The 57,671-nt window shown below is 71.1% G+C and carries 32 protein-coding genes and 3 pseudogenes (1 of these 35 cut by a window edge); 24 read left to right on the top strand and 11 right to left on the bottom strand.

From position 1 onward, the window contains the following. Positions 1-246 precede the first annotated feature (246 nt). Complete coding sequence (locus ACZ5SK_RS13820; RefSeq protein WP_334578159.1) at positions 247-4,662, bottom strand: ricin-type beta-trefoil lectin domain protein; 4,416 nt, start codon at positions 4,660-4,662, stop codon at positions 247-249. 306 nt (positions 4,663-4,968) lie between these two features. Here ACZ5SK_RS13820 and ACZ5SK_RS13815 point away from each other — a divergent pair, with 306 nt between their 5' ends. From ACZ5SK_RS13815 to ACZ5SK_RS13800, 4 genes are all read left to right on the top strand, one after another. Further along, positions 4,969-12,813, top strand: coding sequence for a ricin-type beta-trefoil lectin domain protein (locus tag ACZ5SK_RS13815; RefSeq protein WP_457495158.1), 7,845 nt, complete (start codon positions 4,969-4,971; stop codon positions 12,811-12,813). Between the two features lie 20 nt (positions 12,814-12,833). Continuing rightward, positions 12,834-13,322, top strand: a complete 489-nt coding sequence (locus tag ACZ5SK_RS13810; protein ID WP_334578157.1) for a hypothetical protein — start codon at positions 12,834-12,836, stop codon at positions 13,320-13,322. A 127-nt stretch (positions 13,323-13,449) separates the two neighbouring features. Continuing rightward, entirely contained in the window at positions 13,450-13,632 is a 183-nt protein-coding gene (locus tag ACZ5SK_RS13805) for a hypothetical protein (protein WP_190149407.1), read from the top strand. A 385-nt stretch (positions 13,633-14,017) separates the two neighbouring features. Beyond that, positions 14,018-14,413 carry a hypothetical protein gene (locus tag ACZ5SK_RS13800; protein ID WP_334578156.1) on the top strand — a complete coding sequence of 132 codons (396 nt, stop codon included), beginning with the start codon at positions 14,018-14,020 and terminating at the stop codon, positions 14,411-14,413. A 706-nt stretch (positions 14,414-15,119) separates the two neighbouring features. Here ACZ5SK_RS13800 and ACZ5SK_RS13795 read toward each other — a convergent pair. After that, a pseudogene (locus ACZ5SK_RS13795) lies at positions 15,120-15,915 on the bottom strand (tyrosine-type recombinase/integrase); the annotation flags it as partial. Between ACZ5SK_RS13795 and ACZ5SK_RS13790 the strand changes: the two are divergent. Further along, a pseudogene (locus ACZ5SK_RS13790) lies at positions 15,906-16,202 on the top strand (GntR family transcriptional regulator); the annotation flags it as partial. The pseudogenes ACZ5SK_RS13795 and ACZ5SK_RS13790 overlap by 10 nt on opposite strands. On the opposite strand, the gene ACZ5SK_RS13785 reads toward ACZ5SK_RS13790, so the two are convergent. From ACZ5SK_RS13785 to ACZ5SK_RS13775, 3 genes are all read right to left on the bottom strand, one after another. Beyond that, positions 16,199-16,948, bottom strand: a complete 750-nt coding sequence (locus tag ACZ5SK_RS13785; protein ID WP_457495159.1) for a transposase — start codon at positions 16,946-16,948, stop codon at positions 16,199-16,201. The pseudogene ACZ5SK_RS13790 and the gene ACZ5SK_RS13785 sit on opposite strands and share 4 nt — an antisense overlap. Before the next feature lie 222 nt (positions 16,949-17,170). Next, a complete protein-coding gene (locus ACZ5SK_RS13780) occupies positions 17,171-19,066 on the bottom strand; it encodes a ThiF family adenylyltransferase (protein ID WP_334578154.1) in 1,896 nt (631 codons plus the stop codon). Between the two features lie 105 nt (positions 19,067-19,171). Continuing rightward, a complete protein-coding gene (locus ACZ5SK_RS13775; RefSeq protein ID WP_334578153.1) occupies positions 19,172-20,044 on the bottom strand; it encodes a LuxR C-terminal-related transcriptional regulator in 873 nt (290 codons plus the stop codon). 991 nt (positions 20,045-21,035) lie between these two features. Here ACZ5SK_RS13775 and ACZ5SK_RS13770 point away from each other — a divergent pair. The 10 genes from ACZ5SK_RS13770 (at position 21,036) to ACZ5SK_RS13725 (ending at position 44,471) form a co-directional block, all read left to right on the top strand. Further along, positions 21,036-21,308 (top strand): acyl carrier protein, encoded by a 273-nt coding sequence (locus tag ACZ5SK_RS13770; RefSeq protein ID WP_334578152.1) that lies wholly within the window; start codon positions 21,036-21,038, stop codon positions 21,306-21,308. Beyond that, positions 21,305-21,799 carry a 3-hydroxyacyl-ACP dehydratase FabZ family protein gene (locus ACZ5SK_RS13765; RefSeq protein WP_334578151.1) on the top strand — a complete coding sequence of 165 codons (495 nt, stop codon included), beginning with the start codon at positions 21,305-21,307 and terminating at the stop codon, positions 21,797-21,799. Before ACZ5SK_RS13770 ends, ACZ5SK_RS13765 begins: the two co-directional genes overlap by 4 nt. Beyond that, positions 21,793-22,938 (top strand): beta-ketoacyl synthase N-terminal-like domain-containing protein, encoded by a 1,146-nt coding sequence (locus tag ACZ5SK_RS13760; protein WP_468576019.1) that lies wholly within the window; start codon positions 21,793-21,795, stop codon positions 22,936-22,938. Before ACZ5SK_RS13765 ends, ACZ5SK_RS13760 begins: the two co-directional genes overlap by 7 nt. Next, positions 22,935-23,483, top strand: coding sequence for a coronafacic acid synthetase (locus ACZ5SK_RS13755; protein ID WP_334578150.1), 549 nt, complete (start codon positions 22,935-22,937; stop codon positions 23,481-23,483). The genes ACZ5SK_RS13760 and ACZ5SK_RS13755 overlap by 4 nt, the downstream gene beginning before the upstream one ends. After that, on the top strand, positions 23,480-24,937 hold the full coding sequence (locus tag ACZ5SK_RS13750; RefSeq protein ID WP_334578149.1) for a class I adenylate-forming enzyme family protein: 1,458 nt from the start codon (positions 23,480-23,482) through the stop codon (positions 24,935-24,937). The genes ACZ5SK_RS13755 and ACZ5SK_RS13750 overlap by 4 nt, the downstream gene beginning before the upstream one ends. A gap of 12 nt (positions 24,938-24,949) precedes the next feature. Then, entirely contained in the window at positions 24,950-33,094 is an 8,145-nt protein-coding gene (locus tag ACZ5SK_RS13745; RefSeq protein WP_468576018.1) for an SDR family NAD(P)-dependent oxidoreductase, read from the top strand. Beyond that, entirely contained in the window at positions 33,091-40,650 is a 7,560-nt protein-coding gene (locus ACZ5SK_RS13740) for an SDR family NAD(P)-dependent oxidoreductase (RefSeq protein WP_468158777.1), read from the top strand. The genes ACZ5SK_RS13745 and ACZ5SK_RS13740 overlap by 4 nt, the downstream gene beginning before the upstream one ends. 91 nt (positions 40,651-40,741) lie before the next feature. Then, complete coding sequence (locus tag ACZ5SK_RS13735; protein WP_334578146.1) at positions 40,742-42,280, top strand: class I adenylate-forming enzyme family protein; 1,539 nt, start codon at positions 40,742-40,744, stop codon at positions 42,278-42,280. 16 nt (positions 42,281-42,296) lie between these two features. Then, positions 42,297-43,127 (top strand): LLM class F420-dependent oxidoreductase, encoded by an 831-nt coding sequence (locus ACZ5SK_RS13730; protein ID WP_334578145.1) that lies wholly within the window; start codon positions 42,297-42,299, stop codon positions 43,125-43,127. Positions 43,128-43,244: 117 nt separating this feature from the next. Further along, complete coding sequence (locus tag ACZ5SK_RS13725; RefSeq protein WP_457495163.1) at positions 43,245-44,471, top strand: cytochrome P450 family protein; 1,227 nt, start codon at positions 43,245-43,247, stop codon at positions 44,469-44,471. A 32-nt stretch (positions 44,472-44,503) separates the two neighbouring features. On the opposite strand, the gene ACZ5SK_RS13720 is transcribed toward ACZ5SK_RS13725, so the two are convergent. Further along, entirely contained in the window at positions 44,504-45,718 is a 1,215-nt protein-coding gene (locus ACZ5SK_RS13720) for an RNA-guided endonuclease InsQ/TnpB family protein (RefSeq protein ID WP_334578143.1), read from the bottom strand. A 51-nt stretch (positions 45,719-45,769) separates the two neighbouring features. Here ACZ5SK_RS13720 and tnpA point away from each other — a divergent pair, with 51 nt between their 5' ends. Further along, positions 45,770-46,198, top strand: coding sequence for an IS200/IS605 family transposase (gene tnpA / locus ACZ5SK_RS13715; protein WP_361710371.1), 429 nt, complete (start codon positions 45,770-45,772; stop codon positions 46,196-46,198). Between the two features lie 261 nt (positions 46,199-46,459). Here tnpA and ACZ5SK_RS13710 read toward each other — a convergent pair whose 3' ends face one another. Next, positions 46,460-47,068, bottom strand: coding sequence for an ATP-binding cassette domain-containing protein (locus ACZ5SK_RS13710; RefSeq protein ID WP_334578141.1), 609 nt, complete (start codon positions 47,066-47,068; stop codon positions 46,460-46,462). Between the two features lie 284 nt (positions 47,069-47,352). Here ACZ5SK_RS13710 and ACZ5SK_RS13705 point away from each other — a divergent pair, with 284 nt between their 5' ends. Then, positions 47,353-47,805 carry a hypothetical protein gene (locus tag ACZ5SK_RS13705; RefSeq protein WP_334578140.1) on the top strand — a complete coding sequence of 151 codons (453 nt, stop codon included), beginning with the start codon at positions 47,353-47,355 and terminating at the stop codon, positions 47,803-47,805. Continuing rightward, positions 47,802-48,152: a transcriptional regulator gene (locus tag ACZ5SK_RS13700; RefSeq protein WP_334578139.1), complete on the top strand. Its 351-nt coding sequence runs from the start codon at positions 47,802-47,804 to the stop codon at positions 48,150-48,152. The genes ACZ5SK_RS13705 and ACZ5SK_RS13700 overlap by 4 nt, the downstream gene beginning before the upstream one ends. 102 nt (positions 48,153-48,254) lie before the next feature. Here ACZ5SK_RS13700 and ACZ5SK_RS13695 read toward each other — a convergent pair whose 3' ends face one another. From ACZ5SK_RS13695 to ACZ5SK_RS13680, 4 genes are all read right to left on the bottom strand, one after another. Next, complete coding sequence (locus ACZ5SK_RS13695) at positions 48,255-48,959, bottom strand: GntR family transcriptional regulator (RefSeq protein ID WP_334578138.1); 705 nt, start codon at positions 48,957-48,959, stop codon at positions 48,255-48,257. An 80-nt stretch (positions 48,960-49,039) separates the two neighbouring features. After that, positions 49,040-50,527: an aldehyde dehydrogenase gene (locus ACZ5SK_RS13690; protein WP_334578137.1), complete on the bottom strand. Its 1,488-nt coding sequence runs from the start codon at positions 50,525-50,527 to the stop codon at positions 49,040-49,042. A 97-nt stretch (positions 50,528-50,624) separates the two neighbouring features. Then, entirely contained in the window at positions 50,625-51,413 is a 789-nt protein-coding gene (locus ACZ5SK_RS13685; protein ID WP_468576015.1) for an alpha/beta fold hydrolase, read from the bottom strand. Beyond that, complete coding sequence (locus tag ACZ5SK_RS13680) at positions 51,410-51,754, bottom strand: amino acid synthesis family protein (protein ID WP_468576014.1); 345 nt, start codon at positions 51,752-51,754, stop codon at positions 51,410-51,412. Before ACZ5SK_RS13680 ends, ACZ5SK_RS13685 begins: the two co-directional genes overlap by 4 nt. Before the next feature lie 180 nt (positions 51,755-51,934). On the opposite strand from ACZ5SK_RS13680, the gene ACZ5SK_RS13675 reads away from it, so the two are divergent. From ACZ5SK_RS13675 to ACZ5SK_RS13650, 6 genes and pseudogenes are all read left to right on the top strand, one after another. Continuing rightward, on the top strand, positions 51,935-52,870 hold the full coding sequence (locus tag ACZ5SK_RS13675) for a flavin reductase (protein WP_468576013.1): 936 nt from the start codon (positions 51,935-51,937) through the stop codon (positions 52,868-52,870). Between the two features lie 28 nt (positions 52,871-52,898). Next, entirely contained in the window at positions 52,899-54,326 is a 1,428-nt protein-coding gene (locus tag ACZ5SK_RS13670) for a purine-cytosine permease family protein (RefSeq protein WP_468576011.1), read from the top strand. Positions 54,327-54,603: 277 nt separating this feature from the next. Beyond that, a pseudogene (locus ACZ5SK_RS13665) lies at positions 54,604-54,860 on the top strand (ammonium transporter); the annotation flags it as partial. Between the two features lie 410 nt (positions 54,861-55,270). After that, on the top strand, positions 55,271-56,092 hold the full coding sequence (locus ACZ5SK_RS13660) for a vWA domain-containing protein (protein WP_334578131.1): 822 nt from the start codon (positions 55,271-55,273) through the stop codon (positions 56,090-56,092). A gap of 33 nt (positions 56,093-56,125) precedes the next feature. After that, the gene (locus ACZ5SK_RS13655; RefSeq protein WP_334578130.1) at positions 56,126-57,529 is read left to right on the top strand and encodes a hypothetical protein; all 1,404 of its coding nucleotides are present in this window, start codon (positions 56,126-56,128) and stop codon (positions 57,527-57,529) included. 122 nt (positions 57,530-57,651) lie between these two features. Next, a protein-coding gene (locus ACZ5SK_RS13650; protein ID WP_468576010.1) for a DEAD/DEAH box helicase crosses the window boundary here: on the top strand, positions 57,652-57,671 show its 5' portion. The gene runs 3,370 nt beyond the window's last position; only the first 20 of its 3,390 coding nucleotides appear in the window; its start codon is at positions 57,652-57,654; its stop codon lies off the right edge, out of view.

The following is a 57,671-nucleotide window of genomic DNA, read 5'->3' as shown; positions in this document are numbered from 1 at the left end:
TGCTCCAAGAGCCCGGCGACGTGGTTGTCGTAGAGGGCGTAGACGATGGAGCGGCCCCGGCCGACCGGGTCATCGTCCGCCTCGGCGAGTGCTTGCAGCCAGCCCCGCACCCTCGGAGCAGCACCACCGCTCACTTCGTTACAGCGGCTCCATTCCGCCCCTGGCTACGTTCGGGAGGGCGGGCCGGATTCCGGCCCGCCTCCGGCGTTCGCGTGCGTTTCCGCAGCCTCGGGGCCCTCCTTGGAGTCAGCCGAGCTGTGTCAGCTTTGAGTTGCCTCCTGGTGCCGCCGCGTCTGCGGGGGGCAGAGCCGTGGGGTAGAGGCGGACGTCGCTGAGCGCGGCGTTGGCGTACTCGCCGTAGGCGTCCGAGGAGAGGCGGCGGCCCAGTTGGACGGGGCCGGTGGCGTTCCAGGCGGAGTCGAACGGCTTGGTGGCGGTGAGGGCGCCGTTGACGTACAGGAGCAGGCGGTCGGTGTCCGGGTCGTAGACGCCGACCAGGCGGGTCCATTTGCCCGCGACGGCCTTCGTACCGTAGGCGGCGGTCCAGGTGCCGGTGGCCGTGTCTGCGGTACGCCGGCCGAAGGCCCAGACACCGCCGCCGGAGGAGTAGTAGAGCTGGAAGCCGTTGGCCGTGTTCACGGACGGGTCGTCGGACTGGGAGACGAGGGTGGAGTTGCCTCCGTCGAGGGAGTTGAGCTTCACCCATGCCGAGACGGTGAAGCCGTGGGAGGTGTCCACGCCCGGGCCCGTCGTGTCGGCGTAGCCCGTGGTGCCGGTGAGGTTCAGGGCCGGGCCGCGCGTCACGTCGGTTTTCCAGGAGGCCGCGCCGTGGAGTGTCGCCGGGAGGCCGCCGACGGAGTCGGAGGCGGTCGTGCCGCTGCTGTCCGTGAGGGGCCAGCGGTGGGTTGCCGTGTCGGTGACCGTGCCCAGGGAGACGGGGGACGAGAAGGTGGCCGTGGTGCCGGTGGGTGCGGCGCCCGGGTACTCCGTCAGCTGGCCGGCCGTGTCGGTGGCGTACAGGTCGGGTTTGCCGTCCGGGCCGCCGGAGGCGCTGTTGACATCGCCGGGGGAGGCGACGGTGGGGTACTGCTTGAGGGGCAGGACGACGCCCAGGCCCGTGGCCGGGTGGGTGTTCCAGCCCGGCGTCGTGCCGCCGGTCCAGTTCTGCGCGGCCGTGCCGTTACAGGTGTGCAGTTGGACCTGGGTGCCGTTGGCGGTGCTCTGCTGGGGGTCGTCCAGGCACTTCCCGGACTGTGGGTTGACCAGGCTGCCCGAGGCGCCGGTGGTCCACTTCTGGGAGCCGGTGCCGGTGCACTTGTAGAGCTGGAGCAGGGTGCCGTCGGCAGTGCCGCCGTCGGTGACGTCGAGGCACTTGCCGAGGACGCGCAGAGAGCCGTCGTTGTGCAGGACCCACTGCTGGGACGGCGAGTTGTTGCAGGTGTAGACCTGAATCCTGGTGTGGTCGGCGGTGTGGGCGCTCGCGTCGTCCAGGCAGATCGTGCCGCCGGAGGACGTCTTCACGCCCGCGACGAGCGCCGTGCGGACGGGGGCGTGCAGCAGTTGGGGCAGCAGGGCGGAGCCGGCGACGTCGATCGGGAAGGTGTAGACGGTGCCCGAGGAGTCGTCGCGAGCCCACAGGGTGGGCGTGCCGCCGGTGAGCTTGCCGTTGCCGTCCTCGTCGACGGAGAAGGCGCCACCGACCCGGCCGGGCGCGATCAGGGTCAGGCCCGACCAGTCGCCGTCGCCGAGCAGGAGCGGGTGGCCGAGGTGGTTGATGCCGTAGGACTGGTAGAGCCACAGCTTCTTGTTCTCGACCGTGATCACTGCGGGGTGGTCGGCGTTGCCGTACACGTCTCCGTCGACGACCAGTTGGGAGAGGCTCCAGGGCTTGGCCGGGTCGTAGCCCGCCTCGGCGCAGCGGTCGGCGGGGACGGTGTCGGTGGCCTCGCAGGCGTCCTTGGTCACCACGTCGTAGCGGCGGCCGACGAAACCCGGGAAGGTGGAGTACGGCGTGCGAGGGAAGGAGCCGTCGTCCTTGGGGTCGAGGTCGTTCTTCACGACGTACAGCGCTTGCGTCTTCTTGTTGTACGCGAGCAGGTCGTCGTGGGTGTCGCCGTGCAGGTTGCCGCGATGGGCGATCAGGTAGTCGTTCCAGGTGCCCGTGGGCGCGCCTGCGGCGGTCGAGACGATCACCGGGCTGGTGACCGCGGGCGGGGTGCCGGTGACCGGGCCGTCCTGCGCCGGGACGGGTGACTGGGCGGGGTCGCTGTCGCCGGGGATGAGTTCGAGGTCGCCGGTGCTGGTGGTGGCGAGCAGGTCGGGGCTGCCGTCGCCCGTGACGTCCCCGGGCGCGATCTTGGTTTTCGGGTCCCAGGGTGCGGTGAAGGTGTAGCCGACCGGGTTCTGGGAGAGGTTCCCGGCCCGGTCGACCGCCGCGACGTACAGCGTGTGCACGCCCCAGTTGATGACAGGGGCGCTGACGGTGCCGGAGGCGATGCTGCCGCTCGTCGAGGTCACCTTGGCGGTGTGGCCGGTGGCGGCGGTGGGCTGGCCGTCGAGCTGCCACAGGAAGTGGTCGACGCCGCTGGCCTTGCACCCGGCCGGGTCGCAGGTGTCGGCCGGGGCATTGTCGGCGGCGGAGACCGCGAAGGCGGCCTTGACATCGGCACCCGCGTAGGTGTCGCCGGCGCCGCTGCCCACCGGCGGGAAGTGCGGGTTGTCGGCGATCGTCGGCGTCTGCGGCGGGGTGAAGTCGGTGTCGAACCAGCAGTGGTCGCTGACCTCGGACTTCAGCTTGATGGAAGAGTTGTCCTGGGCGTAGACGTCCCAGCCGTACTCGTGGCCGTCCTTGAGGGTGAAGCCGATCGGTGCGTCGGCGTCCTGGCCGGAGGCCACCATGCCGCTGTCCGGAGTGCCCTTGTCCACGGCGTTGCCGTCGGCGTCGAGGTCGGTGCGGTCCCAGACGTGGTAGTGCGCCTCGGCGTGCTCGCCGGAGATGTGCGTGGTGACGGTGGAGTGCAGCTGGATGTTGCTGCCCGCGTCGCTGTACGTCGTGGCACCGATCCAGCCGGTCGCGGCGGCGCCGGTGACGCAGTCGCCGTCCGCGCCCAGCGGCTTGGGCGTGGTGCGCGGCTTGGTGGGGATGTCCGGCGGGATGTCGAAGACGGTGGTGAGGGTGAGGACCTGCGACATGCGCAGGTAGTCGTCGTTGGAGCCGGTCTTCGACTCGTTGCCGAAGAGGCCGATCGTCCAGGTGCCCTTGTTGCCGTCGGCGATCTTCTGGATCTGCTTGTCCACGCGGAAGGACGCCGTGCTGTTGGAGCAGCTGCTGTTGCCGTTGGCCCCGCTGGGGACGGTGGTCTTCACCGCTGGGTATCCGTTGTCGTCGAGGGTGTCGGGCTGGTGCTCCCAGTCGGTGTTCGCGTTGATGCCGCCCGTGGTGTGCAGGGTGATCGGCTGGTCGTGCGAGCAGTCGAAGCTGGCCGCGAAGGTGGTGCTGACCTTCACCTCGGCCTTGATCACCACCATCGACGGGTCGAGGCCACTGGTGTTGACCGCGTAGTACGACCGCTCGAGCCCGACCCCGCAGGGGCCGCCCCAGCGCTGGTAGCCGACGCCCTCACCGTTGGTCTGGGGCTTGTTGTACTGCGGGGCGTCGGAGCAGGAGGAGCTGGAGTACACCTCGTCGAAGGCGCCGGACTTGCTGGTGACCGGGTTCTCGAACGGGTCGATGTACACGGGGTAGTGCGTGGCAGGGTCGTCGAGCAGCGACGTGTCGGGGGCCAGGGTGATGGCGTCGGCGGCGGTGGTCATGGGGACCTGGCCGATCTGGGCGCCGGTGCCGGGGCCGGCGGCGGAGGAGGCGTCCGAGGGGGCCGCGGGGGTGTCGGCGGCGGCCCGCACGAAGGACGCGGGACTTACGGCCGCCGTCGCATCCGACGCGGTCGACGTGCCGGAGTCCCACATCAGAGGGCGTGGACTGGTGTACGACATCGTGCCGTCCATGGCTGTGGCGGTCATGCCGCCCGCAGGGGTTGCCGCCAGGTCGAGGCCGTCCGTGTCCGTCGCCACCGTGAGCGTGCGCACGCGCGGATCGGCGGCGGCCTGTGCGTCGTGAACGATCAGTACGTCGCTGAAGCCGCCCTGGTCCGTCACCGAGACCGACAGGTCGACGCCGGGCAGCACGGAGGCGTACAGCGCCGTGTCGCTGCTGACCCGGGGGGTGGGCAGGGCGAAGGGCATGGTCAGACTCATGCTGTGCCCGGCCGGATCGGTGAGCGTGGCCAGCGGCCCACCGCCTCCACCGGAGAGGCGTACGCCGCTGGGCGTGGCCTTGGGGGAGTAGGTGCCATCGGCACCGGCGACGAGAGTGGCGTCCACCGGCACCCAGTCGCCATCCCTCTGTACCCGCACCGGCAGGATGGTCGACGTCGTGATGAAGGTGCCGTCCGGCTGGGCGGTCACGGTGTCGGTCTCGCTGGTGAGCGCGTCGACCGGTACGGCTGTGCCGTCGGCGACCGCCTTCGCCTGGGCGACGAGCAGCGGATCGGTGGGGCCTGACGGGTCGTCGGCGGTGACCGCGCCGGCCGGGACGGTGAGCGCGCCGAGCAGCACACCGGCCACGGGAAGCAGCGCCAGTCTGCGGACGGATGACGACAGCACGGAATAACCCCTTCGCACAGCGGACAGAGCAGATGCGAGATCTGCGACCATCCGCGCCCGAAGCGGCCCGCGGCCGGACGATGGTCAGGACGTCGGCGGCGGGGCGTGCGGCGGTGATGTTCGCTCCCCCGGCACAGAACGTACACAGCAAAAGCCAAAATCGAACACGCATTTGTCATGATCTTGGCAAAAAGTCTTGAGGTTGGGTCAATTCGGTTCCTAGCCTCCCTTCCTGGATCACGCCGACCACGTGACTGTTCAGACAGCGGACGTCCATGTCCGTTTCATACGGGGGGACTTCACACGGTGGGTGTGCGAAGAACGCTGACGCTCGTCTCTGCCCTTTTCACCGCGATGGTGCTGCTGGTGACCGGGGCGGTGGCGCAGGACGGCATCGGGCCGTACGTCTTCCACGGCGACTTCTGGAAGCCGAAACCGCTGCCGGAGACCCCCGCCGTCGGCGACCACGAGTTGACCCGTCCGAAGACCGTCCGTCCCAAGGGCTACCGTCCGCTGACCGGATACACAGCCGTCGGCAAGTCCGGCTGGCCGAAGGCAGGTTCGCACACGGTCGCCCTCAAGGACGAGCCCAGCAAGGCGGGTTCGCTGCCGGTGTGGGTGGCGTCGGCGGGCAGGCAGCGGAGCGCTCCCCAGGTCGGCGTCCGACTTGCCTCCCGCGCCCAGGCCCTGCGCGCCGGCGCCGACTCCGGTCTCCTCGTCGGACTGGGTGCCACCAAGTCCCGTACCGACAAGGTGAGTGTCGTCATCGACTACTCCGCCGTCGCCAAGGCCTACGGCGGCGGCTACGGCTCCCGGCTCACCCTCACCCGGCTCCCGGCCTGTGCCCTGACGACCCCTCAGCGTGCGGAGTGCCGTACCGCCACACCCCTGAAGGCCGTCAACCGGGCCACCGCCAAGCAGCTCACCGCGACCACCACCGCCGACTCGGCGATTGCCGTCACCTCGGGCAGCCGGGGCTCGCAGGGCGACTACTCGGCGACCTCGCTGACCCCCGAAGGAACGTGGCAGACCAGCGGCACCGGTGCCTACACCTACTCGTATCCCGTCCAGGTACCGGCGGGGCTCGGAGACACCGGCCCGTCGGTGGCGCTGTCGTACGACTCGCAGTCGGTGGACGGGGAGACCTCGGCCCGCAACTCGCAGGCGTCCTGGATCGGCGACGGCTGGGGCTACCAGCCGGGCTTCGTGCAGCGGACGTACCGTTCGTGCGGCTCGCTGCTCGACTCCGACGGGAAGAAGATCCTCAAGGGTTCGGGTGACCAGTGCTGGGGCGGCGGCAACGCCACCGTATCCTTCGGCTCCCACTCCGGCGTCCTCGTGCCCACCGCCACTTCCGGAGTACCGGGCGAAACAAGGGAGTTCCGGCTCCAGGGCGACGACGGCACCGTCGTGCAGGAACTGTCGGGTGCCGCCAACGGCCTGTACGACGGCACCTACTTCCGGGTCCTGACCACCGACGGCACCGCCGCCTACTTCGGGGCCGACCACTCACCGACCGGCCCCGGTACCAAGGGCCTGGCCTCCTCGAACTCCGGCGACGACTCCACGCACGCGGCCTGGGGCGTCCCCGTCCTGCACCCACGATCCTCCGACCCCTGCCACAGCGACTCCGACGGCAAGAAGTCGCGCTGCGACAAGCCCGAGGGCTGGCGCTGGAACCTGGACTTCGTCGTCTCGCCGAACGGCTTCGTGCAGCGCTACGACTACTCCACCGAGACCGGCTACTACGACCTCGGCGGCGGCCAGGCGGCAGCGACCGACGACCGTGACGACACCGGCACCCTCACCTCGTTCACCCGCGGCGGAACGCTCACCTCCATCTCGTACGGCTACACGCTGGACGACGAGCAGGCGGGCCGTACCCCGTCCTCGCAGGTGGTGTTCGCCTCCAAGCAGCGCTGCCAGACCACGTCCTCCTTCACCGACTGCTCGGCCGGGAACCTGGACGACAACACGGCGCCGCACTGGCCGGATGTGCCGTGGGACCTGCACTGCGACGCGACCGACAAGACCAAGCTGCCGGACGACGCCACCAAGGTCCCCACCGACGTGTGCATCGTCTCGTCGCCGACGTTCTGGTCCACGACCCGGCTGGACACCATCACCACCAAGGTGCGCGTCAAGGACGGCGACACCGACAAACTGGTCCCGGTCGACTCCTACGCCCTCGGGCAGGTGTACTCCGACGCGGGCGGTACGGTCGACCCGGTCACCGGAACCACCGTCGACCCCAAGGACGCGGGCTCGCTCCAGGCCGTGATGTGGCTACAGTCCATCAAGCACACCGGCAAGGGCACCTACGGCAACGGCAACAGCGACATCACACTGAACCAGGTGTCGTTCACCGGCACAGAGATCGACAACCGGGTGGACGACGACTCGCCGTCCGCCCCTCCGCTGTACCGGCCGCGGATCTCCAACATCCAGACGGAGACCGGCGAGTCGATCACCGTCGAGTACAACCAGACCCCGTGCGCGGGCAAGACGCTCGACATCGAGCACGCCGATTCCAACACCAACTCCTGCTACCCCGTGTACTGGACGGTCCCAGGCGCCTCCAAACCGATCGCCGACTGGTTCAACAAGGTCACCGTCCACAGCGTCACCGCCGCCGACCTGACGATCGCCGCGCAGTACAACCCGGACGCCTCCAAGATCCCGGCGGGCTCCGAGGCGCACGTCTACACCTACGCCTACTCGGGTGCCGCCTGGCACCGCGACGACTCCGACCTCACGGACGACCAGTACCGCACCTGGGACCAGTTCCGCGGCTTCCGCACCGTCACCGTGCGCACCGGAAAGGCGCCCGAGCCGGTCACCCAGCTGACCACCACCTACCTCCAGGGCATGGACGGCGACTACAAGGCCGACGGCAGCCGCCGCTCCGTCAGCGTGGACGCCACGGTCGGCGGCAAGACCGTCGAGACGGTCACCGACGCCGACCAGTTCGCCGGAACCGCCCTGCAGTCGGACACCTACACCGCCTCCGGCGGCGCGGTGAACGCCTCCACTGTCAACGGCCCGTTCGCCTTCACCACCACGGCGCACGCCGACCGCACCTCGTGGACCGCCTGGACCCAGGAGGACCACCCGGGCGAGACCGCACCGGACAAGGCCACCCTGCCCGACCTCACCGCCCGACGGGTCAAGTCCGCCCAGACGCACGGCTACGCTCTCCTCGCCGACGGAACCTGGCGGCACACCCGCACCGACACGGCCTACGACGACCGGGGCCGTGTCCAGACGGTCGACGCGCACGGCGACGTCTCCGTGGCCACGCAGGAGAAGTGCAGCACCACGCAGTACGCCGACCCGGCCTCCTCGGCCGGCAACACCATGCTGCTCGCCTACCCGGACCGCATCACCGCGGTCTCCGGGCCGTGCGGCACCAAGGCCGGCGCCGACACGCTGCTCTCCGACAAGAAGGTCTACTACGACGGCGACGGTTCCGTCACCGCCCTCGGCGCCTACGGCACGGTCGCCCAGCCGCACGTCACGGGCACCCAGGTCGCCACCGGCTTCGCCACCGACGGCACCGAGAACTGGCGCACCACCAGCGGTATCGCCTACGACGGGGCGGGCCGCGTCACCGACGCCCTCGACGCAACCGGCAAGGGCACCCACACCGACTACCTGCCCAAGTGGAGCAGCGCGGGCGGGAACACCAACCCCACCAGCATCGTCTCCACCAACCAGAAACAGTGGAAGGTCACTTCCACCCTCGACCCGCTGCGCGGCCAGCCTCTGCGCAACGTCGACGCCAACGACCGCGTCACGGACATCACCTACGACGCCCTCGGACGCCGTACCGCAGTCTGGCTGCCCGGCCGCGACAAGGCGACGCAGAGCGCGGACATGACGTTCGCATACTCCATCAACCCCGGCGCGGTGCCCGCCCCCGGCGGCACCATCACCAAGCCCGGCGACCCGACCTCCGTCACCACGCGCACCCTGCGCGAGGACGGCACCTACGCCACGTCGATCAGCATCTACGACGGGATGCTCCAGCCCCGCCAGGCCCAGACGACCGCCGACGGCGACTCCGACTCCGGCCGGATCATCTCCGACACCTTCTACGACTCCCACGGCTGGCCCAGCGCCTCGTACGCCCCCTACTCGGAGCCGGACCACACCCCGTCCGCCACCCTGTACGCGGCCAACGAGAACGAGATCCCCGCCGAGACCACCACGACGTACGACGGCCAGGGCCGCGCCACCACCGGCACCCTGTGGCACCAGGCCGTCAAACAGTGGAGCACCTCCACCGCCTACCCCGGCGCCGACGAGACCGACTCCACCCCGCCGGCCGGCGGCCGGGCGACCGCCGTGTACACCGACGCCCTCGGCCAGACGGCAAAGTCGGTGGTGCGCAACACCGGCGCGACGGTCACGCTCAAGGGCGGCAGCATCATCCCGTCCGGCACCTCGCTGACCTCGGGCAGCGTCCGTCTGACCATGCAGGCCGACGGCAACCTGGTCCTCTCCGCGCTGGCGACCGGCAAGACCGTCTGGTCCTCCGGCACCAGCGGAAACCAGGGCGCCTACGCCCAGTTCGGCGCCGACGGCAACCTCGCCGTCTACACCACCGCCGGCACCTCCAAGTGGACGACCGGCCTGACTGCGACCACCGGCGCCACCCTCCAGGTCCGGGCCGACTCCACCCTCGCGGTCGTCGCGAGCGACGGCACCGCCGTGCTCTGGAAGCAGGGCACCGCAGGCGCGGTTCCCGCCGCCGACGCCACCACCCGCTACACCTACACCCCTGCCGGACAGATCGACACGATCAAGGACAGCGCGGGCAACACCTGGTCGTACAGCTACGACCCGCTCGGCCAGAGGACCTCCCAGACCGACCCCAACACCGGGACCACGAGCTTCGACAAGTACGACGTGCTCGGCAACCTGCTCCAGTCCACCGACGCGCGCGGCCAGGTGCTGTCGTACGCCTACGACTGGGACAACCGGCTCACCGCGACATACGCGGCCCCCTGGTCGGCCACGCCCGACCCCGCCAAGCAGCAGACCTCCCGGGTCTACGACACCCTCCTCAAGGGCTACCCGACGTCCTCGACCCGCTACCTGGGCGGCGCGAACGGCAGCGCCTACACCGAGGCCGTCACCGGCTACAACACCGCCTACCAGCCGCTGGGTTCGACCCTCACGATCCCGTCCGCGGACGGCTTCCCGGGCACCGCGGGCAAGGACAGCGGCACGGTCACGTACAGCCTGGCCTCGACCTACACACCCACCACGGGCCTGCTCGCGACCACCCAGTACCAGGCGGACGGCGGCCTGCCCGCCGAGCGCATCGGTTACGGCTACACCCAGCAGGGCGCGCTGGACGGCTTCGGCGGCTACATCAACGCCGCCAACACCCCGTCCTACCTGGACGGCACGGTCCACGACCCCTTCGGCCGCGTCCTGCAGACCAACTACGGCCCCACGGGCAAGGAACTCGCGACCTTCGCCCAGTACGACGCGACGACCGGCCGGGTCACCCAGACGTCCAGCATGCTGCAGACGTCCACCACGGCCCTGGACGTCGTCAACTACCGCTACGACCAGACCGGCCAGCTCACGGCGACGGACGACCTTCAGAACAACACCACCCACGACACACAGTGCTTCAGCTACGACTCGTTCCAGCGGCTGACCGCCGCCTGGACGGACACCGTCGGCATCACCGGCTCGGGCACCGCCCCGGTCGGCGCGGTCGGCGGCTGCGCCACGGCCTCCGTGCAGACGAGCGCGGCCCCGGTGAAGACGAAGACGGTCGGCGGCCCGGCGCCGTACTGGCAGACGTACACCTACGACCTGCTGGGCGACCGCACCGGCACGGTCGACCACGCCACCACCGGCAACGCGCTGGCGGACACCACCCAGGCGACCTCCTACCCCGGCGTCGACGGTACGACCGCCGCCACCCGCCCCGACCAGGCGGGCGCGACCACGATCGCCAACCCGGGCACGGGCACGGTCACACAGACCCCGTCGTACACGGACGCGGCAACCGGCAAGAACGCTGGCAACACGGTCACCCGCGCGACAAGGACGACGGGCCCCGTCACGACCGGCTTCACGCTCACCGGCGGCGGCAAGCTGTGCGTGGAGGAGACCGGCTCGGGCGCGAAGGTCGAGGTCAACACCTGCAGCGCCTCGTCGGCGGCCCAGAAGTGGACCATCGGCGCGGACGGCACGGTTCGCGCGGCGAGCCTCTGCCTGGACACGGCGAGCAACTCGACCACGTCCGGCGCCGGGGTCGTCGTCGACACCTGCTCGACCGACGCCACCCAGAAGTGGCGGGTGACGTCGACCGGCACCCTCGTCAACGCGGCCAAGAGCACCCTGTGCCTGACCGACCCGAGCGCCAGCGCGACGAAGGGTACCCAGCTCACCGCCGCCACCTGCGGCGGCAAGGGCCAGATCTGGTCGACCGTCACGACGGGCGCGCTCCCGGCGGGCCAGACGCAGACGTTCACCTACGACGCGGAGGGCCGTACCGCGACGGTGTCGACGCCGTCGGGCACGACGACCCGCACAAGCTCCTATGTGTACGACGCCGACGGTGACCTGCTGGAGCAGACCGCGTCGGTCGGCGGCACCGACAAGACGCGGGTCCTGTACCTCTTCGGCGGCGCGGAACAGCTGACGCTGGACGTGACGGCGAAGACGTGCACGGCGCTGCGGTACTACACGGGGCCGGACGGGACGAGCGTCACCCGCTCCAGCTCCGGGGCGGTCACGTACCAGGTGGCCACATCCCAGGGCACGGCCACGACGGCCGTCGACGCCTCCACCCTGGCGGTCACCCGCCGCTTCTACGACCCTTACGGCAACCCGAGGGGCACGAAACCGTCGACGTGGGTGGCGGCGGACGAGAACCACGGCTTCCTGGGCCAACCGGCAGACTCGGTCACAGGCCTGGACCTGCTGGGAGCGCGCAACTACGACCCGACCCTGGGCCGCTTCCTCACGCCCGACCCGATCTTCCAGGCGGGCGATCCCAACCAGATGGGCGGGTACACGTACGCCGCCGACAACCCGGCGAGCAGCTCCGACCCGACGGGATACGACGACTGGTACAACGACCCGTCGATGAACAAGTGCGTCATCGACTGCGGTCCGACGCCTTCCCCGTCACCCGCGCCTGCGCCCACCAGCACCTCCAGCGGCGGCACCGGCAGCTCCACTGCGCAGCCGTCTCCCGGGGTCACCCCTCCGGCGACGCCGCCCGACCCGAACGCCGCCCCCGACCTCCTCTACAGCAGCTTCGAGGACATCGGTCTGGCGATCCGCTCCCTGTCCGTCTGCGAGTTCTGGCTCACGGGAAGCGGACCGGACCACGACCAGGCCTGCCAGGTGGCCGGCGGCGTCGTCTCCGGCGGAGGCATGGAAGGCAGCGGCATCGGAGCTCTCGAGCGCGGTGCCGCGGGCGAGGGGGAGAGCGCGCTCGTCAACACGGCCAGGGGCGGAGCCGACGCCGACGCGGCGGCCGCGGCCGGGGCAGCCGCGAAGGGCGTCAACGAAGCGGCCGCCGACACCGCGGACCTCGCCGCCATCAAGCGCGCGAACGCCCAGGCGCGGGCGGAGCAGGCGGAGGCCGCCTCGGCCGCGCCGAGCAGCCCTGCCACGGGAGCACCCGCTACCCGGCCTGCCCGGGTTACGCCGCGCGGGGCCGGAAGCGCCAAGCGACCGCCCGCCGTCAAGCACATTCCCGCAGCGGACGGCTGGACACCTGAGGGGCAGCTTGAGGCGGCCGGAAACATGGTGCCCGACTTCGCCGTCAAGCATGCGAAAGGCAACCAGCCGATGAACCGGGCGTACGTTGGCGGCTACCACACGGAGACCGGGGATATCGCGCTGGCCTCGTCCGGAGGCGGCGGTGCCCCCGGCGGTATCGGCCCGACGTGTGGCTTCTGCGCCGAAGGTAATGTGGTGCGGGCTCTCGGTGGCGATCCGGGACTGGTGCGGTTCACACACGCGTACGAGGTGGTGGTTAACGATGGCGCCTTCTCAGCCAGAGTGAAGCCCGTGTGCAAGAGGTGCCAGAGCGATTTCCCCACCCGCGATTACTTCGTGTCGGGTATCACACATGAACCCGGCGGCGACTGGGACGAGTTGCACGGATGACGATCGAAGTGGAAGCGCGCATGCGATTGATCGATGTGGAGATCGACCGGTACGACTGGTCGACGTTCGAGTGTGGATGCGGGAAAACGGCCGCGCACCTCGCCGATGACCTGAGACTGCTCGCTGAGGCACAGTCCCGGGAGGGGGCACGTGCTCTCCGCATCGAGGACCACGCGCTGATCCAGTCGTTCCCGCAGGAGCCGGCGGTGCCCGTCGCCGCCGTCCTGATGGCAGCACTGTCAGGTGACCTGGCTGTCGGCGCGCGGGTCGTGTGTCTGGATCTGCTCCTCCGGCTCGTCGATACCGACGACGAGGACTCGGCGGAGACGTGCCAGTCCATCGCACGGCAGGGGCTCTGGGGGCTGTATCGGGACCTGTGGTCCAACACCCACCCCGACCTGGTGATCTACGCCTACCTCGTCCTCAGAGTGATCGAGACTGACGAGGAACGGCTGCGCACCTACCGGGATTCGGGCCGGATCCAACTGCCCGACCATCTGGCCGACTGAAACTTTGAACACGTCGATGGGTCTCGCTCGAACGGATGTGGCCAGGCACAACCGGGACGCGACCCCGTGCGGCCGCGGTCACTCCGCTCAGCATCTGGTCGGCACTGATGACGACGAATCATCTGAGATGTGCCAGCAGATCGCGCGGCAGGGGCTCTGGGTGCTGTACCGAGACCTGTGGTTCGGCGCCTCGCGCGGTATTGTCGGCTACGCCTACAAGATCCTGCAGGTGATCGAGACCGATGAGGATCGACTCCGCGCCTACCGGAACTCGGGGCAGCTCAACCTGCCCGACGACCTCGTCGGCTGATCGGACGGTGCACCGCCGGTCGATGCCGGTGACTCTCGTGCGTGCTGAGTTGAAGCGGCATGACTGGGACGCGATCCCGTGCGGCTGCGGTCACCCCGCGCGGCAACCGGTCGGCACCTTGGAGATCATCCTCGCCGGCGGCGCCTCCGGCGCCGTGCGAAGCCCGGCTCGTCCATAGGGTGTACCTCGGTGCCCGCAGCACTGCAGCCAAGGCGTGCGCCGATGACGTGCTGGACATCGTGGAGTGGGAACCGGCGAGGCTCGAGCATTACCGGTCCCGGTGAAAGGGTGGGATATGCGGCTGGTTGATGTGGAGGCAGGCCGCTACGACTGGTCGGCGTACGAGTGAGGGTGCACGAATTCGGCCGCGCACCTGGCGGACGACTTGCGGCGACTGGTCGAGGCGCAGTCGGTCGAGGAGGCGCGGGCGCTTCACATCGAGAACCACGCCCTGATCCAGTCGATCCCTCAGGAGCCGGTGCCCGTAGCCTCTGTGCTCATGGCGGCGCTTGCGGGCGACCTCACCCCAGGCGTGAGGTTCGTGTGCCTGGATCTGCTCTGCGGGTTGGTGTTCAACGACGGTGATGACTCGTCGAAGGCATGCCAGGAGATCGCGCGGCAGGGGCTCTGGCTGCTGTACCGGGATCTGTGGTCAGGCGCCTTGCCAGGCATTGTCGGATGCGCCTACTACGTCCTGCGGGTGATCGAGGATGACGGGGACCGGCTCAGCGCTTACCGAAATGCAGGGCAGCTGGATCTGCCCGATTACCTCGCTGACTGACCGGCCGCCTTGTACGACAGGGAAAACGGGACGAGAACTGACGGGCGGAGCGCGGGAAATGTCCGACGTGCATGCGGATCGGGCGGGCGCAGAGATCGAGAAGCTGATCGATTGGCTCTCAGGGAGCAGCGGACCGAGCTGAACCGGTTCGGGCCCGACGGCAACCAAGCCCGGGGCGGCATACGCCGCTCCCAGCGTGTGGGGCTCCGCCGGGTCTCGTCGATACAGAGCACCTCCCATGGCGGGCAGCAGCTGGCGGGGCAACTCCACGGCGCAGGCCCGGTAGGCACCACAGACCAGGAAACACTGAGACCCCGGGCACCCGCGATGCGGTATTGCTGGGAACGGTCAACAGCGGGACCGCCCGGTGAATTATTTTGTAGGGTCTCCATAGTGACGCCCACTCGTCTCTTCGTTCGGCCTGCAGTATCGCGACACCCCGGGGGCTGTCGCGGCTGGCAGGTTGACGATCACCTCGTCGGTGGACAGCCGGTGGACAGACGCCTTTGGACGGTTCATGACGGGGTGGCACGGGTCAACCTGTTGCAGGTGCTCTGATCAGGCAGAACATCACCAGGCAGCACGACGAAGCATCACGTAACACGAACGCTCATGGTCTCGTAATGCGTAGGTCTCGGGTTCGAATCCCGAAGGCGGCTCTGCCGAAGCCTCAGGACTCACTCGCCGTGACCTGGGGCTTTTGCTTTTACCGGATGCGGCGACGGCGCTGAGCGCGGGCCGCGCGGCTGTCACGGGTCTCAGTTCTGGTCTCAGTAGGGCCCGGATCGGGCGCCGGGGGAGCAGGCACGAAGAACTCGCCCATGCGCCGCATCGCGTCCTTCGACAGGTGTGATCTGCCCTTCACGTACCGCCTCGTTTGGCTGATCTGTGTGTGCCGCAGGATCTCCATGATTGTGGGCATGTCGACGCCCAGCTCGTTCAGGATCGTGCCGGCAGTGTGGCGGCTCCCGTCGTACAGGCGGCGGTCGTCGATACCGGCCTCGGCGAGCAGCTCCTTGAACTCCTCGTAGTCGGCCCGCGGGTCGAGAGGGCGCCCGTCCGGCGGGGAGAACACGACACGGTGTTCCTGCCACAGCTCCCCGGCCGCGGCTCGCATCTCTTCCTGGAGTGCCTTGTGGTCGCGCAGGAATGGGACGAAGACGGGCGGGAATAGGGACGGCGTTCCGGCTCATTTTGGTCTTGGGCCGGGTGAAGACGAGACCGCCCTTTTTCCGCTCGGGGCATGCGCTCGCGTGCTTGGCGCATGTCTTGAGGCAGGGTTTTGGGCACCCCCGCGTGTAGTTCCGGTGCGTGGTGCAGTCGGGCGGGCACGGCTCGAAGCGGTGAAGGCGGGCGCCGCAGGCTCGCGGATCGTCACAGCCGTGGCGCCACGTGAGGCGCTGGAGTTGCCACTCCGGGCGGAACAGTTCAGCCTCCAGGTCGACGTACGGCCACCGCAGACCGAGGGTCTCGCCCTGCCGGAACCCCATGGCAGTACGTACCGGGCGCTCAGTTGCCCCAGATCAGAGAGCTAGTCGAGGCGGGAGAAGGCTCGAAAGCCACGGTTCATCAGGCGTACGAGGCCCTGGAAGCTGAGGGGTTGGTGACCTCTACACGTGGTCATGGCACCGTCGTACGGCTGCGCTCTCCCCTCAAGCGGCTCGGGATCGCCCGCTATGACAAGGTCAAGTGGCGCGACGGTGACGAAGTCGCGTTCATCGCGGACCGCGTTGCGTCGGGGCGCGCGTACAAGCGCGACGAGCAGACGCAGACGGGTGAGCTCCTTCAGCGTTGCCGCTCCAGGGTGAGGACGGCCGCGGCGATTGACGTCATTCGATTCGGGCTGCACCGGGATCTACGGAAGATGCGCCAGGACTTCAGTCGTGCCACGCCGCGTTCGACCGGTGCCCGTGCTGCGGACAGTGCACGGTTGACGGTTTGCTGGGTCGGTGTGAGGTCGCGGCCCGGCGGGCGTCTGAGGGGTGTCGTCACCCACGGCCCGGCTCCCATGTAGGCCCGGTCGGCGATGATCGGGACGCCCTGGCGCTCACAGATACGGATGATCCGGTGGGTGCGGGCCGCCGTGAGGTCGTGGGCGCGGCCGGGCAGGGCGGGTGAGATCCACAGCAGTCGCCCCACCGGGTCGGTCACCACCTGCACGTTGACTCCGTGCCGGCGGTGCTTGTGGGAGTAGTCGGCCCGGCTGTCGCCGACCCGGTCGCACTCGGCGAGGGTGCCGTCCAGCAAGACGTAGTCGGGGTCGGCTTCGCGCAGCGCACGCAGCAGGCCGGGCGCGCGATCGGCGAGCAGGCCGATCACCGCGGCCGTGTAGGCGTGGGCGGTCCCGACTGCGATGCCGAAGCCGGCGGCGAGCTGCGCGAGGGTGTCATGTCGGCGCAGGTACACCAGACCGATCAGAGCACGCTGGTGCGGCGGGAGCTTGCAGCGGCGGTCACCCTCGTGGGTGACGATGAGCATGGTGACCCACTCGACCAGGGCATGGGGCAGGTCGAGTGCGGCAGGATAGGAAACCAACAAGGCTCCTGTGCTGGCGGGTTGAGACGTCGAACACCTCCCTCAACGGCACGGGAGCCTTGTCCGTTGCGGACACCTACGTCGTCACCCGATCAGTGGGCACGCTGAAAGACCTCAGTGACTGAGGGAGCCCCCCGGCGGCCGACTTCACCTCGATGTCGGCACGGTCGCCTTCCGCCGAGCGCGGGGTGCCGTGTCCGGCTCTGTCCGACGGGTACCGGGCTATTCGGCCCACCGCACGGAGGCCTCGACCGGGCAGCGCGTGACCCGGTGAAGCGGTGTGGTCGTGGCCCGTCCAGTGCGCAGGACCGCCAGAATCTCGTTGTCCCCGTCGGGGCCGAGTCCGGCCACCGTGCGGCCGAACTCGCCCCGCAGCGGCTGGGCCGCGTATCCGGCCTCGGTCAGGGTGAGCCAGATGTGCATCAGTGTGGCTCCCGCTTCCACGCGGTCGGCGACGGTCCGGCGCGGACCGCGCAGGACGAGCACGGCTCCGCAGTTGCGCAGCCTCCGCGCCCGTCCGCTCGCCGCCGCCGAGCCCAGCGGACGGGCCAGCGCGCGCGGTACCGCCTCGCTCGTCAGGGCACGGGCGAGAGCCCCGGTCGCACCCGAGCGGTCGAGCAGGTCGTCCGGGTCCCCGAAGGAACGGCGTCCGTTCTCGCTCCTCGCGCGTTCGCGCAGCCAGGCCCGGAGTCGGGCGTCCCGCGCCGGATCGGCGGCCATGGCCGAGTCGAGCTCCGTCCGTGCGAGCCGGGCGAGGGCGGTGGGCCCGCTGACTGTGTCCAGGGTGAGGTTCCGCTCGGCGCACAGTAGCTCGATCCGCTTCGCCGTGGCCTGGTCGAGAGGGGTGCGCAGCAGGTCCTCCCGGTGGGTGGCGCGCAGGCCGAGCGCTCCCTGCCGGGGGAGGACGTCGTCGCGGAGACGGTCGCAGTGGAACCGGCCGATGGATTCGTCCGTCCCGCCCTCGTCGGCCGGCCGGGCTTCCCACTCGCCGCGCGCCAGGTAGGTCATGGAACCCAGCGCGCAGCCGACACTCTCCGCCCAGCCCAGCGGATCCCGATCGGCGGCGGGCCAGCGGTCCGGGTCGGGCACCAGCCGGACCGTGCGGTCGTCGAGGAGCTCGAACCGCCAAGGCTGTGCGTTGTATGCGGATGGGGCGAGCCGGGCGCCGCCGAGCACCGTGGCGAGCCGCTCGGGCAGCGGACGCAGGGGCTGCGGCGCGGCCGCCTCCGGGCGCGGACCGCGCCGGGCTGCGGCGCGTATCGCCCGACGGGTTCTGACGAGCTCCACCGGCATCCGTGCTCGGTGCATCAGGGCGGCCGGGCGGGACATGACCGCGGCGTGTACGTCCATGGTGACGACGTGCCGTGTCCTGCGGTTCATCAGCAGGTCCACGACCGTCCTGGTGGTCAGTGTGGCGAGGCCGAGGACGCAGTAGCCGATCTGCGGCCAGGTGCCCCCGTTGGCGAACCGGTCGGCCTGGATGGGCAGGAAGTCGCTGGGGACATGGGTCCTACCGGTCCACCGCATCGATTCCCAGAGGCGGTTCTCACGGTGTGCCTCGGCGCTCGCCCTGCCGTAGAACGGCACCGGATTGCGCCGGTAGTCGAAGACGTACAGGGTCGGCTTCCCTCCGAAGTCCATGCCCGCCAGGACGGGGATGCCGCGCCGGGCCGCCCGCTCGTGCAGCTGGTACTTGACCCAGGCCGACATCGTCGGGTCGATTCCGTCGAAGACGACGTGGGCGCCGTCGAGCGCCTCGTCGAGGTTCTCCAGGGTCAGCCCCTGGGGGTAGACGGTCACGTCGGCCGAGGGGTTGAGGGCGCGCACGCGGTCGGCGATCGCCTCGGGCTTGGAGCGGCCCACGTCGGCCTGTACGCAGGCCTGCCGGTTCAGGTTCGAGACGTCGAAGCGGTCGGGGTCGGCGAGCCGGAAGCGCAGCACGCCGAGCCGGGTCAGTGGCTCGACCACCCCGCCACCGCCGCCGCACCCGGCGACCAGCACCGTCGCGGCGCGTAACGCCGCCTGCTCCCGTTCGCTGATGATGTCGGCGTTGCGGCTCACGGCCTCGGCCCCGGCCGCAACCGCGTCGATGTCCGCCCGGTGGGTGTCAGTGTCCATGACCGGCTCCGTTCGCTCGGCGCTCGCCGTGGGCCCACGGCGCGACGGCCGCGGCGCGAGGCCTCCCGCCGCGGTGGTGGGAGGTGGATCGGGGGTGTGTCCGGCTCATGCGCGTTCCTGTTCCGGGTGGCTGTCGCCGTCGTCGGCGAGCGCCGGTGCGGGCCGTCGCGCCTCGGTGAGGTCGTCGGACCGGCGGGTCGCCGCCACCCGGGCGCGGTCCGCCGGCGCGGGGGCCGCTGTTGTGTAGGCGGACGTGCCGACCTGGAACCGTGCCATGTACTGGGGCTTGACCCGGGGCGGCCAGCAGTGCGGGACGAAGATGTCCAGCGCGTAGGCGCGGGCGACGAGCGCGGAGCGGTTGGGCGCCTTCAGCTTCTTCAGCATCGCGCTGATGTGGTACTCGACGCCGTGGCTGCTGAGGCCGAGCCGTGAGGCCAGCTGCTGGGTGGAGAGCCCGGCGGCCACGCCTTCCAGAATGCGGCCGGGCACCTCGGCGAGCGCCGCGGGCACCGCGGCCAGCATGAGCGGGGGGCCTTGGACGGTGTCCGGTACGGTGTCCGGGACGATGAGCGCGACCGCGGCGCACTCGGTGCAGTAGAGGTACAGGACGCTGTTGAGCGCGATGCCCGTGACCAGGCAGTCCCTGTCCCTGAGGTTCCCGTCCACGAGTGTCATGGGGACGCTGAAGTCACCGTGCCGCCCCGCGACGAGCTGTGAGAAGTGTTCCTGGAGGCTCGCCCCGGCCGTCGGGTGGAAGAATCGCGACAGGGGCACTCCCCGCACCTCGGCGGGTATGAGCCGGAACTGCTCGCAGAACGCGTCGTTGGCCTCCATGATCCGGAGTTCGGTGTCGAGATGGACGATGCCCAGTGTTGCGGCGACGGCCGAGGGGATCTCGGGTGTCGGCAGATCCCGGGGTTTCTCCGTGGAGGGTTCTGGGTCCAGGTCCAGGGGCGTGACCTTGGGCGGGGTGGACAAGGCAGTACCTCTTTCGGGGGGGTGCCGGAAGAGACCCGGGTGCGCCGCGTTCGGCCGACGCCGGTGAACCGCCCGGTACGGGGGCGTCCTCGTCTCTTCCGTCGTGTGGGGAACTGAGGCCGTGTGGGGAACTGGGGCCGTGTGGGGAAACCGCTGGTAAGCCGGGGCTAACGGCCCGTCCGAACGTCGTTCTGTGCTCCCCGTTCGCATCCGTCGGACGGGGGTGCGGGAAAGCCGTCTGACCGCCGTGGGGGTGCAGTCATGCGAGGTCTCCTGGTGATGCGGCGGGGGCGCGCGGTACCGCGGTGCGCAGCCGTGGGCCCGTCGGTGTCCGGGGCCGCGGCACCTGGGCTGTGGGGGCTCCGGCAACAAGCGCTTTCGGCCAGGGCGCACGGAACCGTGCCGGCGCTGGTGTGTGGCTAGGGGGGTGAAATGGCTGTCTCTCCGGCCCGGAGGGCCGGTCGCAGGGCGGGGCCGGGAACAGCGTCGGGCGGGCGGTGGTACCGCCCGACGGGTGATGCCGGACCAGTTTGCCTTGTTGGAGCGGTACTTGGTCAAGGGTGTCACTGGGCACAGCGACACTACCGAATGGTATGTCGTTGCGCTGTGGGTGCCAGGGGCGTGCGCGGAAGCCATGGTGGAACGGGTCGGCGGCGCGTCGGTGGACTGCGCACGGCGGCATTTCATAAACCCACCGGTAACAAATCCGCATGTTTTCACGAACCCGAAAGCCACCCACCCCTCCATACAGCGGCGGTCCGATTTGGGCGATTTTGCCGACGAACACTAAGGGTTTCCGTAGTCGCCGCTCGCCACTTGAAGCTTGTAAGGTCGCATCGTTCTCATCGGAGAGGGCCGTTTTCCGACCGCTCGTGCGTGCTTTCGCCCGTGCCGCCACGAGCGACCGGAGCCGGACTTTCTTCTGGTGGAGTGCGGGCGTCGGCGACGCCGTTTCCCAGCCCGCCCCGGTCGGCAATCATGGAGGCTGCTCGTGAGCGTTGAGGCAACCATCAAGAGAATCCTGGTCGACGACCTGTTCGTGAGCGTTCCGCAAGCCGAGATCGGCCTCGACGACGGCCTTCGGGACGTCCTCGGCCTCGACTCGCTCGGATTCACCGAACTCCGCGCCCAATGTGAATATGCCTTCGGCATAACGATCTCGGACGAGGACTTCGTGCCGGAGAACTTCTCCTCGGTGCGCGACCTGACACGGCTGGTGACACGCCTCGGCGAGCCGGTCCCGGACGGAGCCGACAGCCGATGACCGAGGTGATCGACGTCAAGGAGCGCCAGCCGAGGACCATGGGGTTCACGGAACTCAAGAGCTGGCTGAGGCATCGCCACCCGATGGTGTACCTCGACCGAATTCTGGATTACGAGCCGGGCGAATACGTAAAGAGCCTCATGGCCGTCTCCGGGCAGACGGACGCCATTTCCGGTCACTTCCCCGAGCGCGCCATCTTCCCGGCCAGTCATATGATGCAGGCGATCGCCCAGTCGGCAATCATTCTGGCCCAGCTGTCCACCTCGCCGCTGGCCGACGACGAAATCACCCTGATCGGGTCGGTCAAAGCCAGGTTCACCCATGTCGTCGTTCCCGGCGATCAAATCGTCTTCAACACGACCTGCGAGAGCCTTCGCGGAAATTTCCTCACCTTCGCCTGCCGGGCGGAGGTCTCGGGCAAGCCGGTCGCCATGACCCGGGGCAGCTTGGTGCGTACCAAGGTCACAGATCTTGGTGAGCAACTGTGGTGAACCCCGATTCCCGGATCTGGGTAACGGGAATGGCGTGGACCACAGCTCTGGGATCGGCGCTCGACCCGGTGTGGGAATTACTTCTCGGCGATGCCTCCGCAATCACCGACGTCGTCTCCCCGTTACCTCTGCGTAATATCCGGGCGGCAGTCGTGCCCGGCGTTCCGCTGGACTCCCCCGCATCGCACCGCCAGCACGAACTTACCCGCTCCACGTTGTCCACGGCTTTGACGGACGCGGGAATCGAGCCGGACGACCCGGCGCTCCTGCCGGTCCTCGGAACCAGTTACGGCGCTCATCTCGACCTGATGGAAAACGCTTCCCTCTCCCAGTGGTCGGCAGCGGCCGCGCGAGACGCCGGACTGGCGGCGGAACCCGTGACGGTCACCACCGCCTGCTCCGCGGGGTCGGACGCGATCCTGACCGCTCTCGCCCTTCTCCAGGAAGGCGCCGCGGAGTTGTGTGTGTGCGGTGGGGCGGATGTGCTCACCCTCGGCAAGCGGCTGGGGCATTCGCGGCTGGGCACCATGGCCCCCGACGAACTACGGGCCTTCGACGCGCGGCACAACGGCACGGTTCTCGGTGAGGGCGCGGCCTTCCTGGTCCTCGAACCGGCGGCGCGGGCGCGTGCCCGAGGCGCCCGCCCGCGCGGAGTCCTGGCCGGCGCGGCATCGTCGAACGACGCGGCCAGCGCCGTCGCCCCCGACCCGTCCGGCGCGAACGTCGTCCTCGCCGTCGAACGCGCCCTGCGCACAGCACACATCACCCCGGCGGACGTCTCCGTCGTCAACGCACATGGCTCCGGAACACCGGTGAACGACGACGTGGAGGCGCGGGCCTACGCCCGACTGTTCGCCGAAGTGCCCAGTCCACCGGTCGTGTTCGCGACCAAGGGGGCGTTCGGGCACACCCTCGGCGCGACCGGCGCCATCGAGGCGGTCGCCGTGCTCCAGGCCCTCGCCACCTCGATGGCACCCCCCGTCCACGGCCTCCGGGAGCCGATCCCGCAGCTCGGTCTGCCCATTCCGGCTCGGCAGCCCATGAAGATCGACCAGGGGTACGGAATCAGCGTGACGCTCGGCTTCGGCGGCTTCAACACCTGCCTCGTCCTGCAGGGGCCGGGGAGCGCGACGCCATGAACGCACTCGCCGCCCCGTACGCGTACGGCATGAGAGTCGTCGGCGAAGGTGTCGCCGCCGCACCCGACCTGTCCGCCGCCCAGCCGAAGCGGAAGGCGTCCCTCTACGCGGACCCCCTCTCCTGGCTCGTGCTCGACGCGGTGGAGCAGGCGCTCGGCGCGTGCGGCGGGGACTTCACACCGGCGGACGCGTCGGCGAAGGAGGCCGTGGGGCACATCGCCGTGAGCGATCAGTGCACCACGCACACCATGCGGCAACTGGCCGAGGCGATTCCGGCGGGCCGTATCTCGCCGCTGCGCTTCTCGGGGGCGAATCCCGGCTCGATATGCAGCCTCCCCTGCCAGCTCCTCGGATTCAGCGGACCCACCATGACCCTGTCGATGACCCCGGAGAAGGGCCTACCACCCGCGATGGCAGTGGCCCGCGCCTGGCTGCGCCAGGGCTCCGCGACCCATGTGATCGTGACGGCCCACCGGGCGGACGCATCGGGTCACCGCGTCGCCAGCACGATCCTCACCTCGGACACGACGGCAGGACTGAAGTGAAGGCCGTCGGCACCCTCGAGGCGAGCGCCGTACAGCACTTCCTCGACCACCTCGTCCAGGTCGACCGGCCCGAGGCGCGGCTCCCGACGCTCGACACCGTGGTGGACGAACTGCGCACGCTCGGCGTCGAGCCCGGACGGACCGTCATGGTGGCCGTGCCGAACGGCGGGGCGTTCACCGCCGTGGTGCTGGCCCTGCTGGCCCACGGCGCGGTTCCGGCGCTCCTGCCGCCGTCGGCTCCGCCGTCCAGGATCGAACGGATGGCCAGGGCCCTCGGAGCGGACGCCATCGTCGCGCCGCGCATCCCGGCCGAGTTGCTGAGCGGCGAGGCCGCGCGCTCCATCGGCGGGATCGCCCAGTTCGCGACCCTGCCCGGCGCGGACACCCGCCTCCACCGCCCCGGCGAGATCATCCTCCTCACCTCCGGCACCTCCGGCGTGTTCAGCGGCTGTCTGCACCACATCGACTCCCTGCTCCGCAACGCGGCCCGCCACACGGGGTCGATCGGCCAGACCACCGACGACACCGTCCTGATCAACCTCCCCATGCACTACTCGTACGCGTTCGTCGCCCAGCTGCTCGGGACCCTCGTCTCCGGGGGCAGAGCGGTGATCGCGGGCCCGCCGTTCACCCCGGCGAGCTACCGGCGGACCATCGAGGAGTACGGGGTCACGGTGTCCTCGCTGACGCCGGCACTGGTCGAGACATGGCGCCGGGCGGGCCGCCCGCTCCCTGCCGACCTGCGTCGGCTCACCGTCGGCGGTGACGCGTTCGATGCCCTGTCCACGGCGGACCTGCTGGCGCACAACCCCGGTCTGGAGCTCTACCTCACCTACGGCCTCACCGAGGCGGGCCCCCGTGTGTCCACACTGGCCGCCCACTTGGAGCCGCCCCGGCGCCACACCTCGGTGGGACTCCCGCTTCCCGGTGTGGAGGTCCGCCTGCGCACGGAGAGCCCGGGGGACCGGGTCGGCGAGCTGATCGTCGAAACCGACACGGCGATGCTCCGCAGAGTCGGGCGGACGGAGACGAGCACACGGCCCGGCGGCGGCGGACCGACGACCGGGGACACCGGGACGACGATCGGCTCATCGGGCCCCGTGAGGACCGCGATCGGCACCGGCGACCTCTTCGAGATGGACGACGACGGCTATCTCTTCTTCCGCGGCCGACGCCCGAGCTATGTCATCAGCCGCGGCGAGAAGGTCTCGCTGCGGTCGGTCTGCGAGATAGCCGAGACGCTCCCCGGCGTACAGGGAGCACAGGCGTGGACCCACGAGAACGACGCGGGTGATGTCGTCTTCACCCTCGACGTCTACTGCGCGGACGACTGCGTCGACGACCGGGAGATCCGGCGGCGACTCGCGAAGGTCCTGCTCCGCAGCGAGCAGCCGGCCCGTGTGCTGGTCCATCCGGCCGCCCACCTGGGCTGGCGCAAGTCCGTTGCCAAGTAGCGAAGGATGACCATGGAACCGCAGAACCCACCCCTGGTCGTCTCGGCGGATTCCCCTCAAGCGCTCGCGGCCGAGGCCGACCGGCTCCGCGAGAAGGTCGAGGCGATACCGGACGAGGCGCTGCCGGCCCTGGGACACCGTCTGCTGACGACGGCTCACGCCGACCACCGCGGCGCGGTCCTCGCGACGGACCGGGACGGAACCCTGCGCGGACTCACCGCTCTGGCCCAGGGCCGCCCCGCCCGGGGCGTCCTCACCGGAACCGCCGGCACGGCCCGGCGACCGGTCCTCGTCTTCCCCGGCCAGGGCTCCGTCCGACCCGGCATGGCGACGGAGCTGCTCGCCTCCTCACCCGAGTTCAGGGACCGTGTCGAGAACTACGGAAGGGCGCTGTCCGCCCGTCTGGACGGCTGGGACCCGGCCGCCGCGCTCACCGCCGGAGAGGAACTCACCCGGCTCGGCACCATCCAGCCGGTCCAGTTCGCCCTGTCCTGCGCCCTCGCGGACTCCTGGCGCGCCCACGGGCTCAAGGAGGCGGCGGTCGTCGGACACTCCGTCGGCGAGATCGCCGCCGCCCAGGCCTGCGGAGCGCTGGACACCGAGGACGCCGCCCGGCTGCTCGTGCTGTATGGCACGGCCCTGACCCGTATCGAGGGCCGGGGCGCCATGGCGTCGATCGCCGCGCCCGTCGACAGGATCGGCCCGCTGATCGACCGGTGGAGCGGCCGGCTCGGTGTCGCGGCCGTCAACAGCGCCCGGAACGTGACGGTCAGCGGTGACATCGACGCCGTGGAGGAACTCCTCGCGGAGCTCACCGAGCAGGGGATCTGGGCCTGGAAGGTGCCCGGCATCGACGTCGCCGGCCACTCGCCCCAGGTCGACGGGTTGCGGGAGCTGATGGCCGAGGAGGCGCCGTACGCGCCGTCCGGCCCTTCGCGTGCCTCGTTCTACTCCACCGCCACGGGTACGCGGCTCGACGACACGGGCCTGACCGGCGACTACTGGTACCGGTCGATGCGCGGCACCGTCCTGTTCGAGCAGGCCGTACGCGCGCTCATCGACGACGGCCACCGGCTCTTCATCGAGGTGAGCGCCCATCCCACGCTCACCACGGTCATCGGCGAGACCCTCCGGGCAGCGGGCGTCACCGGCGCGGTCGTCCCCACACTGGACCACCGCAAGAGCGACAGGGAAAGCTTCCTGCAGGCGCTCACCCACGCGTTCGTCAACGGGGTGCCGGTCAACTGGGAGACGGCGTACGGACGGCTCGTCAGCCGGCCTCGGGTGACGGTGACGCACACGGATGCGGAGCCGGCGGAGGCGGACGCGGGCCGGCAGCGGCAGACTCCGGGCACCGAGCCCGCCGGTCTGCTCGACACCACCGCCCTCCGGGACGCCTCGCCGGACAGACAGCGCGAGACACTCGTCGACCTGATCGCCACGGAGACCGGCAGGGTGCTGGGGCACGGGTTCGCCGCGGGCACCCAGACCTTCCTGGAGATCGGATTCACCTCGCTCGGCGTGGTCGAGCTGATCGCCGCCCTCGCGGCGGCCACCGGCCTCGACCTGCCGACCACCCTCGTCTTCGACCACCCCACACCGGCGGCGCTCGCCGAGCACCTGCGGCACGAACTCGGCCTCGCGACCGAGGACCCTGCGGCCGCAGGGGCCGACGCGCGCACCCGCCGCGGCCCGTCGGACGAGCCGATCGCGATCGTCGGCATCGGGTGCCGCTACCCGGGCGGGGTGACCGACGCGGAATCCCTGTGGGACCTGGTGGCGGCCGGGCGGGACGCGATCGGTGAGCACCCCGCCGACCGAGGCTGGGACACGGACGGCCTGTACGACCCCACGCCCGGGGAACTGGGGAAGATCTCCTCCCGCAACGGCGGCTTCCTGTACGACGCCGCGGACTTCGACGCGGGCTTCTTCGGGCTCTCGCCTCGTGAGGCGACCGCGATGGAACCGCAGCAGCGGCTGCTGCTCGAAGTGTCGTGGGAGGCGATCGAGCACGCCGGTATCGACCCCGACACCCTGCGCGGCACGAGCACCGGGGTCTTCGCCGGGGTGATCTCCCAGGAGTACGGCCCCCGCCTCCACCAGGCCTCCGACGACGTGGCCGGCCATGCCTTCATGGGCACCGCGCTCTCTGTCGCCTCGGGCCGGGTCGCGTACACCCTGGGGCTCGAAGGGCCGGCGATCACCCTCGACACCGCCTGCTCCTCCTCCCTCGTGGCGATCCACCAGGCCTGCCAGGCGCTCCGCGACGACGACTGCGAACTGGCGCTGGCCGGCGGAGTGACCGTGATGTCCGGCCCCGGTGTGCTCGTCGAGTTCTCCCGGCAGCGGGTCCTCTCCCCCGACGGCCGCTGCAAGGCCTTCTCCGCCTCCGCGGACGGCATCGGCCTCGCCGAAGGCGTCGGCATGGTGGTGCTGGAACGCCTGTCGGACGCAACGGCCAACGGCCACCCCGTCCTGGCGGTGATCCGGGGCAGCGCGGTCAACCAGGACGGCGCCTCCAACGGCCTGTCCGCGCCCAGCGGTTCCGCACAGCAGCGGGTCATCCGGCACGCCCTGGCCAACGCCGGGCTGACACCGCAGGACATCGACGTGATCGAGGCCCACGGCACCGGAACCCGCCTCGGCGACCCCATCGAGGCCCACGCGCTGCTGGCCGCCTACGGACGCGAGCGGCCCGAGGAACGACCGGTGCTGCTGGGGTCGGTGAAGTCCAACATCGGCCACACGCAAGCCGCCGCGGGCGTGGCGGGCCTGATCAAGCTGGTGATGGCCCTCCGGCACGGCCGGCTGCCCCGCAGCATCCACATCGACGCGCCCTCCCCGCACATCAACTGGTCCTCCGGCGCCGTCCGGCTGCTCACCGAACAGCAGGACTGGCCGGACGCCGACAACCGCCCCCGGCGCGCCGCCGTGTCCTCCTTCGGGGTCTCGGGCACCAACAGCCATCTGATCCTGGAACAGGCACCCGCCCCCGCGGACCTCGCCGACCTCGCTTCCGGGCGCCGCGCCGACCCGTCCACCGAGGTGATGTGGACCGTCTCGGCGAAGACCGGGACGGCGCTGCGCGCCCAGGCCGCCCGACTGCGCCGCCATCTCGTCGACCGGCCCGACCTCGGCCCCGTGGACGTGGCGCACGCGCTGGCCACCACCCGCAGCCGGTTCGCCCACCGGGCCGTCGCCTGGGGACGCTCCCGCGACGAACTCCTCGAAGCGCTGGGCGCGTTGGGCGACCAGCGCGACCACCCCGGCCTGGTGCAGGGCGCGGTGCCCGCCTCGGGCCCCGGGAAGGTCGTGTTCGTCTTCCCGGGCCAGGGCTCGCAGTGGCCCGGAATGGGCATGGAGCTGTACGACGCGTACCCGGTCCACCGTCAGGCCCTCGACCGCGCCGACGAGGCGCTGCGGCCGTACACAGGGTGGTCGGTCGTGGACGTGCTGCGCGGCGCGCCGGGCGCGCCCGCCCTGGACCGGGTCGACGTCGTCCAGCCCGCCCTGTTCGCGGTGATGACCTCGCTCGCCCGCCTGTGGCAGTCCTTCGGTGTCGTCCCGGACGCCGTCGTGGGGCACTCCCAGGGCGAGATCGCCGCCGCCCACATCGCCGGCGCCCTCACCCTGCCCGACGCGGCCCGGCTGGTCGCCCTGCGTGCCCAGGCCCTGGTGGAGCTGTCCGGCACCGGCGCCATGGCCACCGTCGGTCTTCCCGCCGACCGGGCCGGGGAACTCCTCGCCTCGTACTACGGCGGCCGGATCGGTGTCGCCGCCGTGAACAGCCCCGTCTCCACCGTCGTCGCCGGCGACACCGACGCCGTGATCGAGCTGTTGCGCCACTGCGACGCCGAGGGCATACGGGCCCGGCGCATCGACGTCGACTACGCCAGCCACTCCCGGCACATCGACCCCCTCCGCGACGGCCTCCTCGAACGGCTCGCCGACATCACCCCCCGGCCCACCACCGTCGCCTTCCACAGCACGGTCGACGGCCACCTCCAGGACGGCCCGCTCGACGGCGGCTCGCTGGACGCGGCGTACTGGTACGCCAACCTCCGCAACACCGTCCGCCTCACCGACACCCTCCGGTCGCTGGCCGGGCAGGGCCACCGCACCTTCCTGGAGTGCAGCCCGCACCCGGTCCTCGTGCCGCCGATCGAGGAGAGCCTCGACACCACCGCGCTCGTCACCGGCACCCTGCACCGTGCCAAGCCCCAGACCGGCGCCCTCACCGCCGCCAGGGCACGTCTGCACGCGCACGGCCACACCCTGGACCAGAACGCCGGGCACTCGACGGCCGGTCATGTCGATCTGCCCACGTATCCCTTCGAGCACCGCCGCCACTGGCTCACCGCCGCGCCGACCGCGGACGTGGCGACGGCGGGTCAGCGCACCTCCGAGCACCCGCTGCTGGGCGCGGTGATCGACCTCCCCGACGGCGAGGGGCTGCTGCTGACCGGCCGGGTCGGCCTGGACACCCAGCCCTGGCTCGCGGACCACGCGGCCACCGGAGTCGTCCTCGTCCCCGGCACCGGCTACGTCGACATGACCCTGCACGCGGCCCGTCTCGCGGGCAGCCCCCACATCGCCGAACTCGCCCTCCACGCCCCGATGGTGCTGACCGAGCAGGACGCCCTGGACCTGCAGCTGCGGATCGGGCCGGCCGACGAGCACGGCCACCGGCCGCTGACCCTGCACGCCCGCACCCAGGGCACGGACGACACCGCTCCGCCCCCCTGGACCCTGCACGCCACAGCCCGGCTGAGCGAGGAGCCGTCCGGGCCGCCCCCCGAGGCCGGCCCCTCCTCCTGGCCGCCCGCCGACGCCGACCCGATCGACCTCGCCGCCCTGCGCGCCGGTCTCGCCGCGGCCGGCTACGACTACGGCCCGGCCTTCGGCGGCCTGCGCACCGCCTGGCGCCAGGGCGAGCACTTCTACGCCGAGGTCCACCTGCCCGAGGGCCTCGCGGCCACCGGCCACGCCCTGCACCCGGCGCTGCTCGACGCCGCGCTGCACCCCATCGCCGTACCCGACACCGCGGCCGACCCGGCCGACGGACGGACCGGGCCGAGGCTGCCCTTCACCTTCAGCGGCATCACCCACACCGGGACCGCCACCACACGGCTGCGCGTCCATCTGCGCCTCGTCAAGCCCGACACCGTCGCCGTGACCGCCACCGACGACACGGGCGCCCCCGTCCTGACCGTCCAGGCGCTCACCCTGCGGGCCACCGCCGGTGACCATCTGCGCCGCCTGCTGCGCACCGGTCCCGAGCACGATCTGCTGCGCCTGGACTGGACCGCTTCGCCCACCGACCCTGCCGGCCCCGGCGACACCGGTACGTGGGCGCTGCTCGACCCGGACCCCGAACCGGCCGCCGTCTTCGGCGACTTGCCCCGCTACGCCGATCTGTCCGCGCTGACCGCGGCCGTCGACGCGGGGGCCGCACCGCCCGAGACCGTCGTCTGGGCGCTGCCCGCACCTGACCCGGCCGACATGACGGACCTGCCCGACGCCGTGCGCGCCCGGTGCCAGGAGATCCTGGACCTCCTCCAGGGCTGGCTCGCCCACGACAAGCTCACCCGGACCGTGCTGGCGGTCGTCACCCGGGGCGCCGTCGCCACCGGACCCCACGACCTGCCGAGCCTGGTACACGGCCCGGCGTGGGGCCTGCTGCACAGCGCCCAGAACGAGAACCCCGGCCGGATCGTCCTGATCGACGCCGACCACCACCCCGACACCCCGGCCGCGCTCTCGGCCGTGCTGGCCGCCGGTCACCCGCAGTCGGCCGTCCGGGGCGGACAGGCGTACATCCCCCATCTGGCGCGGACCGCCACGGCCGAGCTGCTCACACCGCCCGCCGACACGCCCCTGTGGCGGCTGGACACCACCGGCGGCGGCGGGCTCGACGACCTCGCCCTGCTCCCGGCCCCCGAGGCCGACGCCCCGCTGCGGCCCGGCCAGGTCCGGGTCGACGTACGGGCCGCCGGCGTCAACTTCTACGACACCGCCGCCGCCCTCGGTCTCATCGCCGTCCAGCACGACTCCGGGGCCGAGGCCGCCGGTGTCGTCACCGAGGCCGGGCCGGGCGTGGACCTCGCCGTGGGGGACCGGGTCGCCGTCCTGACGGAGAAGGCCTTCGGCCCGGTCGTCGTGGCCGACCGCCGCATGGTGACCCGGATCGCCGACGACTGGTCCTTCGCCGAGGCCGCCAGTGTGCCCGTGGCCTTCGTCACCGCCTATCACGCCCTCGTGGACCTCGCCGGGATCCGGCCCGGCGAGACGGTCCTGATCCACGCAGCCGCCGGTGGCGTCGGCCAGGCAGCCACCCAACTCGCCCGCCATCTGGGCGCGGTGCCCCTCGCCACCGCCCACCCCGACAAGTGGGACACCCTGCGCGGCCTCGGCTGCGCCGAGGAGCACATCGCCAACTCGCGCACGCTCGACTTCGCCGAACGCTTCCGGGAGGTCACCGGCGGGCGCGGCGTGGACGTCGTGCTCAACGCCCTGGCGGGCCCGTTCACCGACGCGTCACTGGACCTCGTGGCCGCCGGGGGCCGGTTCATCGAGCTGGGCAAGACCGACATCCGGGATGCCGGGCAGCTGGCCGCCACCCACCCGCACCTCGCCTACCGGGCCTTCGACCGGCGCGACAGCGCGAGCCCCGAACGCACCGAGGAGATCCTCGCCGAGCTGCGCCGCCTGTTCGACGACGGAGCGCTGACGCCGCTGCCGGTCACGGCCTACGGGATCGGGCAGGCCGCCGACGCCTTCCGGCTGATGCGGGACGCCCGCCACACCGGCAAGATCGTGCTCACCCTGCCCCGCCCCCTGGACCCCGACGGCACCGTCCTGATCACCGGCGGCACCGGCACCCTCGGCGGACTGCTCGCCCGGCACCTCGTCACGGCGCACGGTGCCCGCCAACTGCTGCTGGTCAGCAGGAGCGGACCGGAAGCGGCCGGAGCCGACCGGCTCAGCGCCGAACTGACCGGACTCGGCGCACAGGTCAGGATCGCCGCCTGTGACGCCGCCGACCCGGACGCGCTGCAAGGCCTCCTCGACTCGATACCGTCCGAACATCCGCTCACCGGGGTGTTCCACACGGCGGGCGTCCTCGCGGACGGCACCGTGCCCAACCTGACCCCCGACGACCTGCGCCGGGTGTTCGCCCCGAAGGTCGACGCCGCCTGGCATCTGCACGAGCGGACCCGCCATCTCGACCTGGCCGCCTTCGTCCTGTACTCCTCGACCGCCGGCACCCTCGGCAACCCGGGCCAGGGCAACTACGCAGCCGCCAACACCTTCCTCGACGCCCTCGCCCGCCACCGCCGCCGCCAGGGCCTGGCCGCCACCTCGGTCGCCTGGGGCTGGTGGCAGCCGGTCACCGGTCTCACCGGCGCCCTCACCGACGCCGACAACACCCGCATCGCGCGGACCGGTCTCGCGCCCATCACCGCCGAGTACGGCCACGCCCTGCTCGACGCCGCCCTGGAACTGCCGTACGCGGCGGTCACCGCCACCCCCCTCAACCCGCAGACGCTGCGCACCAACAGCACCTACGGCACGCTGCACCCCCTGCTGGAGCGGCTGACCGCAGCGGTCGGCACCCGCCGGGCGGCCACCGTGTCCGCGCCGGCCCCCGATCTGCGGGCCGACCTCGCCGGTCTCGGGCCCGACGCCAGGCTGCGCCGTCTGCAGTCCCTCATCGGCACGCACGCCGCCGCCGTCCTCGGCCTCGACGCGACCACCCCCCTCGCCCCCGACCAGCCGTTCAGGGAGTCCGGCTTCGACTCGCTGACGGCACTGGAGCTCCGCAACCGGCTGACCACCGCCACCGGGCTCCAACTGCCCGCCACCCTCACCTACGACCATCCGACCCCGGTCTCGCTGGCCGGCCACCTCGACGGAGAACTCTTCCCCGACTCCGGTGACGCCGGGGCCCAGGCCCTGGAGGACACCCGGATCCAGGAGGCCATCGCCGCCATCCCGCTCGCGCGCCTGCGCGAACTCGGGCTGCTCGGCACCCTCCTCCAGATCGCGGGGATCGAGACCGCCCCCGGCGGCGACCACGACGGCATCGAGGACATCAGGACGGCGAGCCTCGACGAACTCGTCGCGATGGCGTTCTCCGCGGAGGACGCCGAATGACGCCCCGGCCGCAGAACGGACCCACCCGCACCAAGTCCTCGGTGAACGACACGACGGAGTCGACCGTGCCCCAACCCGACCTTGCCGAGGCACTGCGCCGCAGCCTGCTGGCGAACGAACAGCTGAAGCGGAGGAACGTTCAGCTGGTCTCCGCGGCGCGGGAACCCGTCGCGGTGGTCGCCATGGCGTGCCGGCTGCCCGGCGGTGTCCGGTCGCCCGAGGAGCTGTGGCGGCTGGTGGCCACCGGGACGGACGCGGTCGGGGACTTCCCCTCCGACCGAGGCTGGGACCTCGACCGGATGACCGACCCGGACGACGGCCGCGCCTGGCAGGGCGGGTTCGTCGAGGACGCGGCCGGTTTCGACGCCGGGTTCTTCGGGATCTCCGACCGCGAGGCGCTGGCGATGGACCCGCAGCAACGCCTGCTGCTGGAGACCGCGTGGGAGACGGTCGAACGCGCCGGGATCGTCCCGGCGGCACTGCGCAACAGCCGCACCGGCGTCTTCGTCGGCACCGCGGCCCAGGCCTATCTGCCCCCGGTCGACCAGCCGGCCCCGAGCGTCGCGGGATACCGCCTCCAGGGCGGTCTGACCAGCATCGCGTCCGGCCGCATCGCCTACACGCTGGGCCTGAACGGGCCGGCCGTCACCGTGGACACCGCCTGCTCCTCGTCCCTGACCGCCCTGCACCTCGCCGTACGGTCCCTGCGCTCCGGGGAATGCACGCTCGCCCTCGCCGGCGGCGCGACGGTCATGGCCACCCCGGAGGTGTTCGTCGAGTTCGGCAGGCAGCAGGGACTCGCCGTGGACGGGCGCTGCAAGGCCTTCGGCGACGGCGCCGACGGCACCGGGTTCGCCGAAGGCGTGGGCCTGCTGCTCCTGGAGCGACTGTCCGACGCCCGGGCGAACGGCCACCCGGTGCTCGCCGTGATCCGGGGCAGCGCGATCAACCAGGACGGCGCCAGCAACGGCCTGACCGCGCCGAGCGGCCCCGCCCAGGAACAGGTGATCCGGCAGGCCCTCGCCGACGCGGGCGTGACCCCGTCCGACGTCGATGCGGTGGAGGCGCACGGCACCGGCACCGCGCTCGGCGACCCCATCGAGGCGAACGCCCTCATCAACACGTACGGCAAGGACCGGCCCGCCGACCGGCCCCTGTGGCTGGGCTCGCTGAAGTCCAACATCGGCCACACCCAGGCGGCGGCCGGTGTCGCCGGCGTCATCAAGACGGTCATGGCCCTGCTCCACGGCGAGCTGCCGAGGACGCTCCACGCCGACGTCCCGTCCGCCAAGGTCGACTGGTCCAGGGGAGCGGTACGGCTGCTGACCGGCCATCGCCCCTGGCCGGACTCCGGGCGGCCCGGGCGCGCCGGGGTGTCCTCGTTCGGCATCTCCGGCACGAACGCCCACCTCGTGCTGGAGGAGGCCACCGGGCGGGAGAACGTCCGGGGGGCGTCGGCCACGGAAGCGACCGCGGGCCGGGCACGGAATCAGTCGACGGCGCCGGGCGGGGCGGCTGCGGCGGCTCCGGGCAAGGCGGCTCCGGGCAAGGCGGCTGCGGCGGCGGCTCCGGGCAGGGCGCACGGTGTGTCGGTTCCCGCCGCCGCTCAGGGCGAGGGGCGGCGCGAGCCGGTTTCGGCCGAGGCGCCGGAAGAACCGGTTCCGTCCTCGGCGCCCCCCATGGCCATGCCCGGGATCGTGTGGCCGCTGTCCGCCGCCTCGCCGGGCGGGCTGCGTGCCCAGGCCGCGCAGCTCTCCCGGCTCGCCTCGGACACCCCGGACGCCGATCTCGGCGCCGTGGGCCACGCTCTGGCCACCACCCGGGCGCACCTCGACCACCGAGCGGTCGTCACCGCCCCGGACCGCGCCGCCCTGCTCGCCGGGCTCGACGCCCTGGCGGGCGACCGGCCGGCGGCGGGTCTCACCCGAGGCATGCGCGCGGTGACCGGCCGGTCCGCGTTCCTCTTCTCCGGCCAGGGCTCCCAGTGGGCGGGCATGGGCCGCGAACTGTACGCGCACTCCCTGGTGTTCGCCGAGGCGCTCGACGAGGCCTGCGCCCACCTCGACCCACACCTGCCGCGCCCCCTGCGCGAGGTGATGTTCGCCGAGGCGGAGACCGTCGGAGAGGCCACCCTGCTCGACCGTACGGACTTCACCCAGGCCGCCCTGTTCGCCCTCGAAGTCGCGCTGTACCGGACGGTCGAACATCTCGGGCCCCGCCCCGACTTCGTGGCCGGTCACTCCGTCGGTGAGATCGCCGCCGCTCATGTCGCCGGGGTCATGTCCCTGACGGACGCGGCCCGGCTCGTGGCCGCGCGCGGGCGCCTCATGCGGTCGCTGCCCGACACGGGAGCGATGATCGCGATCGGAGCCGGTGAGGAGGAGGTCCTGGCCACGCTGGCCGGTCATGAGCGGCAGGTCTCCGTGGCCGCGGTCAACGCGCCGTCCTCGACCGTGATCTCCGGCGACCGTGACACCGTCACCCGCGTCGCCGAGCACTGGCGCGACCGTGGCCGCTCCGTCAGCCGGCTGCGCGTCAGCCATGCCTTCCACTCACCGCACGTCGACGCCGTGCTCGACGAACTCGTCCGTGTGGCCGAGGAACTCGACCTCCGGCCGCCGTCCGTCCCCGTCGTGTCCACCCTCACCGGCACCGCCCTGACCTCGGACGAGGCCTGCTCGCCCGACTACTGGGCTCGCCACACGAGGGGCTCCGTGCGCTTCGCGGACGCCGTCGCCTGGTTGCGGGACCAGGGCGCCACGACCTTCCTGGAGATCGGACCGGACGCCGTACTGACCGCGCTGGGCCAGAGTCAGACCGGTCCCGCGGAGGACTCCCGTCCCGGGGCGCCCGACATCGCGTGGACGCCCACCCTGCGCAAGCGACGTGACGAGGTGCGTGTCCTCGGCGCCGCTCTGACACGACTCCACGTCCGGGGAGCCGAACTCGACTGGCCTCGGCTGCTTCCCCATGTTGCCCCTGCCGAGCGTGTGGAGCTGCCCACCTATCCGTTCCAGCGCCGGACCTACTGGCTGCGCACCCCGCCACCCCGGCAGCAGGTCGGGGCCGGAGGTCTGACCCCGCTGACGCACCCGTTCCTCACGGCGGGGCTCGATGTCGCCGGGCAGCGGGACCGGGTGTTCACCGGCAGCCTGTCCACCGAGGCCCACCCCTGGCTGAGCGACCATGTGGTGGGCGGCGCGGCGACGATCGCCGGTGCCACGACCGCCGAGATCGTTCTGTCCGCAGGGAGCGGGCTCGGACACGGCCGCCTCGACGAACTCTCCCTGCACACGCCCGTGCCGCTGCCCGCCCGTGCCGCCGTCGACATCCAGGTGCGCGTCGGACCGCCCACGGCCGACGGCAGGCGCCCGGTGGACTTCCACTTCCGCCTCCCGGTCGGCCACGCCGACCGTGTCGAGCCCCTCGACGGCGGCCGACTCGACGACGGGGCGCCGGAGTGGACCCGCCACGCCACCGGCGTCCTCGCCCCCGCCGACGGCTCCCGCCCCGACTGGCCCGACCTTCGGGCCTGGCCACCGGCCGACGCGGAGCCCGTCGACCTCGACGCGCTCCACAAGCACCTCGCCGAGCAGGACGTCACCCTGGGGCCCGCCTTCCAGCGGATCACGGCGGCATGGCGGCGTGCCGACGACGTGTACGTGGAGGCCGCTCTGCCCGCGGACTCCCCAGAGACACGTGCCGGACACGCCCTCCACCCGACCCTGCTCGACGCGGGCCTCCAGGCGAGCCTCGTCGCGACCCTGCCCTCCGCCGAGGACGAGCGGCAGCCCAGGATGCTCTTCTCCCTCAGCGGCCTGACCCTCCACGACACCAGTGGCGTCACCGCCGTACGCGGCCATCTGTCGACCACGACGGACGCCTCGGCGCCCTCCGGTCACAGCCGCCACTCGCTCCGGCTGGCCGACGCCACCGGACGGCCCGTCGCCACCGTGGACTCGCTGGAGCTCAGGCCGGTCGGCGCCGGCACGACCGGCCGCCGCCGACCACGGCCGTACCACCTGGACTGGCGCGCGTACATGCCCGCCTCCGACGTGCCGCAGCGGGGCGTCCATTGGATCGTCCCCGAGGGGAACCCGCCCCGGCCGTGGCGCGCTCTCGCGCTCGCCGACGCGGACTCGCGGGTCTTCGGGAGCGTCGGCGAGGCCCTCGACGCCCTGGAGGCCGGACCGGACCACGAGGTGACGGTCCTCGCCCCCCCGGGGTGTGCCGAGCGTCCCGACGACGGAGGCCCCGCCGCGGGCATCCCGTACGACGTCCATGGCTTCACCCGGGACCTCCTCGCATCCGTCCAGCAGTGGCTGGGCGACGAGCGGACCCGCGAGCGCACTCTGGTGGTGCTCACCCATGGCGCGGTGGCCACCGAGGCCGGGGAGGACGTCCCCAACCTCGCCCAGTCACCGGCGTGGGGACTGCTGCGTACGACGCAGACCGAGCACCCGGGCCGCTTCGTCCTCCTCGACATCGACGGCCACGACGAGTCCTGGCGGAGCGTCCCGGCGGCGGTGGCGACCGCGCTCGCCGACGGTGAGCCCCAACTCGCCCTGCGGCGCGGCGGGTTGAAGACGCCGCGCCTGGCCGAGACCGACCTCGCGGCCACGCTCGTACCTCCCGCCGGGCAGCGGGCCTGGCACCTCACCCTCCGCGAACACCCCGCGGGCAGCCTCGACGACCTCCTGCTCGCACCCTGCCCCGAGTCCGAGGCGCCCCTCGCCGCCGGACAGGTCCGGGTCGCCGTACGGGCGGCCGGGGTCAACTTCCGCGACCTCCTCATCCCGCTGGGCATGTACCCCGGGCCCGGGCGGATCGGCACCGAGATCTCGGGCGTGATCGTCGAGTCCGGCTCGGGCGTGGACGACCTCCGTCCCGGTGACCGGGTGACGGGTCTGGTCCCGGGCGGGGCCATGGGCACCCTCGCGGTCACCGACCACCGCACGCTCGTCCGGATCCCGGAGGGCTGGACGTTCGCCGAGGCCGCCACCGTGCCCGGAGCCTTCGTCACCGCCTGGCAGGGCCTGGTCGACGTCGCCGGTCTCGGCCCCGGCGACACGGTGCTCGTGCACGCCGCCGCCGGAGGGGTCGGTATGGCCGCCGTCCAGATCGCGCGGCACCTCGGCGCGGACGTCTACGCCACCGCGCATCCCGGCAAGCACGCCACGCTGCGCGCCCTCGGCCTCGACGACTCCCGCATCGCCTCCTCACGGGACACCGCCTTCGAGCGGACGTTCCGGGCCGCCACCGACGGCCGTGGCGTCGACGTCGTCCTGCACAGCCTCGGCGGTGAACTCACCGACGTCTCCCTGCGGTTGCTCGCCCCCGGCGGTCGCCTCGTCGACCTGGGCAGGACCGCGCACGGCGCCTGGGACCACCCCGACGAGCGCCGGCTGCCGTACGAACTCGTCATCCACCCCGACCATGTCTCCGGCACCCTCACCCACCTCGCCGAACTGTTCCGGGACGGCGCCCTCGCCCCGCTGCCCGTCACCGCCCTGGACATCCGCCAGGCTCCCCGGGCCCTGCGGCTCATGCGCGACGCGGCCCACACCGGCAAGATCGTCCTCACGGTTCCCCGCCCCCTCGACCCGGACGGCACCGTCCTCGTCACCGGCGGCACCGGAACCCTCGGCGCCCTCGTCGCCCGGCACCTGGTCACGGAACACCGGGCCCGGCGTCTGCTGCTCGCGAGCCGCCGGGGTACGGACGCCCCCGGCGCCGTGGAACTCCGGGCCGAACTGGCCGCCCACGGTGCCGAGGTCACCGTCGCCGCCTGCGACACCGCCGACCCCGACGCGCTGGCCGCACTCCTCGACACCGTCCCCGGCGAGCATCCGCTGACCGCCGTCGTGCACACCGCCGGGACCGTGGACCCCGGGCCCGTGCGGGAGCTGACCGCCGATCAGGTGGACGGCGTGCTGCGGCCCAAGGCCGACGCCGCATGGCATCTGCACCGGCTCACCCGGCATCTGGACCTCGCAGCGTTCGTCCTCTACTCCTCGTCGGTGGGCGTCCTCGGGCTCGCCGGTCAGGGAAACTACGCCGCCGCCAACACCTTCCTCGACGCCCTCGCCGCCCACCGCCGCGCGGGCGGGCTGCCGGCGACCGCGCTGGCCTGGGGGATGTGGGGGGAACGTTCCGCGATGGGTGAGCGGCTCGGCGCGGACGGCATCCACCAGGTCCTCGGCGCCGGGCTCGCGCCGATCCCCACCGCGGAGGGGCTGGCCCGGTTCGACGCCGCCGTCGGAACCGGCGCCGACAGCCACCTCGCGTCGCTGATCCCCGCGCGCCTGAACCTGGACGCGCTGCGGGCCCAGGGCCTCGTACCCCTGCTGTCGGACCTGACCGCGCCCTCGGCGTCCCGGCCGACGGCGGCGCCCGGCGTGGCCCGGCAAGTCGCGCGGCTGTCGGAGGCCGAACGGCGGCGGTTCCTGCTGGAGCTGGTCACCGATCACGCCGGTGCCGTCCTCAGCCACCCCGACCCCGGGGCCCTCACCGCCGACACCGGGTTCAGGTCCCTGGGCTTCGACTCCGTGACGTCCGTGGAGATGAGCAACAGGCTGGCCGCCGCGACCGGGCTGAGCCTGCCGGCGACCGCGGTCTTCGACCACCCCACCCCCGCCGCCCTCGCGGGCCACCTGGGCGAACGGCTGGCCGACATTGGTGACCCCGCCACCCCCACGGCGCCGGAGGCCGACCGCAGGGAACGGCCGGAGGGCCCCCTCGGCACACTGTTGCGCCAGGCGGTCGCCCAGGGGCGGGTCGGCGAGGGAGTGGGCGTGCTGGCGGCGGCCGCGCGCCTGCGGCCCGCGTTCTCCCACCCCCCGCTGCCCGAGCACACCCCCACCGCGACCTGGCTGCGCCGGGCCGGACGACCCGCGCTGATCTGTGTGGACTCGTTCATCCCCGCCGCGGCGAACCTCACCTACCAGCGGCTGGCTGTCGCCCTGGAGACCCGGTACGACGTGGCGGCCGTCCAGCTGCCCGGGTACCGGGAGGGAGCGCCGCTGCCCGACACCGCCGAGGCCGTGGCCGAGGCCGTGGCCACCGCCGTCGAGGGGTGCGCCGGGGGCGAGCCGTTCACGCTGGTCGGGTTCTCCACCGGAGGCCTCGTCGCGCACGCCACGGCCCACCGCCTGGCGGCCCGCGGAATCCGGCCCGAGGCCGTCGTCCTGATCGACACACTGCCGCCGGGCTCCCTCACCACCGCGGCGGCGGCCGACATCCTGCGGGAGTGGGCCGAGGCACAGGGCGAGTTCTGGTCCCGCGACGACACCGGGCTCACCGCCATGGGCCGATACCTCGACCTGTTCGGCAACCACTGGACACCGGTTGTCCCCGACGCGCCGGTCCACCTCGTCCAGGCGGCCCGGCAGGTGCCCTCCGCGCCTGACGGCGCATGGGCCCGGCTGTGGGAGGGGCTCGCGACCCGCACCACCACGCCGGGCAGCCACTTCGGCCTGCTCACCGAGTACGTCACCGACACCGCCCGCACCCTCACCGACCTGCTCGGCTCCGACCGGGCCACCCCGTCCAGCTGAACGCACCACCCCACGAACCTCGACCCGGATCGCCCGAGCACCCGCAGCGCCCGTCCCGAGGGGCCCACTCGGCGATCCACCGGAGGAACTCATGTCAATCTTCTCGGACTTCCAGCAGGTCGCGCTCCGGCAACCGGACGCCCCCGCGCTCGTCACCCTCGACGACGCCGTTTCGTACGGGACCGTCCTCGGCCTCGCCGACCAGGTCGCCGCCGGGCTGCTGCAGGCCGGCCTGCGCACGGGTGAGCGGGTCGCGGTGCACCTCTCCAACCGGTACGAGCTGGTCTCGGTCTACTACGCCTGTCTGCGGGTCGGCGCGGTGATCGTGCCGGTGAGCCACAAACTGTCGGCGGGCGAGGTGGACCAGCTGATCGAGGACAGCGCACCCCGGTTCTATCTCGGCGAGGCCGAGGTCCACGGGCCGTGCGCCCAGGTGACCGAGAAGCGCGAGACGGTCGAGCGGGCGTGGATCCTCGACTCCGCCGGGACCACGACGACCGAGCCGTGGAGCGGCCTCCTCGCGGACGCCCCCTCCCCCGCCGACGACATCGGCCCGGACGAACTCGCCGCCATCTTCTACACCTCGGGCACCACCGGACGGCCCAAGAGCCTCGTGCTGTCCCAGGCCACCCTGGAAGCCGGCCTCGACCTGACGGAGGCCCAGGGCGTCGGGCACGCCGACGCCACGTACTACATGATCAACCTGATGAACCCGTGGGGCATCCTCGTCCTGCTCACCTCGTTGCGCAGGGGCTGTCCCCTGGCCCTGACCGCGACGAACACACCAGACGTCATCCTGCGCATGCTGCGCACCCACCGCTTCGGCTGGATCGGCGGCGCGCCGACCACCTTCCGCGCGCTGCTCGCCGAGGCCCGTGCCGCCGCCGAACCGGCGCCCGGCCTGGCGGGGACGAGGTGTGTGGCCGGAGGGGACGCGTGCCCGATCGAGCTGAGCCTGGACTTCGCGGAGACCTTCGGGGCCTCCCTGACGGGCGTCTACGGCATGACGGAGACCGCCGCGCCCGTGATCGAACAGCCGCGGATCGACGCCGTCGACGTGCCGTCCATCGGCTGGCCGCTGCCCGGTGTGGAGATACGGGTCGACGCCGAGGAGGGCGAGGAGACGGGTGAGTTGCTGCTGCGCACCCCGTCCCGGCCCGTCGGGTCGTGGAACGGGACCGGAGTGGACCGTTTCGACCGTGCTGAGTGGCTCGCCAGCGGCGACGTCGTCCGGCGACGGGAGGACGGCTGTCTGCTGTTCGTGGGCCGCAAGAAGGATCTGATCATGGTCGAGGGCTATCCGATCTCGCCGCTGGAGATCGAGCAGGCGATCGCCGCGCACCCCGATGTCGCGGCCGCCCTCGTCTTCGGCGTACCCGACACCACCACCGGCGAACGCGCGGTCGCGCTGGTCGAACCGGAGCCGGGACGCCAGGTCGAGCCGGCGGCGCTGCTGGAGCATCTGTCCGGCCGTATCGGCGCGTACAAGCATCCCGGAGAGATCAGCGTCGTCGAGAAGCTGCCGGTGCTGCCCAGCGGCAAGCTCGGCCGGCAGCGGCTCGCTGCCGAGTACACGTCGTCCCGGGCGGGCACGGCGGCCTCCGCGGACATGTCGGCCCACGCGGGCTGAAGGAGGACGGCTCGTCATGAAGTTCGGCTTCGTCATGTTCCCCACGCGGGACGCCATCGCGCCCGGTGACCTCGGCGCCCTCCTGGAGGACCGGGGCTTCGAGTCCCTGTTCGTGCCCGACCACACCCACATCCCGGCCGTCACACCCGAGAAGGACGACGTCGCGAACCTCGCGCCGGAGTTCAGGAACGGCATGGACCCGTTCGTCGCCCTGGGCGCCCTCGCGCAGGCCACCTCGACGCTGCAGATCGGCACCGCGATCCTGCTGGTCCCGGAGCGCGACCCCATCGTCACCGCCAAGGCGGTCGCGTCGGTGGACGTGCTCTCCGGCGGCCGGATGAACTTCGGGGTGGGGCCGGGCTGGATCAAGCAGGAGTTGCGCAACCACGGCACCAACCCCGACGACCGCTGGCAGGTCATGGGGGAGCGCGTCGAGGCCATGCGGGAGATCTGGACCAAGGACATCGCCTCCTACCACGGCGAGTTCGTCGACTTCGCCGACATCACGTCCTGGCCCAAGCCCGTCCGGACTCCCCACCCGCCGGTCCTCGTCGCCGGCAACGGTCGCGGCGTCACCGAGCGCGTCATCGCGTACGGCGACGAGTGGATCCCCATGGCCCGCCCCGGAGTCCTCGACCGGATCGCAGAGTTCAAGAAGACCGCCCGCAAGCCCGGGAGCGACGAACCCCTCCCCGTCACCCTCTTCGGCGGCGAACTCCGCGATGTCGACGCCTACGAGGCCGTCGGGGTCGACCGCGTCCTGATCTGGGTACGGCCCCTCGACACCGCCCGGATGACGAGAACCGTCGACCGGATCGCGCTCCGCCTCGGCGACCGCCTCCGCTGACCGAACCCCAGCGTCGCGACCGTCCCAGGCCCCTCCCAGGCCTCCGCGAGGCCCTCCCAGGCCCGGGACGCCCCGACACAACCCCCACCAGAAAGCCCTGTGAAAGGCGGTCAACCGATGACATCCCCGACGGCCGAACCCGTGGTGCTCGGCGCCGACTTCGTCCGCGATCCCCACTCCGTCTACGACCGGCTCCGCAAGGAGGGCGCGGTCCACCGGGCCATTCTCCCCACCGGTCTGAAGGTCTGGCTGATCACCTCCTACGAGGAGGGCCGGGCCCTGCTCGCCGACCCGCGGCTGAGCAAGAACATGGCCGATGCCGGGCACCTCTTCGAGCTCCACCAGACCGACATGAGCCGTCAGCGCGACTACTCCCACTCGATCCAGCAGTCCATGATCAACATGGATCCGCCGGACCACACCCGGCTGCGCGGCCTCGTCGGCAAGGCGTTCACCATGCGGCAGGTGAACCGGCTGCGCCCCCGGATCGAGGAGATCGCCGAAGAGCTGCTCGACTCACTGACCGGCCGCACCGAGTTCGACCTCGTCGCCGACTACGCGGCGCCCCTGGTCAGCACGGTCATCTCCGAACTGCTCGGGGTCCCGGAGGGTGACCGCGCCGAGTTCCGCGAAACATCCGAGATCCTGACCTCCGACGCCGACCGGGACGTGGTGAACAAGGCGTCGAACGCGCTGCTGACCCTGGTGAGCGCGATCGTCGAGGCCAAGCGCGCCGACCCCGACGACAGGCTGCTCAGTTCGCTGATCCTCGCGGCCGACGGCGAGGACCGGCTCAGTCACGAAGAGGTCGTGTCCCTCGCCGTCGTGCTCTTCGTCGGCGGCTTCGACACCACGGTCAACCTCATCGGCAACGGCACTCTCGCCCTGCTGCGCAACCCGGACCAGCTCGCCGAACTGCGCGCCGATCCGTCGCTGCTGCCGGGCGCCGTCGAGGAGTTCCTGCGCTTCGACGGCTCCGCCAACATCAGTCACTTCCGGCGCACCACCGACGCGGTCCCCGTCGGCGACATGACCATTCCGGCTGACGAGTTCGTCTTCGTCGGGCTCCTGGCGGCCAACCGGGACGCGGCCCGCTACCCCGACCCGGACGTACTCGACGTCACCCGCTCCGCGACCGGCCATCTCGCGTTCGGCCACGGCATCCACCACTGTGTGGGCGCACCGCTCGCCAGGGCCGAGAGCGAGATCGCCTTCGGGCGGCTCCTCGCGCGCTTCCCCGTCCTGGATCTGGCGACCGACCCCGAAGAGCTGACCCGGCGGCCCAGCATGCTCCATCGTGGGGTGCGTTCCCTGCCCGTCCGTACACATGCGGAGAGTTGGTGACTCCTCCCCCGGCTGAAGCCGGGGGCTTCTCGTTACGCCGGGTTGGCGTTGCGACGGACCAGCCCGGCCCGTAGAACGTTGAGTGCTCCCACTGTGTCGGCGTGCGCGTGGTGGCCGCACGAGACGCAGTGGAACTTTTCCTGTGTTGGCCGGTTCTCCTTCGCGGTGTGCCCGCATTCGGGGCAGGCGCGGGAGGTGTTGCGGGGGTCCACGGCGATCACTTCCCGTCCGGCGCTTTCAGCCTTGGCATGCAGGATCGTCAGGAACACCCCCCATCCGGCATCGTTGATCGACTTGTTGAGCCCGGCCTTCGCGGCGGCCCCGTTGGGCAGGAAGGCACCCGGTCGGCCGGGGTCGGGCCTGGGCGCGGGGGCCTTGCTCATGTTGCGGATCTTGAGGTCTTCGTGCGCGATGAAGTCGTGTGCGCGGACCAGACTCAGCGCGGTCTTGTGCGCGTGGTCGAGCCGCTGACGCCGGACCTTGCCGTGGAGCTGGGCGACCTTCTCCACCGCGCGCCGGTGGTTGGCGGTGCGGTCCTTCGCCTTGCAGCGCGGGAAGCGGGACAGGGCCTGCTGCGCCGCCTCCAGTCTCGCGGCCGCACGGCGGCCGTGGCGCGGGCTGGGCACGAAGGCGCCGTTGGAGTCGGCGAGGAAGTTCGCGATGCCCAGATCGATCCCGGCCACGGAGCCGGTCGCGGGCAGCGGTTCGGGCTGGTCCTGCTCAGCGGTCAGCACGACGAACCACTTTCGGCCCTCGCGCTTGACCGACACGGTCTTGACGTGGCCGGCCACCGGGCGATGCTGGTTGACCCTGACGTGGCCGACGCCCTGGAAGCGGACCCGGGCGACGGGGTCGTGCGGGGTGGAGTTCCACCGGCAGCCGTCCCCGTCCTTGGGGAAGTCCACCGTGTCGAACCAGTTCACCCCGCGAAAGCGCGGGTAGCCCGGGGCATCGCCGGACTTGACCCGGCGGAAGAACGCGGCGAACGCCTTGTCGAGACGGCGCAGGGTGGCCTGCTGCGAACTGAACGACCAGCGGCCCTGACGCTCCGGGTCGAACGCCCGGATCTCCTTGAGCTGCGCGGACTGCATCCCGTACTTGACGGTGGTCTTCGAGACGTGCCGCCAGGCGTCGCGGCGTTCCTGCAACGCCCCGTTGTAGAGGGAGCAGTGATCCCGGAGCATCTCGCCGAGCGCCTGCTCCTGGCGGACGGTGGGCCGCAGGAGGAACTTGTACGCACGGATCATCCAGCCCACCCCCCTCCGGTCAAGTCCACTCGATCCTAATACATTTGGTGTATGTCACCACGCTGGGAACCAGATCCCGACATCAGACGCGGAAACCATGTAGTTTTCAACCTCCACGCGCACTTGGTGTTCGTCACGAAGTACCGGCGGGAGGTCTTCAACGACGACATGCTGACGCGCTGCGAGGCGATCATGCAGGACGTGTGCGAGAGCTTCGGCGCACAGCTGCAGGAGTTCAACGGCGAAGGCGACCACGTCCACCTCCTCGTGCACTACCCGCCGAAAATCGCCCTGTCCAAACTCGTCAACTCCCTCAAGGGCGTCAGCTCCCGGTACCTGCGGGCGGAGTACACCGGCCGGATCAACCGGATCGGGACGGGATCCGTGTTCTGGTCCCCGTCCTATTTCGCCGCATCCTGCGGCGGCGCACCACTGAGCATCGTCAAGGACTACATCGAGAACCAGAAGCGCCCAGCCTGACCGTCACCCCGAAGACGCAGAGATCTCCGGCGCTGCGCGCCTCCGGGCCGAGGATCGCATTCCCGCCCGGCCTGAAGGCCGGGATTCCCTGCGAAGAACAAGGGATGGAGAGGCACACGGCCGAGGAGAGCCGGCACACCGTACGACCGAAGCACGCGACCGTACTCCCGCTCGCCCCGTCTTGACGCTGGGAGGGGCATGAATCGGCTTCGGGTCAGCAAGGGCCGTGCCGGCCCTTGCTGACCTGGCCCTGGGGGCAGGTCACCTGTCGGCGGTCGAAGCCGATGCGCAAGTCGTCCCGGCCGCCGTGGCCCGCCGTGGTGCCCGCGCCTGGCGGATGAACGCCGCCGACTGCACGGCGGCACTCGGCGAGGGGAGTCCACACCGCTCGCGGGACAGCCCGCGGCCAGCCTCTGGGACCCCGGACCGGCCCTCGCGACGGAGGCATCGGGCAGCGCGGTCATGGAGGAACGCCTCCTGCCCGCTCTCAACGGCAAGCGGCCCCAAGCCAGGATTCCTGGACGACCTCGTCCGTGCCTCGAGGCGCCTCTTCTCAGTGGGCGTCGGTCTCCGGCTCGGGTCGGGGGCCATCTGCACATACGTGTTCTCCAGTGTCGGACGGCGTACCTCCAGATCGGGGATCGGTCCCTGGAGCTGCTGGTGCAGTTGCCAGACGACCTCCGACGGGTCCGCGGTGAGCCGTCGTTGCGGGACGCCGTCGGCGTCCGTCCAGGCGGCCTCGGAGCGAGTTTTCGCGGCAGCGGAGAGTTCGGCGAGAGTGCCGCAGGCGGTGATGCGGCCGTACTGCAGGATGCCGATGCGGTCCGCGAGTTGCTGGGCCTCGCTCATGTCGTGGGTGGTGAGCAGCATCGTCGTACCAAGGTTGTCGCGCAGCTCGCGGATGAGGTCGTGGAAGTCACGGCGGGCCTCGACGGTCAAAGCCGGTGGTCGGTTCGTCGAGGAAGAGCGGTTCCGGTCGGTCCACGATGCCCAGGGCGGGTCATCGGAATCCCCCTGAATGCCGTCGTACGGCCGGATCGGCGGCGGGTGCATGCCGCCGCGGCCTGTTCTTTCTGGGAACGTAGTACTTGCCGGTATGGAAAGTAAATGCAAGGATCGCCATCAGACGACGACCCCGATAGTCGGAGGACCTGATGCACGGCGCCCCCGCTCCCGACCCCGCTGCCGCGCTGCGCGCTGCCGAGGCGGCGCACGACGCGGCCGCCCGGCCAGGTGTCGCCCCGCCGGCCTGGTATCCGGCCGTCAACGGCGGGCTGATGGCCGCCGGGCTCACCCTGATCGGCCTGCGATGGGCCGTCCCCGCCTCGTGGCTGTCCGTCGCGCTGCTCCTGGCGGGAGCCCTGCTGGTGGCCGCCCAGGTCGTGCTCGCCCGGCGCTTCGAGCACCGGCCGGGCATCATCCAGGCCTATCCGCGCCATACGGGCCGACGGCAGGTGACGCTGGCCTACGCGGGTGTGCTCGTCGTGGCCGCGGGCGCGGGCGGGTTCTTCGGCCTGGCGGGGCTGTTCATCGGCGGCGGGGTCGGCGGCGGGCTGGCGAACTGGTGGCTGCTGACCCGGGAGCGGGCGGGAGACGCCCGGCCATGAGAGGCGAAGAGCGGGTATCACCCGCGTTGGACGAGCGCATCCATCACCCCACCCGGCTCGCGGTCATGGCGTTCCTCTCCGGGTGCACCGAGGCCGAGTTCCGTGCCGTCCGTGAGGGGTGCGGGATCTCGGACTCGGTGCTGAGCAAGGTGGTCGGCGCGCTGGAGGCCGCGGAGTACGTCAAGGTACGCAAGGGGTACGTGGGCAAGCGCCCGCGTACCTGGTTGCGGCTGAGCCCCGAGGGCCGCCGTGCCCTCCTCGCCCACCTCGCGGCCCTGCGCGACCTCGCCGCCCAGGCGGCGGCCCTGGGCGCAGTGGCCGACGAAGCCTCGGCGGCGGAGGCATAGTCCGTGGCCACCGCGGCGGACCGCCTCCTCGCGCACGCAGCCAGCATGTGCATGGTGTTCCCGGCGCCGGCCGCCCCACTCCCGGCTGCCGGTCCACTCAACTCAACTCCGCTGCTGGTGGTCGTCCATCCCGGCCATCCCGGCCATGAGGGCCTGATGGCTGCGGCGGACGTGTTCGCGCATCACGCGTTCCGCACTGTCGCCGTCCTTGGCGCGGATGAGGTCGAGGACGCGGTGGTGCTCGTGGTCGGACTCGCTGAGGCGGCCCGGCTGGGCGAGGGACGTACGGACCAGGCGCGCGTACGCCAACTGGTTCATGAGCGTGCGGTAGTGCGCCTCCAGTTTGGAGTTGTCCGCGCCGATGACCAGCAGGTCGTGGAACTCCTGGACCAGTTGCGCATACCGCTCCGCGTCGCCCGCGCGGACGGCCTCGTCGGCCTCGCGCATGTTCTCCTCGATGCGGGCCACTTCGGGGACGTTGCCGCGGAACGCCAGCAGTCTTGCCGCGGCGCCCTCCAGCAGCTCCTTCATCTGGAACAGCTCGGTGATCTCACGCCGCGACGGCACGGCGACGAACGTGCCCACCCGCGGCCGCACTTCCACCAGGCCCTCGATCTGCAACTGCTTGAGGGCCTCACGGATGGGGGTGCGGCTGACGCCGAACGTCTCCGACAGCGCCATCTCGGACAGGCTGGAACGCGGCGGCAGCTCTCCACTGATGATCATCTGGCGCAGCTCTTCGGCGACCCTGGCCTGCATGCTGGTCGGCTGCAGCGGTTTCCGTGCTCGTCCACTGGGTTGTTGCATGGCACGTGAACGTAATGTGGGGAGGTGAACGGCGTCAACCTTCCTCGGCACCGCACTGTCGTCTGCCATGCAAGACGGCCTCATGACCGCAGGATGAACGGGTCACCGACAGGTTCCTCACTCGTGTTGACCCACACGCTCTTCAGCCGGGTGTACTCCGGGATGACCTCCGTGCCGTGTTCGACGCCGGTGCCGCTGTTCCCGAAGCCCGAGCGCGGCGACATCGGCGACATCGACCGGTAGGTGTTGGCCCACACGGTGCCTGCCTCCAGGCGGGCCGCCATACGGTGCACGCGGTTGACGTCCCGGGTCCACACCCCCGCGGCCAGGCCGTACACCGAGTCGTTGGCGATGGCGAGGGCCTCCTCCTCGGACGCGAAGGGCATGACCGTGGCGACCGGTCCGAAGACCTCCTCCTGGCAGATGCGCATGGAGTTGTCCGTGCCGGTGAAGACCGTGGGGGAGTAGAACCAGCCGCCGAGTCCGGTGTCCGGGCGGGCGCCGCCGACCACCACCTTGCCGCCCTCGGTCCGCCCCAGGTCCACGTACGACTCGACCTTCGTCAGCTGGTCCGCCAGGGCCAGCGGGCCCAGCTCGGTGAGCTCATCCAGCGGGTCCCCGATGCGGATGGTCGCTGCGCGTGCCGTCACGCGCTCCAGGACCTCGTCGTAGACGTCCTCGTGGACGAGCACGCGGCTGCCCGCCACGCACGTCTGGCCCGCGGCGGCGAAGATGCCGGCGATCACGCCCATCGCCGCGGAAGGGAGGTCGGCGTCGGGGAAGACGATGTTCGGCGACTTGCCGCCGAGTTCGAGGGTGCAGCGTACGAATCGGTCGGCGCACGTGCGGGCGATACGGCGGCCGGTCTTGGTGGCGCCGGTGAAGGTCACCTTGGCCACGGCGGGGTGCTCGGTGAGGGGCGCTCCCGCGGTGGCGCCGAAGCCGGTGACCACGTTGACCACGCCCGGCGGGAAGCCGGCCTGCTCGAAGAGCGGGGCGAGGGCGAGGAGGGAGGCCGAGGTGTGCTCGGAGGGCTTGACGACCACGGTGTTGCCCGCGGCGAGCGCGGGGGCGAGTTTGGTGACGGTCAGGAGCAGGGGGGAGTTCCAGGGGGTGATCGCGCCGACCACACCGACCGGTTCGCGCAGGGTGTAGTTGAGCAGCTCGCGGCTCGCGCCGGGGATGACCTCGCCGTGGATCTTGTCGGCGAGGCCGGCGTAGTAGTGGAAGTACTCGGGCAGGCCCGCGAGTTGGGCTTGCATCTCACGCAGGAGCTTGCCGTTGTCGAGTGTTTCGGTACGGGCGAGTTCTGCGGCGTTTTCACCGATCAGGTCGGCCAGGTTGCGGAGGAGACGGCCGCGGCGGGTCTGGCTGAGGTCGCGCCAGCGACGGTCTTCGAAGGCGGTGCGGGCGGCTTTGACCGCGCGGTCGATGTCCTCGGCGGTGCCGCTCGCCGCCTCGTACCAGGGCTCGGCGGTCGTGGGGTTGAGGCTCGCGAAGTACTCGCCGGAGGCGGGAGCCGTCCATGCGCCGGCGATGTAGTGCTGGTGGCGGGGGAGTGGGGTCATTGAGGTGGCTCCTCGGCTGCGGGTTGTGTGTGGTTGCTCGCGCCCACGCGGCGGAGCCGCGCATTGCCGCCGCCCCCGCGCCCCTAACGGGGCGCTGTCACCGCCCCGTATGGTCAAGGACCGCGCGGGCCAGTTCCTCCGGCCGTTCCAGCGGAAGCAGGTGACGTGTTCCGGGCACGATGAGCGCCCGGCCGCCGGAGATCCGGTCGGCCAGCAGACGGGACATCGCCGGCGTCGAACCGGGGTCGTCCGCGCCCGTCACCGCGAGGGTCGGTGCCGTGATGTCGGGCAGGCGGGGCCACAGGCCTGCGTCCGCGGTGGCGAAGACGTCGTAGCAGGCCAGGTACGACGTGCGGTCGTTCTTCAGCAGGGTGGAGAGGACCGACCGGGCCAGCTCCGGTTCCCGGGTCCGCCACTCGGGCGAGAACCAGCGCTCCACCGCCGCGTGCGCCGACGCCTCGAAGTCCTCCAGTGCCCGCTCCCGACGCCGTGCCACCGCCGCCCTCGCTTCCTGCGACCGTCCGGCGACCGAGCTGACCAGGGTGAGCGAGGCCGTCAACTCGGGTCGTACGGCTGCCAGTTGCTGGGCAATCAGGGCGCCGAGGGAGAAGCCCACGAGGTGTGCGGGGCCGTTCAGCAGTGCCGCGACGTCGGCCGCCAGTTCCTGCAAGGACACGCCGGGCACGGCGGGCGGGGACGCGCCGTGCCCGCGCAGGTCGACCACGGTCACGCGGTGCCGTTCGGCCAGTGCCGGCAGGCAGCGCCGCCACATGGTCCGGTCGAGGCCCACCCCGTGCAGCAGCATGAGATCGGGACCGGTGCCGTGCTCCTCGTGGCTCAACGCCACCGACCCGCCCATCGCACCCATCGCACCCATCGCGGTCATCGTTCCGTCGACAACGGCGCCAGGCGAGCCTGCGGGCGTCCCTGTGCCGCGGCGGCCAGGCCGATGACGATCTCGTCGGCGCGGGGGCCGTCCGGGACCCGGGCCTCGATCGTCTGGTGGTGGGAGCGGATCGTCGCGTCCGTGATGTGCTTGAGCGGGATGTCGAAGACCGTTCCGGCCGCAGCCCGCTTCTCGACGGCGAACCCGGCCTGTTCCGCGGCGATCGCGAACTCGCGGGCCTCGTCCATGACTTGGGCGTACTCACCGAGCCGTCCGGGCGATCCGGGATTGTGGAATATCGAGAACCGCATCCCGTGACCTTCCCTCTCGCTCTGTGCCATGGCAGTGAGGCTAGGAGTCCGGGTCTGTACCGTCAAGACGTAACCGCGTCGAAACAAGCTTGACCTGTGTATTTGATCGTCCCGCCGTCAATCATCAGGCTTTTCTGCATGAGGTGTTGACATCGAAGCGGCCCCTCCCTACGGTCCTCTGCCATACAAGAGCTGACTGAGGGAACCGTCATGACCCACACTCTTGATCGCACCGCCGGCACCGACCGCACCTCCCGGATCCGCTCCGCCTGGCGGGCCGCCTGGGACCACGGGCACGTCGAGGCCCTGGACGAGCTGCTCAGCCCGGCCTACGTCCGCCGTCGCGGACCCGCGTCCGCCGTGCAGGGCCGCGACCAGCTCAAGGACTCCATCCGCGCCATGCGCGAGGCCTTCCCCGATCTGCGCACCGAGATCGAGGACATCGTCGACGACGGGGACCGGCCGGCGATCCGCTGGCGCAGCACCGGCCGGCACACCGGCGCCTTCCTCGGCGTGCCGCCGACCGGGAAACCGGTCGAGGTGTCCGGCGCGACCTTCGCCCGCTTCGACGGGCCCTCGGTCGCCGAGGAGTGGGCGACCTTCGACTCCCGGCAGCTCCTCGAGGCACTCGGGATCATCACCACCGCCAAGCAGGCGGCCGTCGACCCCGACCTCGTGCGCGGGGTGCACCGCAAGTTCATCACCGGCGTCACGGTGGTGACCACCGACGACGCCGGCACACCGCGCGGCCTCGCGGTCAACGGCTTCTCCAGCATCTCGCTCGACCCGCCGATGGTCCTGGTCTGCGTCCAGCACAGTTCCAGCACCCATCCCGCGCTGCACCGGGCGAGCCACCTCGGCATCAGCATCCTGGCCGCCGACCAGCTCGACGTGGCGAAGACCTTCGCCTCCAAGGGCGACGACAAGTTCGCCCAGGTCTGCTGGACGCCAGGTGACTTCGGCGCCCCGCTGATCGACGGTTCCTGCGCCCGGCTGGAGGTCGAGATCGGCGAACTGCTCGAGGCCGGCACTCACACCGTGTTCACCGGCCGGGTGGTCTCCGCCCGCCACGACGACCTCGCCCCGCTGGTCTACAGCGGCGGCGGCTTCTTCGACATCTCGCACACGGCGCCGTTGCCGTGGTGAACCCGGACCACCCGAGCAGGAGCACCTCATGACAGACGGAACACCGGCGCCGCTCTACGGCAGCGCGGTCACCAAGGTCGAGCCCTTCGGCGTCGACCACATCCCCGACAACGAGCGGCACGGCAGGCCCAGTTCGCAGTTCTTCGTCTGGTTCGCGGCCGGTCTCAACTTCCCGATCATCCTGCTCGGCTTCAGCGCGGCCTGGTTCGGGCTGAGCTTCGGCGCCGCCGTCACGGCCATCGTCGTCGGGGCCGCGCTGGGCTCGGTGCTGATGGCCGTCATGTCCCGGATGGGTGTCCGGCTCGGCGTGCCGCAGCAGATCCAGGCGCGCGGTCCGCTCGGCTTCTTCGGCAACTTCCTGCCCGTGGCCTACATCAACGTCTTCGCCGGGGTCGGCTGGGCGGCGGTCACGGTCATCCTGGGCGGCAAGGCGTTCGCCGAGCTGACGCACCTGCCGTACTGGCTGTGCGCTGCGGTGCTCACGGCGGTCGAACTGGTGGTGTCGATCTACGGCTACAACATGATCAACTACCTCCAGAAGGTCCTGACGTACGTCCTGACCCCGCTCTTCCTGCTCATCACCGTGGTCGCGGTGGTACGCGGCGGCAGCCTCTTCCACGCCGACCCGAAGGCCTCCGGGTACATCGGCTCCACCGGCGGCTGGGTCACCTTCGGCGGCTGGTTCCTGTCCTTCCTGGTGGCCTGGGCGCCCTTCGCCTCGGACTACTCCCGCTATCTGCCCGACACCCCCGAGGTCGTCGGCCGCACCGCCTGGTACACCGGCCTCGGCAACTTCGTCACCATCGCCTGGCTGGGCATCCTCGGCGTGGTCGTCGGCGGCAGCGCCAGCAGCTCCGACTCGATCACCGCCCTGCACGAGCTGGCCGGCCCCTTCGCGATCCCCGCCCTGCTCGCCGTCGGCCTGTCAGCCCTCGCGCAGAACTTCCTCAACGTCTACGGCGGCGCGATCTCCGTCCAGACGCTGAAGATCCCGGTCTCCCGCTCCCAGGCGGTCACCGTCATCTGTCTGCTGGCCTACGCCATCAGCCTGTGGGGCGAGTCGGGCACGGAGGCCAAGTTCAAGGTCTTCCTCAACCTGACCGCCTACTTCATCGCACCCTTCGCGGCCGTGCTCCTGTGCGACTTCTACCTCGGCGGCCGCTCCGACCCCTCCCGCGTCGCCGAGCTCTACGACCGGCGCCGGGTACTGGACTGGGGCTTCGTCGCCTGGGCCGGAGGCGTGGCCGCCTCGGTGCCGTTCTGGCAGTCCAGCTTCTACACCGGGCCGTTCTCGAAGGCGTTCCCGGGCGCGGGCGACCTGAGCATGTTCGTGGCGGCCGGGGCGGGCGCGGTGCTGTACCTGCTGACCTATCGGCTGAAGCCGCTGTGGGTGCGCGACTCGTCCGGCGGCTCGCCCCATCTGGCCACCGACGAACCCTCTCCCGCCACCGTCTGACGCCGGGGCAGGGCCGGGTTCCGTCTCCTCTGCGGGGGTGGCGCCCGGCCCTTCGGCCTGCCCGGCCCTTCGGCCTGCGCGGATCTTCCGTCGGCTTACGGGGACCTTCCACGGCGGAAATCCTCCCGTAACGACCAGAGTGTCTACTCGTATGCAACAATGGTTCACCACGGTGGGCATCCTGTATCGGGCAGGGAGAACGCCAAGCTGGTCCCGGCCCAGGCTGTCGAGAACTCCGCGACGAGGGCGTCGGGTTCGCCGGGTACGCGGCCGGCGCGTGATGCTGGGCGCGGGCCTGCTGTGGTTCGGCTGGTTCGGCTTCAACGGCGGCTCGGCTCTGCCGTCGAGCAACGCCGCCTCGGTCGTCGTGCTGAACACCTTCACCGCCACCTGCTCGGCGATGCTCGGCCGGCTCCTCGTCGAGAAGCTCAGAGACGGCCACCCCACGAGCCTCGGTGCCGCGTCCGGTGCGATAGCCGGTCTGGTCGCCATCTCACCCCGTCCTGCGGCACGGTCTCCCCGCTCGGCACCCTCCCTCGACGTCGTCGACGTCCACCTGCACGCCGAGAGCGCCTACGACCTCACCCACTCGCCGACCACCGCCCGCATCCCCGAGCCGAGCGCCGCGGGATAGAGCGGCCCGCCCTCCGCCGCGCGATGGGCGTCGAACGGCAGCGGTTTGACTGGAACCCCAGGTCAGGTGTCTGACCTGGGGTTCCATGGTCTTCGTGCTGTCGGGTCCGGGCTGGAGTGACTGACACCTGGTCAGCTCCGGCCCCGACCGGTCGCGCGAGGGGAGCGCATCGCTCTGAGCCTTTCAGGAAACGAGTGCGCGGCCCGCCGGGCCTCGGTCCCGTAAGAACGCCACGGTTTCTGCCAGTCCTCAAGCTCCGTCGGCAGCCTCTTCAGATGACTCCCGTGATGTCGGTAAAGAGGCCCCAGGGGTGAGTGAGTCTGGCAAACTTCGCGCGGTCGGCCTCAGTGTGCTGCTTCACCCGCAATCGGGCGTCCAGCCCTTGCGGATAAGGCATTTGACGTACCGACAGGTAGCAGGGATCCTGGAATGTTGCGCTCGTGCAGGTTCCACCTTGGACAGTGGAGGAGTCGTGGAAGAGCCCGTTTCCGGCCGCCCCAGGGCACAGCGGCCGCGCCCACTGCCTGTGCTCGTGCTGGCAGACGTCAGCGGCAGTATGGCCGATGACGGCAAGATCGACGTGTTGAACCAGAGTATGGCCACGATGATCCAGACGTTTGCCGCCGAGGATTCGCTGCGCGGCGAGATCTGGACCGGCGTGGTGACCTTCGGCGGCCGGAACGCCGTGCTTCATCATCCGCTGAAGCCCGCGGACCAGGTGCAGTGGACCGACATGGAGGCCGCAGGGCGCACCCCGCTCGGCGAAGCGCTCAATCTCGCGACCGGTTTGCTGGCAGACGACGCCGTCGTACCGCGCCGTGCTTTCCGTCCGACGGTCGTGCTGGTGTCCGACGGGATCCCCACCGACGAGTGGCGTGAACCGCTTCGGCGCTTGCTGACTTCGGAACGAGGTACGAAGGCGCTGCGGCTCGCCGTGGGGGTGGGGCAGGACATGGATGAGGAAGCGTTCGCAGTGCTCAACGCGTTCATCGGCAACCCCGCCATCCCAGTGAAGCGTGCCGACGAAGTACACGAGTTGCCGCGATTCTTCGACTGGATCACTGCCACGGTGACCACACAGGTGCGCAGCGGTCGGATCAGTAACGACGACCTGTCCGACTTCATGAACTGACCGGCCTAGACAGATCCCTGGGGAGTACGCGGAGTGCTGGGCACTGGCCAGACCTGGAGCACGACCGGATTACAGGTCGTGGTGAGCACGGAGAACGGTCAGATCATCGAATTGACTCGCAGACTCGGCGCGGGGGGTCAGGGAGAGGTCTGGGAAGCGAGCGGCGGTCGCGTGGCCGTCAAGATACTGCACAGCCGTGACGCGGTCGCAGCCCAGCGGCTCGCCGAGCGACTGCGCACTGTCCGTCTGCTCGACCTGGACAACCTGCCACTGGCCCGTCCTCTCTCCCTGCTGGCACCGCCCTATCCGGGTTACACGATGCCGATGCTCTCGGACATGGCGGCGTTGCAGCATCTGGTCAAGCCTTCGGGTGGTGGCGATCTCGCGGCGTGGTACGCAAACACGGGTGGTTTGCGGCGCAGGCTGCGCTTGCTCGGCCGACTGGCCGGAGCGCTGGCCGAGTTGCACGCCAGGGGCTTTTGCTATGGGGATCCGTCGCTGGTCAACGTGATGGTCTCGGAGTCTCTGGAGCACGAACAGGTGTTCCTGATCGACGTCGACAACATTGCCGTGGCCTCCGAGATCCGTGACGGTGCATATGTCACTCCCGGCTATGCGGCACCGGAGGTCCTCACGGGGCGACGGGGCGTGTCCAGCCTCAGCGACTCCTTCGCCTTCGCGGTGATGGCCTTCGAGACTCTCTCCATCCTGCATCCATTTATCGGCGATCTCGTCTACGACGGTGAACCTGAGCTGGAGGAGCGAGCCTTCGCCGGCGAGATTCCATGGGTGGACCACGCCGGTGACGAGGCCAACAGGTCGAGCTTCGGTTTGTCTCGTCGCCACACCCTGACACCAGGTTTGCGCGCCCTGGCATCACGGACGTTCGAGGGTGGACTCGTCAACCCGACAGGTCGGCCCACCGTGGGCGAGTGGCGTACGAAGCTGTTCGAGGCCGCCGATCTGACTCTGACCTGCGAGCGGTGCCGGGGCTCCTTCTACGGCAGTGAGTCCGCATGTCCATGGTGCCTGGATCCGTCACCACCAGCTCTGGTGGCCCGTGTCCTCACCCAGGTACCACCCATCGGATCGGGGGAACAATTGATCGCGCAGACCAGGCAGGCTGTCCTGTTGCAGCGGGAGATGGCAGCGCCGATATCGAAGCGCACGGCTACGGGTTCGGCTGTCGACGGCGAGCTGCCGGTCGTCACCCTCTGGTTCGATCGCGCTGGACAGTTGACCATGCGTAATCGCTGGGACCGGCCGACGTGGGTGGTCGGCCCAGGTGGGGGACCGTGGCTTCCGGTTGAGCCCGGGCAGGAATCCGCCATTCCGGGACTGGCCACGGGTGCCATCTGGGAGTTGCACTTCGACGCTGAGCACACACCGCACCGGCTCCTGCGCTTCAGCCGCCTCACCAAGGGTGGCGACCGGTGAGCCCGCGCGCGCCCGGCAGCGGGCAGGCCGGTGGCCGTCCCCGGCCGGTACCACCGAGCGGCCGCGGTGGCGCCGGCTCGTCGCGGCCCGCAAGCGGGAACCAACCGCTGCGGCAGGCAAGGGTGAGCAAGCTGCCCCCACT

The sequence above is a fragment of the Streptomyces sp. NPDC031474 genome, assembly GCF_055581185.1.
This window is presented reverse-complemented; position numbering and strand designations above follow the sequence as displayed.

Coding starts and splice junctions, on each gene's coding strand:
- ACZ5SK_RS13810 (WP_334578157.1), top strand. CDS start 12,834: ATGCGATTGATCGATGTGGAGATCGACCGGTACGACTGGTCGACGTTC.
- ACZ5SK_RS13805 (WP_190149407.1), top strand. CDS start 13,450: ATGTGCCAGCAGATCGCGCGGCAGGGGCTCTGGGTGCTGTACCGAGAC.
- ACZ5SK_RS13780 (WP_334578154.1), bottom strand. CDS start 19,066: ATGGACACTGACACCCACCGGGCGGACATCGACGCGGTTGCGGCCGGG.
- ACZ5SK_RS13765 (WP_334578151.1), top strand. CDS start 21,305: ATGACCGAGGTGATCGACGTCAAGGAGCGCCAGCCGAGGACCATGGGG.
- ACZ5SK_RS13755 (WP_334578150.1), top strand. CDS start 22,935: ATGAACGCACTCGCCGCCCCGTACGCGTACGGCATGAGAGTCGTCGGC.
- ACZ5SK_RS13745 (WP_468576018.1), top strand. CDS start 24,950: ATGGAACCGCAGAACCCACCCCTGGTCGTCTCGGCGGATTCCCCTCAA.
- ACZ5SK_RS13740 (WP_468158777.1), top strand. CDS start 33,091: ATGACGCCCCGGCCGCAGAACGGACCCACCCGCACCAAGTCCTCGGTG.
- ACZ5SK_RS13735 (WP_334578146.1), top strand. CDS start 40,742: ATGTCAATCTTCTCGGACTTCCAGCAGGTCGCGCTCCGGCAACCGGAC.
- ACZ5SK_RS13730 (WP_334578145.1), top strand. CDS start 42,297: ATGAAGTTCGGCTTCGTCATGTTCCCCACGCGGGACGCCATCGCGCCC.
- ACZ5SK_RS13725 (WP_457495163.1), top strand. CDS start 43,245: ATGACATCCCCGACGGCCGAACCCGTGGTGCTCGGCGCCGACTTCGTC.
- ACZ5SK_RS13720 (WP_334578143.1), bottom strand. CDS start 45,718: ATGATCCGTGCGTACAAGTTCCTCCTGCGGCCCACCGTCCGCCAGGAG.
- tnpA (WP_361710371.1), top strand. CDS start 45,770: ATGTCACCACGCTGGGAACCAGATCCCGACATCAGACGCGGAAACCAT.
- ACZ5SK_RS13710 (WP_334578141.1), bottom strand. CDS start 47,068: ATGCTGCTCACCACCCACGACATGAGCGAGGCCCAGCAACTCGCGGAC.
- ACZ5SK_RS13705 (WP_334578140.1), top strand. CDS start 47,353: ATGCACGGCGCCCCCGCTCCCGACCCCGCTGCCGCGCTGCGCGCTGCC.
- ACZ5SK_RS13700 (WP_334578139.1), top strand. CDS start 47,802: ATGAGAGGCGAAGAGCGGGTATCACCCGCGTTGGACGAGCGCATCCAT.
- ACZ5SK_RS13695 (WP_334578138.1), bottom strand. CDS start 48,959: ATGCAACAACCCAGTGGACGAGCACGGAAACCGCTGCAGCCGACCAGC.
- ACZ5SK_RS13690 (WP_334578137.1), bottom strand. CDS start 50,527: ATGACCCCACTCCCCCGCCACCAGCACTACATCGCCGGCGCATGGACG.
- ACZ5SK_RS13685 (WP_468576015.1), bottom strand. CDS start 51,413: ATGACCGCGATGGGTGCGATGGGTGCGATGGGCGGGTCGGTGGCGTTG.
- ACZ5SK_RS13680 (WP_468576014.1), bottom strand. CDS start 51,754: ATGGCACAGAGCGAGAGGGAAGGTCACGGGATGCGGTTCTCGATATTC.
- ACZ5SK_RS13675 (WP_468576013.1), top strand. CDS start 51,935: ATGACCCACACTCTTGATCGCACCGCCGGCACCGACCGCACCTCCCGG.
- ACZ5SK_RS13670 (WP_468576011.1), top strand. CDS start 52,899: ATGACAGACGGAACACCGGCGCCGCTCTACGGCAGCGCGGTCACCAAG.